The organism is Aeromonas sp. R5-4 (genome assembly GCF_040908215.1).
GTDB classification, from domain to species: domain Bacteria; phylum Pseudomonadota; class Gammaproteobacteria; order Enterobacterales; family Aeromonadaceae; genus Aeromonas; species Aeromonas veronii.
Genome location: NZ_JBFODG010000023.1, coordinates 1 through 56,617 on the forward strand (window position 1 = coordinate 1; position 56,617 = coordinate 56,617).

Annotated in this window: 49 protein-coding genes, 1 tRNA gene and 1 riboswitch (1 of these 51 cut by a window edge); of the genes, 28 read left to right on the forward strand and 22 right to left on the reverse strand. The window is 59.8% G+C overall.

From position 1 onward, the window contains the following. Positions 1-132 precede the first annotated feature (132 nt). The 12 genes from AB5Y83_RS11660 to hemB all read left to right on the forward strand — a co-directional run bounded on the left by AB5Y83_RS11660 (position 133) and on the right by hemB (position 10,021). Positions 133-208: transfer RNA gene (locus AB5Y83_RS11660), tRNA-Thr, on the forward strand. 253 nt (positions 209-461) lie between these two features. Next, a complete protein-coding gene (gene codB, locus AB5Y83_RS11665) occupies positions 462-1,706 on the forward strand; it encodes a cytosine permease (protein ID WP_101530643.1) in 1,245 nt (414 codons plus the stop codon). Next, positions 1,700-2,965: a cytosine deaminase gene (locus AB5Y83_RS11670; RefSeq protein ID WP_201944501.1), complete on the forward strand. Its 1,266-nt coding sequence runs from the start codon at positions 1,700-1,702 to the stop codon at positions 2,963-2,965. Before codB ends, AB5Y83_RS11670 begins: the two co-directional genes overlap by 7 nt. Positions 2,966-3,060: 95 nt before the next feature. Further along, positions 3,061-3,438 (forward strand): fluoride efflux transporter CrcB, encoded by a 378-nt coding sequence (gene crcB, locus AB5Y83_RS11675; protein ID WP_005339378.1) that lies wholly within the window; start codon positions 3,061-3,063, stop codon positions 3,436-3,438. A 65-nt stretch (positions 3,439-3,503) separates the two neighbouring features. Continuing rightward, complete coding sequence (ubiE, locus tag AB5Y83_RS11680) at positions 3,504-4,256, forward strand: bifunctional demethylmenaquinone methyltransferase/2-methoxy-6-polyprenyl-1,4-benzoquinol methylase UbiE (RefSeq protein WP_005342396.1); 753 nt, start codon at positions 3,504-3,506, stop codon at positions 4,254-4,256. Positions 4,257-4,264: 8 nt separating this feature from the next. Then, complete coding sequence (locus tag AB5Y83_RS11685) at positions 4,265-4,873, forward strand: SCP2 domain-containing protein (protein WP_021230987.1); 609 nt, start codon at positions 4,265-4,267, stop codon at positions 4,871-4,873. Further along, positions 4,873-6,513 carry a ubiquinone biosynthesis regulatory protein kinase UbiB gene (ubiB, locus tag AB5Y83_RS11690; protein ID WP_005339383.1) on the forward strand — a complete coding sequence of 547 codons (1,641 nt, stop codon included), beginning with the start codon at positions 4,873-4,875 and terminating at the stop codon, positions 6,511-6,513. The genes AB5Y83_RS11685 and ubiB overlap by 1 nt, the downstream gene beginning before the upstream one ends. A 42-nt stretch (positions 6,514-6,555) precedes the next feature. Next, a complete protein-coding gene (tatA, locus tag AB5Y83_RS11695) occupies positions 6,556-6,807 on the forward strand; it encodes a Sec-independent protein translocase subunit TatA (RefSeq protein ID WP_368175204.1) in 252 nt (83 codons plus the stop codon). A gap of 3 nt (positions 6,808-6,810) precedes the next feature. Continuing rightward, the gene (tatB, locus tag AB5Y83_RS11700) at positions 6,811-7,275 is read left to right on the forward strand and encodes a Sec-independent protein translocase protein TatB (protein WP_368175205.1); all 465 of its coding nucleotides are present in this window, start codon (positions 6,811-6,813) and stop codon (positions 7,273-7,275) included. Beyond that, positions 7,272-8,027, forward strand: coding sequence for a twin-arginine translocase subunit TatC (gene tatC / locus AB5Y83_RS11705; protein WP_058058793.1), 756 nt, complete (start codon positions 7,272-7,274; stop codon positions 8,025-8,027). The genes tatB and tatC overlap by 4 nt, the downstream gene beginning before the upstream one ends. A gap of 188 nt (positions 8,028-8,215) precedes the next feature. Beyond that, positions 8,216-9,001, forward strand: a complete 786-nt coding sequence (locus AB5Y83_RS11710) for a TatD family hydrolase (protein ID WP_058053180.1) — start codon at positions 8,216-8,218, stop codon at positions 8,999-9,001. Positions 9,002-9,004: 3 nt separating this feature from the next. Further along, a complete protein-coding gene (gene hemB, locus AB5Y83_RS11715; RefSeq protein ID WP_368175206.1) occupies positions 9,005-10,021 on the forward strand; it encodes a porphobilinogen synthase in 1,017 nt (338 codons plus the stop codon). Between the two features lie 83 nt (positions 10,022-10,104). Here hemB and AB5Y83_RS11720 read toward each other — a convergent pair whose 3' ends face one another. Both AB5Y83_RS11720 and AB5Y83_RS11725 read right to left on the reverse strand, forming a co-directional pair. Then, positions 10,105-13,611, reverse strand: coding sequence for a hypothetical protein (locus tag AB5Y83_RS11720; RefSeq protein WP_368175207.1), 3,507 nt, complete (start codon positions 13,609-13,611; stop codon positions 10,105-10,107). Positions 13,612-13,809: 198 nt separating this feature from the next. Further along, the gene (locus tag AB5Y83_RS11725; protein WP_368175208.1) at positions 13,810-15,999 is read right to left on the reverse strand and encodes an immunoglobulin-like domain-containing protein; all 2,190 of its coding nucleotides are present in this window, start codon (positions 15,997-15,999) and stop codon (positions 13,810-13,812) included. 50 nt (positions 16,000-16,049) lie between these two features. Beyond that, positions 16,050-16,135, reverse strand: a riboswitch (cyclic di-GMP riboswitch). Positions 16,136-16,572: 437 nt separating this feature from the next. Here AB5Y83_RS11725 and prlC point away from each other — a divergent pair. The 3 genes from prlC to AB5Y83_RS11740 all read left to right on the forward strand — a co-directional run bounded on the left by prlC (position 16,573) and on the right by AB5Y83_RS11740 (position 22,188). Beyond that, the gene (prlC, locus tag AB5Y83_RS11730; protein WP_139741731.1) at positions 16,573-18,615 is read left to right on the forward strand and encodes an oligopeptidase A; all 2,043 of its coding nucleotides are present in this window, start codon (positions 16,573-16,575) and stop codon (positions 18,613-18,615) included. 207 nt (positions 18,616-18,822) lie between these two features. Continuing rightward, a complete protein-coding gene (locus AB5Y83_RS11735) occupies positions 18,823-21,372 on the forward strand; it encodes a bifunctional diguanylate cyclase/phosphodiesterase (protein WP_064341313.1) in 2,550 nt (849 codons plus the stop codon). A gap of 63 nt (positions 21,373-21,435) precedes the next feature. Beyond that, entirely contained in the window at positions 21,436-22,188 is a 753-nt protein-coding gene (locus tag AB5Y83_RS11740) for a class I SAM-dependent methyltransferase (protein WP_323911444.1), read from the forward strand. 70 nt (positions 22,189-22,258) lie between these two features. Here the strand turns inward: AB5Y83_RS11740 and AB5Y83_RS11745 are convergent, their stop codons facing one another. From AB5Y83_RS11745 to rhlB, 3 genes are read right to left on the reverse strand one after another with little or no spacing between them, the layout of a single operon-like run. Continuing rightward, complete coding sequence (locus AB5Y83_RS11745) at positions 22,259-22,513, reverse strand: Rho-binding antiterminator (RefSeq protein ID WP_042054704.1); 255 nt, start codon at positions 22,511-22,513, stop codon at positions 22,259-22,261. Between the two features lie 30 nt (positions 22,514-22,543). Beyond that, on the reverse strand, positions 22,544-24,034 hold the full coding sequence (gppA, locus tag AB5Y83_RS11750; RefSeq protein ID WP_113740666.1) for a guanosine-5'-triphosphate,3'-diphosphate diphosphatase: 1,491 nt from the start codon (positions 24,032-24,034) through the stop codon (positions 22,544-22,546). A gap of 12 nt (positions 24,035-24,046) precedes the next feature. After that, complete coding sequence (rhlB, locus tag AB5Y83_RS11755) at positions 24,047-25,336, reverse strand: ATP-dependent RNA helicase RhlB (RefSeq protein WP_139438772.1); 1,290 nt, start codon at positions 25,334-25,336, stop codon at positions 24,047-24,049. 113 nt (positions 25,337-25,449) lie between these two features. Here rhlB and trxA point away from each other — a divergent pair, with 113 nt between their 5' ends. From trxA to AB5Y83_RS11785, 6 genes are all read left to right on the forward strand, one after another. Continuing rightward, positions 25,450-25,776 (forward strand): thioredoxin TrxA, encoded by a 327-nt coding sequence (trxA, locus tag AB5Y83_RS11760; RefSeq protein WP_005339416.1) that lies wholly within the window; start codon positions 25,450-25,452, stop codon positions 25,774-25,776. Positions 25,777-25,980: 204 nt separating this feature from the next. Next, positions 25,981-27,246, forward strand: coding sequence for a transcription termination factor Rho (gene rho / locus AB5Y83_RS11765; RefSeq protein ID WP_005339417.1), 1,266 nt, complete (start codon positions 25,981-25,983; stop codon positions 27,244-27,246). Between the two features lie 108 nt (positions 27,247-27,354). Further along, complete coding sequence (locus tag AB5Y83_RS11770) at positions 27,355-28,347, forward strand: hypothetical protein (RefSeq protein WP_368175209.1); 993 nt, start codon at positions 27,355-27,357, stop codon at positions 28,345-28,347. A gap of 33 nt (positions 28,348-28,380) precedes the next feature. Beyond that, positions 28,381-29,850 carry a 4-hydroxy-3-polyprenylbenzoate decarboxylase gene (ubiD, locus tag AB5Y83_RS11775; protein ID WP_368175210.1) on the forward strand — a complete coding sequence of 490 codons (1,470 nt, stop codon included), beginning with the start codon at positions 28,381-28,383 and terminating at the stop codon, positions 29,848-29,850. 146 nt (positions 29,851-29,996) lie between these two features. Then, on the forward strand, positions 29,997-30,695 hold the full coding sequence (gene fre / locus AB5Y83_RS11780; RefSeq protein ID WP_042054686.1) for an NAD(P)H-flavin reductase: 699 nt from the start codon (positions 29,997-29,999) through the stop codon (positions 30,693-30,695). 219 nt (positions 30,696-30,914) lie between these two features. After that, positions 30,915-31,928, forward strand: a complete 1,014-nt coding sequence (locus tag AB5Y83_RS11785) for a sensor domain-containing diguanylate cyclase (protein ID WP_128834561.1) — start codon at positions 30,915-30,917, stop codon at positions 31,926-31,928. Between the two features lie 54 nt (positions 31,929-31,982). On the opposite strand, the gene AB5Y83_RS11790 is transcribed toward AB5Y83_RS11785, so the two are convergent. Then, positions 31,983-32,240, reverse strand: coding sequence for an accessory factor UbiK family protein (locus tag AB5Y83_RS11790; RefSeq protein ID WP_005339429.1), 258 nt, complete (start codon positions 32,238-32,240; stop codon positions 31,983-31,985). A 300-nt stretch (positions 32,241-32,540) separates the two neighbouring features. Here AB5Y83_RS11790 and AB5Y83_RS11795 point away from each other — a divergent pair, with 300 nt between their 5' ends. Further along, entirely contained in the window at positions 32,541-34,985 is a 2,445-nt protein-coding gene (locus AB5Y83_RS11795) for a VolA/Pla-1 family phospholipase (protein WP_368175211.1), read from the forward strand. Between the two features lie 66 nt (positions 34,986-35,051). Here AB5Y83_RS11795 and glpG read toward each other — a convergent pair whose 3' ends face one another. From glpG to AB5Y83_RS11830, 7 genes are all read right to left on the reverse strand, one after another. Further along, the gene (gene glpG / locus AB5Y83_RS11800) at positions 35,052-35,885 is read right to left on the reverse strand and encodes a rhomboid family intramembrane serine protease GlpG (RefSeq protein WP_005342430.1); all 834 of its coding nucleotides are present in this window, start codon (positions 35,883-35,885) and stop codon (positions 35,052-35,054) included. Further along, on the reverse strand, positions 35,882-36,205 hold the full coding sequence (glpE, locus tag AB5Y83_RS11805) for a thiosulfate sulfurtransferase GlpE (RefSeq protein WP_005355913.1): 324 nt from the start codon (positions 36,203-36,205) through the stop codon (positions 35,882-35,884). The genes glpG and glpE overlap by 4 nt, the downstream gene beginning before the upstream one ends. A 122-nt stretch (positions 36,206-36,327) precedes the next feature. Then, positions 36,328-37,029 (reverse strand): ABC transporter ATP-binding protein, encoded by a 702-nt coding sequence (locus AB5Y83_RS11810; protein WP_005342433.1) that lies wholly within the window; start codon positions 37,027-37,029, stop codon positions 36,328-36,330. A gap of 10 nt (positions 37,030-37,039) precedes the next feature. Continuing rightward, positions 37,040-37,813 (reverse strand): high-affinity branched-chain amino acid ABC transporter ATP-binding protein LivG, encoded by a 774-nt coding sequence (livG, locus tag AB5Y83_RS11815; RefSeq protein ID WP_005339435.1) that lies wholly within the window; start codon positions 37,811-37,813, stop codon positions 37,040-37,042. Continuing rightward, complete coding sequence (locus AB5Y83_RS11820) at positions 37,810-39,078, reverse strand: high-affinity branched-chain amino acid ABC transporter permease LivM (RefSeq protein ID WP_005355922.1); 1,269 nt, start codon at positions 39,076-39,078, stop codon at positions 37,810-37,812. The genes livG and AB5Y83_RS11820 overlap by 4 nt, the downstream gene beginning before the upstream one ends. Beyond that, positions 39,078-40,004, reverse strand: a complete 927-nt coding sequence (gene livH / locus AB5Y83_RS11825) for a high-affinity branched-chain amino acid ABC transporter permease LivH (protein WP_005339439.1) — start codon at positions 40,002-40,004, stop codon at positions 39,078-39,080. Before livH ends, AB5Y83_RS11820 begins: the two co-directional genes overlap by 1 nt. 66 nt (positions 40,005-40,070) lie before the next feature. Further along, positions 40,071-41,192 carry a branched-chain amino acid ABC transporter substrate-binding protein gene (locus AB5Y83_RS11830; RefSeq protein ID WP_005339442.1) on the reverse strand — a complete coding sequence of 374 codons (1,122 nt, stop codon included), beginning with the start codon at positions 41,190-41,192 and terminating at the stop codon, positions 40,071-40,073. Positions 41,193-41,626: 434 nt separating this feature from the next. Here AB5Y83_RS11830 and AB5Y83_RS11835 point away from each other — a divergent pair, with 434 nt between their 5' ends. Together AB5Y83_RS11835 and AB5Y83_RS11840 are read left to right on the forward strand one after the other, a co-directional pair. After that, positions 41,627-42,631, forward strand: coding sequence for a substrate-binding domain-containing protein (locus tag AB5Y83_RS11835; protein WP_005355925.1), 1,005 nt, complete (start codon positions 41,627-41,629; stop codon positions 42,629-42,631). A 250-nt stretch (positions 42,632-42,881) separates the two neighbouring features. Further along, entirely contained in the window at positions 42,882-45,146 is a 2,265-nt protein-coding gene (locus tag AB5Y83_RS11840) for a methyl-accepting chemotaxis protein (RefSeq protein ID WP_368175212.1), read from the forward strand. Between the two features lie 74 nt (positions 45,147-45,220). On the opposite strand, the gene AB5Y83_RS11845 is transcribed toward AB5Y83_RS11840, so the two are convergent. Further along, positions 45,221-45,715 (reverse strand): DM13 domain-containing protein, encoded by a 495-nt coding sequence (locus AB5Y83_RS11845; protein ID WP_279488666.1) that lies wholly within the window; start codon positions 45,713-45,715, stop codon positions 45,221-45,223. A gap of 126 nt (positions 45,716-45,841) precedes the next feature. Then, positions 45,842-46,219 carry a CesT family type III secretion system chaperone gene (locus tag AB5Y83_RS11850; RefSeq protein WP_019446305.1) on the reverse strand — a complete coding sequence of 126 codons (378 nt, stop codon included), beginning with the start codon at positions 46,217-46,219 and terminating at the stop codon, positions 45,842-45,844. Positions 46,220-46,417: 198 nt separating this feature from the next. On the opposite strand from AB5Y83_RS11850, the gene AB5Y83_RS11855 reads away from it, so the two are divergent. Further along, positions 46,418-47,953, forward strand: coding sequence for an ADP-ribosyltransferase (locus AB5Y83_RS11855; protein ID WP_368175213.1), 1,536 nt, complete (start codon positions 46,418-46,420; stop codon positions 47,951-47,953). Positions 47,954-48,070: 117 nt separating this feature from the next. Here the strand turns inward: AB5Y83_RS11855 and AB5Y83_RS11860 are convergent, their stop codons facing one another. From AB5Y83_RS11860 to glyQ, 4 genes are all read right to left on the reverse strand, one after another. Then, positions 48,071-48,835, reverse strand: coding sequence for an EAL domain-containing protein (locus AB5Y83_RS11860; RefSeq protein WP_368175214.1), 765 nt, complete (start codon positions 48,833-48,835; stop codon positions 48,071-48,073). A gap of 310 nt (positions 48,836-49,145) precedes the next feature. Beyond that, a complete protein-coding gene (locus AB5Y83_RS11865) occupies positions 49,146-49,910 on the reverse strand; it encodes a hypothetical protein (protein WP_368175215.1) in 765 nt (254 codons plus the stop codon). Positions 49,911-50,128: 218 nt separating this feature from the next. Then, positions 50,129-52,198 carry a glycine--tRNA ligase subunit beta gene (gene glyS / locus AB5Y83_RS11870; protein WP_368175216.1) on the reverse strand — a complete coding sequence of 690 codons (2,070 nt, stop codon included), beginning with the start codon at positions 52,196-52,198 and terminating at the stop codon, positions 50,129-50,131. 9 nt (positions 52,199-52,207) lie between these two features. Beyond that, positions 52,208-53,131 (reverse strand): glycine--tRNA ligase subunit alpha, encoded by a 924-nt coding sequence (glyQ, locus tag AB5Y83_RS11875; RefSeq protein ID WP_005339464.1) that lies wholly within the window; start codon positions 53,129-53,131, stop codon positions 52,208-52,210. A gap of 222 nt (positions 53,132-53,353) precedes the next feature. Between glyQ and AB5Y83_RS11880 the strand changes: the two genes are divergently transcribed. Together AB5Y83_RS11880 and AB5Y83_RS11885 are read left to right on the forward strand one after the other, a co-directional pair. Then, the gene (locus AB5Y83_RS11880) at positions 53,354-53,926 is read left to right on the forward strand and encodes a DNA-3-methyladenine glycosylase I (protein WP_368175217.1); all 573 of its coding nucleotides are present in this window, start codon (positions 53,354-53,356) and stop codon (positions 53,924-53,926) included. 129 nt (positions 53,927-54,055) lie between these two features. Next, entirely contained in the window at positions 54,056-54,712 is a 657-nt protein-coding gene (locus AB5Y83_RS11885; protein WP_005339468.1) for an OmpA family lipoprotein, read from the forward strand. Between the two features lie 80 nt (positions 54,713-54,792). Here the strand turns inward: AB5Y83_RS11885 and AB5Y83_RS11890 are convergent, their stop codons facing one another. Then, positions 54,793-55,140 carry a RidA family protein gene (locus AB5Y83_RS11890; protein WP_005355943.1) on the reverse strand — a complete coding sequence of 116 codons (348 nt, stop codon included), beginning with the start codon at positions 55,138-55,140 and terminating at the stop codon, positions 54,793-54,795. Between the two features lie 21 nt (positions 55,141-55,161). Further along, positions 55,162-55,407 (reverse strand): sulfurtransferase TusA, encoded by a 246-nt coding sequence (tusA, locus tag AB5Y83_RS11895; RefSeq protein WP_005339470.1) that lies wholly within the window; start codon positions 55,405-55,407, stop codon positions 55,162-55,164. Between the two features lie 169 nt (positions 55,408-55,576). On the opposite strand from tusA, the gene AB5Y83_RS11900 reads away from it, so the two are divergent. Beyond that, positions 55,577-55,768, forward strand: a complete 192-nt coding sequence (locus AB5Y83_RS11900) for a hypothetical protein (protein WP_005339471.1) — start codon at positions 55,577-55,579, stop codon at positions 55,766-55,768. A gap of 75 nt (positions 55,769-55,843) precedes the next feature. On the opposite strand, the gene AB5Y83_RS11905 is transcribed toward AB5Y83_RS11900, so the two are convergent. Then, positions 55,844-56,617, reverse strand: the 3' portion of a protein-coding gene (locus tag AB5Y83_RS11905; protein ID WP_118854431.1) for an ABC transporter substrate-binding protein. 465 nt of this gene lie beyond the right edge of the window; 774 of the gene's 1,239 nt are visible here — the last part of the coding sequence; its start codon lies beyond the right edge, outside the window; its stop codon occupies positions 55,844-55,846.

Genomic DNA, 56,617 nt, shown 5'->3' on the forward strand with positions numbered 1-56,617 from the left:
TGATCCCATGCCGAACTCAGAAGTGAAACGCGGTAGCGCCGATGGTAGTGTGGCATTCGCCATGCGAGAGTAGGACACTGCCAGGCACCCAATTTCAAGATTACGCCCAGCGTGGTCTTTACCGGTTAGTGTGCTGATATGGCTCAGTCGGTAGAGCGCATCCTTGGTAAGGATGAGGTCCCCAGTTCGATTCTGGGTATCAGCACCATTAAATAGAAAGCCTCCCTGAAAAGGGAGGCTTTTTTGCATCTGTCAGTTTTCTTATATCCCCCTACATTCCCTATTCCCGCAACCCCCCTCTGCTTGCAGCCGACACTGTTTATCTGCTGGTTTGAGTCCTAATGTGTTACTCATTTGACTGCTATTGATGGTTTTATCCAGAGATTTAACCATGATTGATTGACGTAAAACGTTTTACATGTAAAATCCGGCGCGTTTTGCCTATTACGTGGAGAGAGAGCATGGCGCAGGATAACGAATACTGTTTGGGGGCGGTACCCGCCAAAGGGCGTAAAGGTGTGCTGTCGCTGATGCTGGTGATGCTCGGCCTGACCTTCTTCTCTGCCAGCATGTGGACCGGTGGTGCGCTGGGTACCGGGCTGGTGTTCGATGACTTCATCAAGGCGGTACTTATCGGCAACTTGTTGCTGGGTATCTACACCGCTTGTCTCGGTTATATCGGTGCCTCAACCGGCCTCTCTACCCATCTGCTGGCTCGTTACTCCTTTGGGGTGAAAGGTTCCTGGCTGCCATCCCTGCTGCTCGGCGGTACTCAGGTCGGCTGGTTTGGCGTGGGCGTGGCGATGTTTGCCCTGCCGGTGCAGAAGGCGACCGGCATAGATGTGAACTGGCTGATCGCCATTTCGGGCATGTTGATGACGGTGACCGTCTACTTCGGCATCTCCGCCCTGATGGTGCTGAGCTTTGTGGCCGTGCCGGCTATCGCCCTGCTCGGTGGCTACTCGGTCTGGCTGGCGGTGACCTCGACCGGTGGCATGGCGGCACTGCAGCAGGTACAACCAAGCAATCCCATCGAGTTCACCACGGCGTTGACCATGGTGGTCGGTTCCTTTATCAGTGCAGGAACCCTGACCGCCGACTTTGTTCGCTTTGGTCGCAAACCCTGGGGCGCCGTCATGATTACCATGGTTGCGTTTTTTTTGGGCAACACGCTAATGTTCGTCTTCGGCGCTGCCGGTGCGGCCGTGACCGGTCAGGCCGATATCTCGGAAGTGATGCTGATGCAGGGACTGCTGATCCCCGCCATTCTGGTGCTGGGCCTCAATATCTGGACCACCAACGACAACGCTCTCTACGCCTCCGGCCTCGGTTTTGCCAATATTACCGGTCTCAAGAGCAAGCCGCTCAGCGTGATCAACGGCCTAGTCGGTACCGCCTGTGCCCTCTGGCTCTACAACAACTTTGTCGGCTGGCTGGCCTTTTTGAGTACGGCAATTCCGCCGATCGGTGGCATTATCATCATGGATTTCCTGCTCAATCGTGAGCGTTACCGTCAGTTTGCCGATCAGCAGTTCGAGACGGTGCGCTGGCAGGCGCTGGTCGCCACGGCAGTCGGGGTGGCTGTCGGCAAGTGGCTGCCGGGCATAGTGCCACTCAACGCGGTATTGGGCGCCGCCTTCACCTATTTCATTCTGGTTCGCCTCACCCAGCGGCCGGTTCTGGTACAGGAAGCTAACAAATGCTGATTCAACATATTCGTTTGGCCGATCGGGAAGGGTTGTGGCAGATTCGCTGTCAGGATGGGGTCATCACAGCCATCGAACCCCATGACGAACATGCCGTCGCCGGTCGGGTGCTGGACGGGGAGGGCGGTCTGGCGATCGCTCCCTTTATCGAACCCCACATTCACCTCGATACCACCCAGACGGCGGGTGAGCCGAGCTGGAACCTCTCCGGCACCCTGTTCGAGGGGATCGAGCGCTGGGCCGAGCGCAAGGCGCTGCTGACCCATGAGGATGTGAAACAGCGCGCCATCCAGACGCTGAAGTGGCAGATCGCCAACGGCATCCAGTTCGTCCGTACTCACGTCGATGTCTCCGACCCCAATCTGGTGGCGCTCAAGGCGATGCTGGAAGTGCGGGAGGAGATGAAGGAGTGGGTCGAGCTGCAAATTGTCGCCTTCCCGCAGGAGGGGATTCTCTCTTACCCCAACGGCAAGGCACTACTGGAGGAGGCGCTCAAGCTGGGTGCCGACGTGATTGGCGCGATCCCCCATTTCGAGTTTACCCGGGAATATGGGGTCGAAAGTCTGCACTACATCTTCGATCTTGCCGAGAAGTATCAGGTTCTGGTCGATGTGCACTGCGACGAGATCGATGACGAGCAGTCCCGTTTTATCGAGACGCTGGCAACCCTGGCCTACGAGCGAGGTATCGGCCACCGGGTAACGGCCAGCCATACAACCGCCATGCACTCCTACAACGGCGCTTATGCTTCCCGCCTGTTCCGGCTGCTCAAGATGGCGGACATCAACTTCGTGGCCAATCCGCTGGTGAACATTCACCTGCAGGGGCGGTTCGATACCTATCCCAAACGCCGCGGCATTACCCGGGTGAAGGAGATGCTGGAGGCGAACATCAACGTCTGCTTCGGTCACGACGACGTGTTCGATCCCTGGTACCCCATGGGCACCGCCAACATGTTGCAGGTGCTGCACATGGGGCTGCATGTCTGCCAGATCATGGGTTATGAGCAGATCAACGATGGTCTGAAGCTGATCAGCAGCCACAGCGCCCGCACCCTGAATGTGCAGGATCGCTATGGTATCGAGGTGGGCAAACCGGCCAACCTGTTGGTCCTGCCCGCCGACAACGGCTTCGATGCGGTGCGCCGTCAGGTGCCGGTGCGTTACTCGATTCGTCACGGCAAGGTGATTGCCCAGACCCGCCCGGCCCAGACCGAAATCGTGCTGGGTGAGGCCGAGCCCATCGATTTTCGCCGCTGAGATTTCAATCAGGCTGGGTGACGATTAGTTCCACCTCTGGGCACAAGGGCCGCCATTGCGACATAATGGCGGCCTGACCCTGAGGGAGTGACACCATGCAAACCTGGTTCTATGTTGCTGCAGGGGGCGCCATCGGCGCCTGCCTTCGTTTTGGGATTGCCGAACTGATGGCCTTGCTGCTGGGGCGCCACTTTCCTTACGGGACTCTGGTGGTCAACGTGGTGGGCTCTTTCATCATGGGGGTAGCGTTCGCCCTCATCAGTCATGGTCATGTGGTGGAACACCCGATGAAGCCGCTGCTGATGGTGGGGATCCTCGGTGCCCTGACTACTTTCTCTTCCTTTGCCCTCGATACGGTAGTGCTGGCTCAACATGGGGCCTATCTGAAAGCGCTGCTCAATATCGGTCTCAATCTCTTCCTCTGTCTGGCCATGGTGGTGCTGGGCATGCAGTTGGTTGCGAGCCGGGTTTAAGGTGTCCGGACGCCAGTGGCTCTGGTAAACTGGCGGCCATTCTTTGCTCTATGGGTGTTTAAGGGATGTCAGAACAAGCAACGACAACGCATTTTGGCTTTAAAACCGTGGCCGCGACCGAGAAGGAAACTCTGGTAGCAGGTGTCTTCCATTCGGTGGCAGCCAAGTATGATCTGATGAACGATCTGATGTCGTTCGGCATCCACCGCCTGTGGAAGCGCTTCACCATCGACTGTTCCGGTGTGCGCAAGGGCCAGAAGGTGCTGGATCTGGCCGGTGGTACCGGTGACTTGACCGCCAAGTTCTCCCGCATCGTCGGCGAGACCGGTCAGGTGGTACTGGCGGATATCAACGACTCCATGCTGAAAGTGGGCCGCGACAAGCTGCGCAATCTGGGGGTCGCCAACAACGTCTCCTACGTGCAGGCCAATGCCGAGGCGCTCCCCTTCCCGGATAACCACTTCGATGTGATTACCATCGGCTTCGGCCTGCGCAACGTCACCGACAAGGACAAGGCGCTCGCCTCCATGTTCCGGGTGCTCAAGCCGGGTGGCCGTCTGCTGGTGCTGGAGTTCTCCAAGCCGGTCAGCGAAGTGATCGCCAAGCTCTATGATCTCTACTCCTTCAAACTGCTGCCGAAAATGGGCGAAATAGTCGCGAACGACAGTGAAAGCTACAAATATCTGGCAGAGTCCATCCGTATGCACCCGGATCAGCAGACCCTGGCTGGCATGATGGAAAATGTCGGGTTCGAGCAGGTGGAGTACTTCAATCTGACTCAGGGTGTGGTCGCCCTGCACCGCGGTTACAAGTTTTAAGGTTGCCTATGCCGATGGATGCCATGGTCACCGCGGTGATCGAAACCAGCCTCAACCAGTTGCTGGCGCTGGACAAACAGAGCCCGGAGCGGCTGCGCAAACTGGTGGGCAAGGTGCTCAAGCTGGAGCTGCGTGAACTCAAGCCACTCTGGTTTGTCTTCTCCGAGCGTCGGCTGGATGTGCTGGCCCAGCATGAAGGGGAGGCGGATGCGGTGCTCAGTCTCTCCCTGACCGCCCTCGGTCTGCTGAAAGACCCGTCCGCCCTGACCCGCTATATCCGCGAGGAGAAGCTGGATCTGAGCGGTGATCCCCAGCTGGTACAGGCATTCAGCGTGCTGCTGGGCGAGCTGGATATCGACTGGGAAGAGGAGCTGTCGCGCTATACCGGCGATGTCGTTGCCCACACCCTGTTCAGCGGTGCCCGTCAGGCGCGTCGTCTGGTCGGCCGCGAGCTGTGCCGCACCCGCAGCCAGCTGGCGGAATATCTGACCGAAGAGGCCCGCCTCGCCCCCGGCCCGCTGGAAGTGGCGAGTTTCAACGATGACGTCGAGGTGCTGGCCCAGCAGCTCAAGGCCGTCGAACTGCGGCTGGCCCGCTTCGAACAGCAGGTGACCTGATGACCCCGAAGGAGTTCAAACGCCTCTATCGCATCATCACCATCCTGCTGGAGCAGGGCATCGACGAACTGGTGCCGGCCCGCTATCAACCCTGGCCGGGTCGTCTGGCCCGTCGCTCCCTGTTCTGGCTCAAGAACAAGCAACCGGATCTCAGCCGCGGTGCCCGCATCCGCCTCGCCTTCGAGGCGCTTGGCCCCATCTTCATCAAGTTTGGCCAGATGCTCTCGACCCGCCGCGACCTGCTGCCGCCGGATATCGCCGAGGAGCTGGCCCTGCTGCAGGACAGGGTGCCCCCCTTCTGCGGTCAGGCGGCGCGCCAGCAGATCGAGCTGAGCCTGGGTTGCCCCATCGAAACCCTGTTTGATGACTTTGACGAGACGCCGCTGGCGTCGGCCTCCATCGCGCAGGTGCATACCGCCCGCCTGAAGGAGAGTGGCCGCGAGATCGTCATCAAGGTGATCCGTCCCGACATCGAGCCTGTCATCGAGGCTGACCTGCGGTTGATGCAGGCGCTGGCCCGTCTGGTGGCCCGCTTCGTGCCCCAGAGCGCGCGACTGCGCCCCATCGAGGTGGTGGAGGAGTATCGCAAGACCATCCTCGACGAGCTCAATCTGATGCGCGAGGCGGCCAATGCCATCCAGCTGCGCCGCAACTTCACCGGCTCCGAGGCGCTCTATGTGCCTGAAATCATCACGGATCTCTGCCGCGAGCAGGTGCTGGTGATGGAGCGCATCTACGGTATTCCGGTCTCCGATATCCCGGCGCTGGAAGCCAACGGCACCAATATGAAGCTGCTGGCCGAGCGCGGGGTAGAGGTCTTCTTCACTCAGGTGTTCCGCGACAGCTTCTTCCATGCCGACATGCACCCGGGCAACATCTTCGTCTCTTACGAACATCCGGAAAACCCGCTCTGGATCGGCATCGACTGCGGCATCGTCGGTACCCTCAATCGGGAAGACAAACGCTATCTGGCGGAGAACTTCCTCGCCTTCTTCAACCGAGACTATCGCCGGGTGGCAGAGCTGCACGTGGAGTCGGGCTGGGTACCGGCAGACACCAAGGTGGACGAGTTCGAGTTCGCCATCCGCACCGTGCTGGAGCCCATCTTCGAGAAGCCGCTCTCCGAAATTTCGTTCGGTCACGTGCTGCTCAACCTGTTCAACACCGCGCGTCGCTTCCATATGACGGTGCAGCCGCAGCTGGTGCTGCTGCAAAAGACCCTGCTCTATGTGGAAGGGTTGGGGCGTCAGCTCTACCCGCAGCTCGATTTGTGGCAGACCGCCAAGCCGTTCCTCGAAAACTGGATGCACGAGCAGGTGGGGCCCAAGTCGGTATTGAACGCCATCAAGGAGAAGGCGCCATTCTGGGCGGAGAAGCTGCCGGAGCTGCCGGAGCTGGTCTATGAGACCCTGCGCCAGACCCGTCATCAGCAGCGTCATTTCGACCAGATGTTTGCCGAGTTCCGCCGTCACAGCCGTCGGCAGGGGCAGGCCCGCTACCTCTTAGGGGTTGGAGCCAGCCTGCTATTGGCGGGTGTATTCTTGCTGACCCAAAAACAACACATTGAGTGGGGACAAGCCAGTCTCGCCGGTGCAGCCCTCTGCTGGCTGGTCGGCTGGTTGCGCACCCGTTCCCATTAATCAACAACCGCGCCGTCAGGCGCCTGTTCTGGAGAGAAAATCATGGGTGGTATCAGTATTTGGCAATTGTTGATCATTGCAGTCATCGTCGTGCTGCTGTTCGGTACCAAGAAACTGCGCGGCATTGGCGGTGATCTGGGCGCGGCGGTCAAAGGGTTCAAGAAAGCCCTCTCCGACGAGCCGGCTGATGCCAAGGCCGAGCAGAAAGATGCCGAGTTTCCCCCGAAACAGCTGAACGAAGCGGCCACTCAGAGCAGTGAGGCCGCCAAGCAGAAAGACAAAGACCAGGCCTAAGCCATGTTCGATATCGGTTTTTGGGAGCTGGTCGTTATCGCTGTGGTAGCACTGGTGGTACTGGGGCCCGAGCGGCTGCCGGTTGCCATCCGCACGGCTACCCACTGGATCCGCCTCATTCGTTCGACCGCGAACTCGGTCAAGTCCGAGCTGGAGCAGGAGCTCAAGTTGCAAGAGCTGCATAACGACCTCAAGAAGGCCGAACAGTTGCAGATGAGCAACCTGAGCCCCGAGCTGCAGGAGTCCATCGAACAGCTCAAAGCGGCGGCCCAGTCGGTCAATCGCCCCTATCAGGTGGAGAACGAGATCCGTCCGCCGCGCCCCGAGCCGGTCGCCCAGGCGGAGCCTGCCACGCCGGTGGAGCCTGCGGTGCAGCTGAGCCACGACGTGCCACCGGTCAATAGCCAGCGGGAGAGCGAGCCGGTGCCGGTCAGCGACTCCGCAGTAAAAGGGGAGGTGAAGCCATGAGTCAGGCCGAACAACCCCTGATCAGCCATCTGGTTGAGCTGAGAACCCGTTTGCTGCGCTCCATTACCGCCATCCTCGTGGTGTTTCTGGCGCTGATCTACTTCTCCAACAACATCTACGACTTCGTGGCCCAGCCGCTGCTGAGCCAGCTGCCGGAAGGGACCAGCATGATAGCGACGGATGTGGCGACCCCCTTCCTGACGCCGATCAAGTTGACGCTGGTGGTCTCCTTCTTCGTGGCGATCCCCTATCTGCTCTATCAGGCCTGGGCCTTTATCGCCCCCGGTCTGTACCAGCATGAGCGGCGGCTGATCATGCCGCTGGTGGTCTCCAGTGCCCTGCTGTTCTATGCGGGCATGGCGTTCGCCTACTACGTGGTGTTCCCGCTGGTGTTCGGTTTCTTCACCAGTACCGCCCCTGCCGGGGTGACGGTGGCGACCGACATCGCCAGCTATCTGGACTTCGTACTGACCCTGTTCTTCGCATTCGGGGTGGCGTTCGAAATTCCGGTGGCTACCATACTGCTCTGCTGGACCGGCGTGACCACACCGCAAAACCTGAAGGAGAAACGTCCCTACGTTATCGTCGGGGTGTTTGTGGTCGGCATGCTGCTGACGCCGCCTGATGTCTTCTCCCAGACCCTGCTCGCCATCCCGATGTGGGCGCTGTGGGAGATAGGTCTGTTCTTTGCCCGCTTCTACGTGAAGAAAGAAGATGAAGAGCAACAGGAACAACCGGATGGGGAGAGCTGAGGCTCTGTTCGTCACCTGTTTGCCGGACGGCGAGAGGATGACGACGTCCGCAGGAATAGCAGAACGAGGGGAGCTGAGGCTCCCTTCCTCTTTTCATGCTCCCGTTCGAGGCGTATGGTAAGACCCCATTCGGTAGATGGTTTTCAAATACCTGATATGTATTCCTTTTGTTCGGAACGTCTCATTCCATGATCGATATCGGTTTAAACCTGACCAGCAGCCAGTTCGCCGGTGAACAGCCTGAGCTGGTGGCCCGTGCCCGCGCCGCCGGAGTGGAAGCGCTGATCCTCACCGGTACCGATCTGGCTGGCAGCCGCGAGAGCGCTGAGTTGGCCGCCCGCTGGCCGGGCTACTGCTTCTCCACCGCCGGGGTACATCCCCACGACGCCAAGAGTGTCGATGAGGCGACCCTGCCCGCCTTGCGCGAGCTGGCGGCGCTGCCGCAGGTGGTGGCTATTGGCGAGTGCGGCCTCGACTACAACCGCGACTTCTCCCCCCGCCCGGTGCAGGACGCTGTGTTCGACGCCCAGCTGGCACTGGCCGCCGAACTCGGGATGCCAGTGTTTCTCCACTGCCGCGATGCCCACGCCCGTTTTATCGAGATCCTCCGTCCCTGGTTGCCGAAACTACCGGGAGCCGTGCTGCACTGCTTCACCGGCTCCGATGAGGAGCTGGACGAGTGTCTGGCGCTGGGGCTGCATATCGGGGTGACCGGCTGGCTCTGCGACGAGCGCCGCGGCCAGCTGCTGCGCGAGCAGGTGGCCCGTATTCCAGCTGGCCGCCTGATGATCGAGACCGACGCCCCCTATCTGGTGCCGCGGGATCTGAAACCGCGTCCGAAGCGCAACGAACCTGCATTTTTGCCGCACATCGCCCAGGTGGTGGCGGCCTGTCGTGGTGAAGCGCCCGAGGCCTTGCTGGCCCATACCCGGGCCACCTCCGCCGCGTTCTTCCAACTTCCTCTCCAGGAGTGATTCATGGCTACAACTCTTCCGGGCGCCTTTCCGGGTCGCCGCCTGCGCCGTCTGCGCAAACATGATTTCAGCCGTCGTCTGGTGCGCGAGAACGTACTGACCGTCAACGATCTCATCTATCCGGTGTTCGTGCTGGAGGGGGAGAACCGTCGGGAAGCCGTTCCCTCCATGCCGGGGGTAGAGCGTCTCTCCATCGATCTGCTGCTGATCGAGGCTGCCGAGCTGGTGGAGCTGGGCGTGCCTGCCATTGCCCTGTTCCCGGTGACCCCGCTGGAGAGCAAGAGCCTGATGGCGGAAGAGGCCTACAACCCGAACGGGCTGGCCCAGCGCACCGTGCGCGCCCTCAAGGCCCGCTTCCCGGAGCTCGGGGTGATCACCGACGTGGCGCTCGATCCGTTCACCACCCACGGTCAGGACGGCATCATAGATGACGAAGGCTATGTACTGAACGACATCACCACCGAGATCCTGATCAAGCAGGCACTCTCCCACGCCGAAGCCGGGGTCGATATAGTCGCGCCGTCCGACATGATGGATGGCCGCATCGGTGCCATCCGCGCGGCGCTGGAAGAGAACGGCTTCATCAACACCCAGATCATGGCCTACTCCGCCAAGTACGCCTCCTGCTACTACGGCCCGTTCCGCGATGCGGTCGGTTCTGCCAGCAACCTCGGCAAGAGCAACAAGGCCACCTACCAGATGGATCCGGCCAACAGCAACGAAGCCCTGCACGAAGTGGCGCTGGATATTCAGGAAGGGGCTGACAGCGTGATGGTCAAGCCGGGCATGCCTTATCTGGACGTGATCCGTCAGGTGAAGGATCAGTTCGGCGTGCCGACCTTTGCCTATCAGGTGAGTGGTGAGTACGCCATGCACATGGCTGCGATCCAGAACGGCTGGCTGCAAGAGAAGGAGTGCATCATGGAGTCCCTGCTCTGCTTCAAGCGGGCCGGGGCCGATGGCATCCTCACCTATTTCGCCAAGCGCGTGGCGCAGTGGCTGAAAGAAGATGCCCGTTAAGCCGGGTTGAAGAGATAAACGAGAGGGGGAGCCGATGGCTCCCCCTCTGTCGTTATGGCTCTCTTTTGGTCACGAGCGGATGATTACAGCTTGGTCCAGGCATCGCTCCAGTGGCTGCCGGTACCCGGTGCATAGTGGCTGGTCAAGCCGCCACACCAGCCGCTGTAGGGCCAGGGTTTGCACTCGTAGTCACCACCGGCATTGCTGACCCGTTCGCCACTCTGATAAGCGGTGCCCGCAACATAGGCCGGGTAGCTGCCGTTACCACCGTCACTGTCACCACCCGGTGCCTGTTCCACCAACGCCAGGGTGAAGCGGCGCTCGAAGCCCTGCTTGCTTCCCTCAGCCATGCCCGCCAGCAACAGCTCGTAACTGCCGGCCGCAAGGCCAGACTGTGCCAGCTGCAGGGAACCCTGACCATCGATCAGGGCGCTGCCGGTGGCGACCGGATTGCCATCCTGCAACAGGGTCGCGGTGACGGTCACCGGGTTGGCGGTGGTCAGCGTCAGGCTGAAGTCGAGCGCGCCGTTGACGATGAGATATTCGGACGCCAGATCGGTGACGGTGAAGTCACTGCTGCTACCGGTCGTGGGCAGAATGAAGTCTCCGCTCAGGTAGGTCAGACCGGTCCAGCCGGAGCTGGTCAGCCAGTGCTTGCCATTGGTCTGATAGACGTTGGGCAACTGGGTGCACTGTTTGTTGTCATTGACGAAGCCGATACCGTAAAAGCCCGCCACATTCTTGTAGCAGAGCTGGCGACCATTCTGGTGCAGCACCGGCTGAGCCAGCTTGCCCTTGTGGTGGAGTGACAGCCAGTCAAACTGGTTGATGGCCGAGACCAGCGGCACAAACTGGCCATCGGGCTGACGATAGCGGATCAGGGAGCCGGCATCGCAGAGCAGACCATCAGCCCGCTGTTCGACGTACCCGTAGTACTGCTCGCCATCCTGGAAGGTGAACCGGCAGAGATTGCCTTTCTCCGACTCCTTGGGGATCCAGCCCATCAGCAGTCGCTCCTGATTGTTCAGGGCCGCCAGCTGCCCAACACTGAAGTCGCTGCCGTTGGCTACCCAGCCTTGCGGCATGGTGGAGAATTGCATGAAGTAGTGGTCGGTATAGTACATGTGGCTGTCAGCGCGGTGCTTGCGAGCCCCCTGGCTGACCGAGTTGTAGCGATAGATGTCGTTTTCCGGCTTGTGGAAGCCGTTGAGATCATCGTCCAGATAGGGCAGGTCGCCCTTGCGGATATGGTAGTTGGCCATGCCCGTCATCAGCGGATGCCAGCCGTGGCTGCCACGGGCAAACGCGCTCTCATGGCTGTAGGACTTCCCATCGAAGCCGTGGCCAAATTCGTGGGCAATGATGCCCCAACTGCCGTAGTAGTGGCTGACAAAGTTAAAGGTATCGACCCCAGTGATGCCACCACTCCCCAGCCCGCCCCCCATGGCGGTGATCCCCAGGTTGAGGTAGGGGCGCTTCATCAGGCTGTGGTAGTAGTAGTCATAATCGGCTGCGGTAAAGATCCCGTTCGGCACATAGCTGTTGCCGCCATTGCCGAACATCTCGTAGCCGTTCACCGCCTTGAAGTTGTACCAGACGTGTTTGAACTCCTCGGTCGAGACCATGTAGGCCAGGTTGGTGGCGATGATCAGCCACTCGCGGGCGTAGAGGGCATTGATGGGGCGCCAGGAGCCGCTGGTGTTGGTGGCGAAGCGCACGTTCCAGCTTGGCTTGAGGCGTGCCAGCTTCTGGGCAAACGGATCCGAGTTGGAGCTGAACCTGTGCTCGAACTGGGCTGGCAGATTGATGCTGTTGTCGAGCAGGTTGTTGAGATCAAACACTCCGTCGCGGCTGGCGCTGTTGAAGCGTCCCTGCTCGCCAAAGGCGCTCAATGGCAGGGTGATTTGGGCATAGGCGGGCAGGCGATCGAGCTGGCCCAAGATCAGCCACTTGTTGATACCGTTCAGGCGTGACTCGATATTGATGTCATGCAGCTCTCTGGCGGCATAGTTGGTGATGCGCACCGTGTCGTTATCAAGCAGCTCGGTCTTGACCAGCGAATTGATGTTGACCGAACGCTGGGTGCGATCGATCAGCACCTCGTAGGGTTCGTCATTGCGCAGTATGTAGCTGACTGCGGCCGGAATCAGTTGATCGAAGATCAGCGGGCGAGCCGGCAACTGCTCGTCGGCCGTGAAGCTGATCTCCTTGCTCAGCAGCTGGTTGAAACCCAGGCCGCGTTCGTTGGCGGTGACAAGTGCCGAGCCCGCCAGCTGGAGATCTTTCAGCGCCGCCACGGGCTGCTGGTTGATCTCCCGAACAGTAAAGGTCGGGTTCTTGAACTGAAAGTCGTTGGCGATCAGGGTATCGGCATCATGCCACTCGATGCGGTCCTTGAAGTTCACCACCAGCCGATCGTCATCCATGTCGATTTTTTGCAGATTGCTGTCGGCGATCACCTGCTCAGGCGCCAGCGGGGTGTTGCTGGCGATGGCATCAGCCAGTTTGCGCAAGTCATAGATGTAGTAGTTTTTGCCGGCGGTGTGGGCCAGGAGATAGTCACCCACCTGATGGAGTTGCACCAGACGGTGGCTGTATTTTCCTTCAAAGGCGAGCCGACCGGCGATGGGGGTCTGGAGGCTGTTCTCCGGCGTCACATCCTGCTGGCGGTAGACCTTGATCTCGCTCAGCGCATCGGCCACCAGCACGTAATCCTGATTGGCAAAGACGGCCTGGGCGCGGTGCAGGCTGTTGCTGCCGGAATCCCGACCGGTTCCCAGGGTGGTGACATGGCGATGCTCGTCGGCCAGATCGAAGATATCGACCCGGTGCGAGTAGCGCGAGACCACGTAGAGCAGGTTGTGGCGGACAAACAGTTCGCTGACCTGGTTGTAGGCCGCGGCACTGCCGGTTGCGGTACCGCGGATCTCGCCAATCTGCTGGCGGCTCGGGATATCGATAATGGCCACATGGCCCGGATTGCCGTTCTGGCTGACATAGAGCCGATCCTGATAGCGCTCGACCGCCGTAATCAGGCTGGCGTCCAGCCCCAGCTGGTCGGCCGCCAGCTCCTCGCCTTTGTCCAGATATTGCAGCGAGGTGGCAAACGAGTTGACGCTGCAGGAGCTGGTCTCCATCACCACCCGGGTGCGTTCGCCATTCTGGATCTGGCCGTGGGGGAAGTACTCCAGCAGACAGCCGTTGCCGTAGTCATAGTTGCCAAAGCGTTTGTTGACCGCTACGACCCCACCGTCGTACCAGGTCAGCTCCCACTCCTCATCGAAGAAATCAAAGACGTTACGAATGGCTGTTTCGTCGAAAAAGTGGGGTTTGGGCAGATCGAACAGGATGTGGTTATCCGCTGTCAGCGGGTAGAGCAGGCCGTTGATGGCAAGGTGGCGCTTGCCATCCTTGATGATCACGTTCTGCTCGTCAGCCGCACTCTGATGCAGCGCGGCGAGGCGCGCCGTCATCTGTTCGTAGTGCTCCTGATAGGTTTGTTTGAAATAGGCTTGTTCGCGCTCATCGGCCACGACATGGGCCGACAGCAGCAAACCGAGCAGGGTGGCAAGCTTGGTGGTTCTTGGCATGGTGATTTCCTTATCTTGGTTGTTGTTGGTTGTTGTTGGTTGTTGTTGGTTGTTGTTGGATGTTTTTTGGTGGTTGGCAAGCATGTAAAAGAGAGGGGCTAACCCGTCCGGGTCAGTGCATCCTGCCCATCGGCAGCGTGGCCGACGGGCAGGATATGGGCGGGAGCCTGTCGGCCCTCGTTAGTGGTTGGGGCAAGGTCAGAGCTTGATCCAGGCATCGCTCCAGGCAGAGCCGGTACCCGGCGCATAGTGGCTGGTCGAGCCCCCACACCAGCCGCTGTAAGGCCAGGGTTTGCACTCGTAGTTGCCACCGGCATTGCTGACCCGATCACCGGCCTGATAGCCGGTGTTGGGAGCGTAGGCCGGGTAGTCACCTTCGCCACCGCCGCTGTTCTCTTCGGTCAGCGCAACCGTGAAGCGCTGTACCACCGGCTGCTGGCCATCTGCCAGACCGGTGATGACTACTTCGTAGCTGCCATCGGTCACATTGCTGCCCTGCAGTACCAGGGTGCTGGTGCCGTTCACCTGGCTGCTGGTGGTACCGTGGCTGCGGCCGCTCTGCTCAAGAGTTGCGGTGATCTGCACCGGGTTGGTGGTGGTCACGTTGAAACGGATGCTGACCTGACCGTTGACAATGGTGTAGTCGGAGCCCATGGCGCTGACGGTGAAGTCGCTGCTGCTTTCGGCGGGTGGCGTTATGCCGCCGCAGTCGCTGTCGCCCTGTACGCGCCAGACGCCCCAGTCACCCGTGGTGCCCGGCTCTTCGTTCTGGGTCCACCAGCCTGCCAGCCAGTTCTTGCCGTTGTGGCTGACGATGTCGCCGCTCACATAGACCTTCTTGGCATCCCAGCTGTTTTCACAGACGGCGCCCTGCTCCCTGACGGTCACGTTGCGCTGCTGGGTTACCTGCTGACTGGCGCTGTCGCTCACCTGATAGGTGAGGGTGTAGCGGCCGACCTTGCTGCTGTCGACGTTGCCGCTGACCTTGATTTGGGCGGTCAGGTCGCCATCTTCTTCATCATTGGCGCTGACGCCAGCCATCGGATCGAAGGGGGTACCCAGTACCAGCGTGGTATCGGTGACGCCACTGAATACCGGCTTCATGCTGTAGACCTCGATGGTGCGTACCTGCTCGGTGACATTGTTGTCGCGATCGCTCACCTTGTAGGTGAGGGGGTAGAGGCCGATGCGCTGGCTGTCTACCGAGCCTTCTACCTGGATCTGGCCAGTCAGGTCGCCATCTTCCTTGTCGTTGGCGCTGACACCGGCCAGCGGATCAAAGGCGGTACCCTGCTTGATGCGGGTATCGCTCAAGCCGCTGAACACCGGCTTGCCGTTGTCGACCGGGGGCGTGATCTCCTGATCGTGGATGAAGGGGCCGTAGCTCTTGATGAAGGATTCGTTGTAGGACTGACCGGCGGCGTTGCGGCCCATGTCCCAGTTGATGGACCAGGTCATCACGCCACGCAGCGGTTGCCCCTCGCTCTTCAGGCGGTTGAAGGCGTTGTAGAGCTTCTGCGGATCCTGCACATAGCCGGTGGCGGCGGCGTCGATGTTGGTCGGAATGCCGAACACCAGCTTGTCATGGGGGATCTTGTAGAAGCCGCGGGTACCGTTGCTCAGCGAATCCGCCATGTAGTAGATGAACTCTTCTTTCAGGGCATCGTTGTTCTGGGCAATCCAGCCGATGCCATCGATGTAGATACCATCGCCACCCTGGTTGTAGAACTGAGGGTTGATCCAGTCGTAGTAGCCTTCCAGATTGCGGATATAGGGGATGTAGGCGCCAGTCTGGGTCAGATAGGGGAACTCCGGCGCCATGGTGATGAGGAAGTTTTTCCCCTGGGCGCGATAGTGATCCTTGACCAGACGCAGGGCCGCCGGGATCACGGTCTGGTTGTCGGCGGCAGTGATGGCGGCCTGTTCCAGATCGATATCCAGCCCGTCGAAGCCATAGGTCTCCACCAGACGGATGATCTCGTCGGCAAAGGCCTGCTCCTGACCCTTGCGCAGCTCGATGTGCGCATCGGCACCGCCCAGCGCCAGCAGCACGGCACGGCCCTGACGGTTCAGTTCGGCAATCTGCTCGATAAACTGGCTTTCGCTCATGCCGATGGCCGGGTCGAGTTTGAAGGTGGGGATGGGATCGCTGCCATAGACCTTCATGAAGGAGACATCGACCACGTTGTATTGCGGGTTGACCTGATCGAGCTTGACGCAGGGGGCGATACCGCCCTTGTAGCCCGAGCCGTCACACCAGTTGTGCCAATAGCCGACCACTACGCCGGACTGGGGGTTGACCATCGCCTGACCGGCACTGGTGGCATATGCCATGGGGGCGCCCATGCCGAGCAGGCAGCCAAGCAGGGATAATTTGAGTTTGTTCATCGTCTCTCCGTACGGTGCAAATGGGGCGTCGGTTGTGACCGGACGTCCCCGGGGGCAGCCCCGCTGTCATAGGTGTTTTCCCTTAGACCGGTGGCTTTGCGTCGCGCCCTTTCGGGTCACTTTGCCTTTTTCACCCGATTTCTGTGCAGCACAGAGAATCAAGTGACCTGCATGGCAGGTTGCCTATGATAGATGCTTGAAAATAAATTAATCAATAGTTGGTTTTGATTCTAATTAACTGAAAAATATTGATAATTTGTTACGGCCACCACATTTTGTCCGTTTCTATGATTGAGCATGACGGTAATTGGCTGGCAGCTGTGGCGCCGGTAAATGGCGGCTTTTTGCCCCTTGAAAGTAGCGATAAGAGCCAAAAAAGGCCCACAGATTCATCCTGTTACTGGCTGTTGATGGCAAAACTGCAGCAACGGCAGAGATCCGGGTCGCAATGGCTGGAAAAGTACAGGGTTGCGGCGGATTCCCGCTTGATTATTGCGTGGCTTGGCCACATGTTAGAAAGCCATACAGAGCTGCTAAAGCGGTCTGTTCAAGACCAAACAAGAGGTAACCGGGATGAATAACCCTTTGCTGACAATGGATTCGCTGCCCCCTTTCAGCCAGATCAAGCCGGAGCAGGTTCAGCCTGCCGTGATTCAGGCGATTGCTGACTGCAAGCAGAAGATCAGCGATGTGCTGGCCCAGCGTGATCCCCATACCTGGGATAGCCTGATTGCCCCGCTGGAAGAGGTAAATGACCGCCTGTCACGGATCTGGTCACCGGTCAGCCACCTCAACTCCGTACTCAACAGCGAAGCGCTGCGCGAGGCCCATGATGCCTGCCTGCCGCTGCTCTCCGAATTCCAGACCTATGTTGGTCAGCATGAAGGGCTCTATCAGGCCTATCTGGCCCTCTCCCAGAGCGATGATTTCCCGCTGCTCAGCGGCGCCCAGCGCAAGGAGATCCAGAATACCCTGCGTGACTTCCGCCTCTCCGGCATCGGTCTGCCTGCCGAGGCGCAGCAGCGTTACGGCGAAATTCAGGCCCGCCTCTCCGAGCTGGCCTCCCGTTTCAGCAACAACGTGCTGGACGCAACCCAGGGCTGGCACAAGCTGGTGGCCGATGAAGCCGAGCTGGCCGGTCTGCCCGAGAGCGTGCGTGCCGCTGCCCGTCAGATGGCTGAACTTAAAGGCAAAGAGGGGTGGCTGTTCACGTTGGATATCCCCTCTTATCTGCCGGTGATGATGTATGCCGACAACCGCGAGCTGCGCGCCGAGATGTACGAAGCCTTCACCACCCGCGCCTCCGATCAGGGCCCCAATGCGGGCAAGTGGGACAACTCCGCCATCATGAGCGAGCTGCTCACCCTGCGCCGCGAACTGGCTCAGCTGCTGGGGTTCGCCAACTATGCCGAGCTCTCCCTGGCCACCAAGATGGCGGACAAGACCGAACAGGTGGTGAGCTTCCTCACCGACCTGGCGGCCAAATCCCTGCCACAAGGCAAGGCCGAGCTGGAGGAGATCCGCGCCTTCGCCGCCGAGCAGCATGGTCAGAGCGAGCTGGCCGCCTGGGATCTCGCCTACTACGCCGAGAAGCTCAAGCAGCACAAGTTCTCCATCTCCGATGAGCAGCTGCGCCCCTACTTCCCCGCCAGCAAGGTGGTGAAGGGGTTGTTCGAAGTGGTGAAGCGGGTGTTCGGCATGAAGGTGCGCGAGCGCCTCGGCATCGACACCTGGCACCCGGACGTGCGCTTCTACGATATCTTTGATGCCGACGACGAGCTGCGCGGCAGCTTCTATCTAGACCTCTATGCCCGCGAGCACAAGCAGGGCGGCGCCTGGATGGATGTCTGCCTGGGTCGTCGCTACCGTCAGGATGGTTCACTGCAAAAACCGGTGGCCTACCTGACTTGCAACTTCAACGGTCCGGTGGATGGCAAACCGGCGCTGTTCACCCACAACGAAGTGGTCACCCTGTTCCATGAGTTTGGCCACGGCATTCACCACATGCTGACCCGCATCGACGTGGCCGGTGTCGCCGGTATCAACGGCGTGGCGTGGGATGCGGTGGAGCTGCCGAGCCAGTTCCTCGAGAACTGGTGCTGGGAGTCCGAGGCGCTGGCCTTTATCTCCGGCCACTACGAGACCGGCGAGCCGCTGCCTGCCGATCTGCTGGAGAAGATGCTGACCGCCCGCAACTTCCAGGCGGCGATGCAGATGTTGCGCCAGCTGGAGTTCGCTCTGTTCGACTTCCGCCTGCATCAGGAGTTTGATCCGGCCAATCCGGCGCAGCTTCCGGCGCTGCTGGATGAGGTGCGCAGTCAGGTAGCTGTGATGACGCCACCGGCGTTCAACCGCTTCCAGCACAGCTTCTCCCACATCTTCGCGGGCGGCTATGCGGCGGGCTACTACAGCTACAAGTGGGCCGAGGTGCTCTCTGCCGATGCCTTCTCGCGCTTCGAGGAGGAGGGGATCTTCAACCCGGCGACCGGCCAATCCTTCCTGAAGAATATTCTGGAGAAGGGGGGCTCGAAGGAGCCGATGGAGCTGTTCCGAGCCTTCCGTGGTCGTGAGCCCAAGGTGGATGCGCTGTTGCGACACAGCGGGATCGCTGCCTGAGATTCCTGATCCGCAGCCTGTGTGAGCTTCAAGCAGGTACACTGTTTTGCGGCATAGTGGGATCGAGTCGTGATTTCTGCGACAAAAAGGGACCTTTTGGTCCCTTTTTTCAAGGCTTTTTAATATCTTGCTGATTGCATATTTGCACTGCTCACAGCTCTTCAGTAGAGTCGTGTTCTAACCTTCAAGGAGAGAAAGCCACTTGCCATGAGGCGAGCACTCGATTCCGTCTATCAAATCATCTCCAGTCTGGCTCATTCGAGCGGCCAGGGATATTTCGATACCTTTGTGAGTGAAATCGCCGCTGCTGTGATGGCTGATGTCGTCCTGATCGCCAGCAGGGAATCAAATGCTTCCCATCTTACGGTTCAGGCTGCCCATCCCTCCTCTCTTGACCCCGATACCCTGACGCTGCCACTGACTGACTCTCCCGATGCCATTACCTGGCAGGAGGGGGAAGCCTGGTTCAGCGATCGTCTGTTGCAGCTGTTCCCCGCGATGCCGCTTGCCGATGCGTGGCAAGCCCAGGCCTACGCCGGGATCGCCCTCAAGGATGCGGATGGCGAGACCATAGGTATCTGCTGCCTGCTCTATCGTCAGCCGCAGGCCAATATGACCAAGGTGATGGGGCTGCTCCGGTTGCTGGGGCCGCTGGCCGGTCGTGAACTGGCGCTGATGCTGCAACGCCAGCTGCCGCAACTCTTGCCTGATACCCCCCATGTGCTGCAGAGCATGCTGTTTCAGGCTCCGGTGGGGATCGGCAAGCTCGATCTCGCCGGCCACATTCTCTGGGCCAATCCGGCCATCGAGAAGATGCTGGGTTATCCCCTCGACGAGCTGCTTCATCGCTCCATCTCCGACATCAATCACCCGGAGGATTGGCAGCGCAGCCTTGAGTGCTACGAAGAGATCCGGCGCGGCGAGCGCAGCAGTTTCACTCAGGAGAAGCGCTACTTCTGCAAGGGGGGCGAGATCCTGTGGGGGCGGGTAACGGTCACCCTGATCCGCGACGAGCAGCAGCAGCCGGACTACCTGATGGTGCTGCTGGAGAATATCGATCCCCTCAAGCGCCATGCGGAGCAGCTCAAACTCTCCCACCGGGTCTACGACAACCTCTCCGAAGCGATTCTGGTGTGCGATGCCGACAGCCGCATCATCTCGGTCAACCCGGCCTTCGAGCAGATCACCGGCTACAGCAGCGACGAGGTGCGGGGCCAGCGTCCCAGCATGCTCAAGTCCGGGCTGCACGATCAGACCTTCTATGCCGACATGTACCACGCGCTGGAGCGGGTGGGGGTGTGGCGTGGCGAAGTGTGGAACAAGCGCAAGAATGGCAAGCTCTATCCGCAGCAGCTGATGATCAGCACCCTGCGTGAAGCCGGCAAAATCCAGCAATATATCGCCATTTTCAGCGATCTTTCCCAGACCAAAGTGGCCGAGCAGAAGATCGCGACCCAGGCCAACTACGACAACCTTACCAGCCTGCCCAACCGCTGGCTGTTTGGCCGCTGCCTCACCCGCTTCTGCGAGCGGGGCGAGCGCTTCGCGCTCATGGTGCTCGACCTCAACAACTTCAAGGCGGTCAACAACAGCATGGATCACCATGCTGGCGATGCCCTGTTGCGGGAGGTGTCGGATCGACTGGTGAGCCGGGTGCGCACCGAAGATTTGGTGGCCCGTATCGGTGGCGATGAGTTCGCGTTCCTGGTGCCCGGCATCGTCACCCGCCGTCAGGCCGAGGTGTTTGCCAAGCAGGTGATCGGCAGCTTTGCCCGTCCCTTTATGCTGGCCAACCAGCATCTCTATGTGACCGCGACCATCGGCATGACCCTCTGCCCGGTCGATGGCAGCGAGAGCGACGAGCTGCTGCGCAACGCCGAGCAGGCGCTGTTTGCGGCCAAGCGGCAGGGACGGTTGCTCGGTGCCTACTGCTCATCCATGCGGGAAGAGGTGCGCCAGCGCCACCAGATGCAGCAGGATTTGGCCGAAGCGATCAAGCTGGAGCAGCTGACCATGGCCTACCAGCCCATCTGGGACAATCGCAGCGGACGGGTCGCCAAGCTGGAGGCGCTGGTGCGCTGGTATCACCCCCACTGGGGGCAGGTATCCCCTGCCGAGTTTATTCCGCTGGCGGAAGAGGCGGGATTGATTCAGGGGCTGGGTGCGCTGGTATTGTGGCAATCGTGCCGGGATCTGGCGCGGTTGCAGCAATCCGGCTTCCCTGATCTGCAGATGTCGATTAACCGTTCCACCATGGAGTTCCAGACCATCGACCCCGAGGCGAGTGAATGGCTCAAAGTGATCCAGCACTTCGGGCTCGATCCTGCCGACATCGTCATCGAAATCACCGAATCTCTGCTGATGGAGAGCAGCGATCAGCACAGAGTGCGGATCGATGCCCTGCGCGAGGCGGGCTGCAAGCTGGCCATCGACGATTTCGGTACCGGCTACTCGGCCCTCAACTATCTGCGTACTTTCCCGGTCGATCTGGTCAAGATCGACCGCTCCTTCGTGCGCCATATCCCCTTCAACGAGCAGGATAGGATGCTGCTCGACGGCATCATCAACATAGTGCACAACCTCGGCATGCAGGTGGTGATCGAGGGGGTAGAGACCCGCGAGCAGCTCAACTTCCTCTGCCAGAAGGGGTGTGCCTTCACCCAGGGTTATCTGCTCAGCCGCCCGCTAGCCTATGATGATCTCATCGATTACCTCGCTCTCAACCGTCAGGGGATGAACCTCACTGTCGTGAGCTGATCCACCGCTTCTGTTATCATGGCCGCTTCTGTACGTGCCATGAGTCTGTCTCCTATGCCCCATATTCAGGTTTTCAGTGAAGTCCCCGCCCGTGATGGCGAGCTCGACGCCCTGCGTTTACGCCTTGCCGACGTGGAGTTTCCGGCTCCGTTTGCGCTGGTACTGACTGAAGAGAGACTGGAGCTGCGCAAGCTGGACGAGCCCAAGCTGGGTGCCGTCTATGTGGACTTCGTGGAAGGGGCGGTGGCGCATCGCCGCAAGTTTGGCGGCGGTCGGGGCCAGTCCATCGCCAAGGCGGTGGGGCTCAAGGCTGGTGCCACACCGACCGTGGTGGATGCCACTGCCGGGCTGGGGCGCGATGCCTTCGTGCTCGCCTCCCTCGGTTGCAAGGTGACCCTGATCGAACGCAGCCCCGTGGTCGCTGCCTTGTTGCAGGACGGGCTGGCGCGGGCGGCACAGGATCCCGAGATTGGCCCCTGGGTCAGTGAGCGGATGCTCCTGCTGCAAGGCCCGGCGGTGGACAATCTGCTGGCGCTGCCGGAGCGGCCCGAGGTGATCTACCTCGACCCCATGTTCCCCCACAAGCAGAAGTCGGCGCTGGTGAAAAAGGAGATGCGGGTGTTCCAGTCGCTGGTGGGGCCGGATCTTGATGCGGATGCCCTGCTGCCTGCCGCGCTCAAGATGGCGAACAAGCGGGTGGTGGTGAAACGCCCCGACTACGCCGGCTGGCTCAATGAACAGAAGCCCAGCATGGCCATCGAAACCAAGAGCAACCGCTTCGATGTCTATGTGATGGCGGCGCTGGCAGCGGGTTAACAGCCGGTGTGAGCCGCAGATGCAAAAAGGAGGGCCAACGTCATGTTGGCCCTCCTTTTTCGTATTGGATTCAGTTGGTTGGCGCGAAGCGGATCAGCTTCTCTTCCCCTTGCCAGTTCAGGCGCAGGGTCGCCAGTTCTGCCAGACTGAGCCGCTCGCCACTGTGCAGCAGCAGATACTCGACCCCTTCGCTGGCTTCGATAGTGCGGATCTTGTCATCCCATTGGCGATCATCGCGGCTGGTGAGGGTCACCGGCAGTTGCCAGCTGGCAGCAATTTCGAGCCAGTCGTAGAGATCGCAGCTGATGGGTTGATAATCCGGCATGATCGGCTCCAAAACAGGCAGGTTGCTGAGTCAGGCTTCCTGTACTCGGGTCGGCCAGCCCATCTTCTGCTGGCGTTCCACCTCGAGCCGCAGCTCGCTGGCGCGCAGGTAGTGTTCATCCATCCAGCCCTTGGGCAGGGTCAGGGTCAGTGACTCCTCTTCTGCCTGCAGGGTGAAGCTGGGCACTGTGCCCTGGGTACGGCGCATGCAGAGGATCAGTGCGATGCGCAGGATACGGGCCAGCCGTATCGCCTGACGACCGGTGACAGCACCCTGCTTTTCCAGCGGTTCCAGCTTGAATTCGTCCCGCTGGTTGAACAGCAGGGCCGACAACAGCTTCTTTTGCGCTGGGGTAAAGCCCGGCATGTCGATGTTGTCGATGATGTAGGCGGCGTGTTGCGGCGCCTTCTTGTACTCGATACAGAGGCCGATCTCGTGCAGTAGGGCGGCATAACGCAAGATCGGGCGGCCGTAGCGTTTGGAGAGTCGCCAGGCCGGTTGCAGCTGGTTGAACGCCTCGACGGCGGTATCGCGCACCCGTTCGGCGTGCTCTTTATCCAGCTGATAGCGGCTGATCAGGCTGTCGGCGGTGCGATCCCGGGCATCACAGTCGTGATTGTTGCCAAGCAGACCGTAGATCAGTCCTTCGCGCAGGGCGCCACCCGCCAGCGTCATGCTCTCGATATCGAGGGTTTCGAAGATGGCGATCAGGATGGCGAGGCCGGAGGGGAACACGGTCAGCCGTTCGGCCGCCAGCCCTTCCAGTTGCAGCCGGTCGAGCTTGCCGCAGGCGATGGCCTGACCCATCAACTCCTGCAACTTCGGCAGGGTGACCCGTTCGCTCTTCCCTTGCGCCAGCATGATCTCTTGCAGCGCCTGTACCGTGCCGGAGGCGCCGACGCAGGTGCGCCAGCCGAGGGCGCGGTAATCTTCCGCCACCTTCTCCAGCACCGCCTTGGCGGCAGCAATCGCCTGCTCGAAACGGGCTTCGGAGAGCTCGCCATCACCGAAGTGATTGTTGAGCCAGGTAACGCAGCCCATGTGCAGGCTGTTGAGCAGTTTTGCTTCGCTATGTTCGCCGATCACCAGTTCGGTGCTGGCACCGCCGATGTCGATCACCAGCCGGTTGCCTTCCCCGGCAGAGGTCCAGGAGACCCCTTCATAGATGGTCTTGGCCTCTTCCTCGCCCGAGATGATCTCGATGCTGTGGTTGAGTACCCGTTCCGCTTCGCTGAGGAACTCGTCGACGTTGGTGGCAAGCCGCAAGGTAGCTGTGCCCACCACCCGGATATTGTCGGCCGGAATGTCCTGCAACTGTTCGGAGAAGAGACGCAAACAGTCCCAGCCCCGCTCCATGGCGGCACGGCTGAGACGAAATTCCGGATCGAGCCCGGCTGCGAGGCGAACCTTGCGCTTGACCTTGGCGACGGTGCGCAGGGCACCGGCGACCTCGCGCACCACCAGCATATGAAAGCTGTTGGAGCCGAGGTCGATGGCGGCATAGAGAGGCGAGTTGTGCAACGGGCCTATCCTTTAGCTTTTGCGCGGCGGACGACGACGGTTGTTGCTGTTGCCACCGCCCTGACGATCCCGCATGTTGCGGTTCACCGGCTGACGGTTGCGGAACACCCGTTTCGGCGCGGTCACGTCATCCAGCAGCGCTTCGCGATCATATTTGCTGACCGGAATGGCATGGTGGATGTACTCCTCGATGGCCGGCAGGTTGAAGGCATAGTCTTCACAGGCCAGGCTGATGGAGTGACCGCTCTTGCCGGCACGACCGGTACGACCGATACGGTGTACATAGTCTTCGGCGTCGTCGGGCAGGTCATAGTTGAAGACGTGGGTCACGTCAGGGATGTGCAGACCACGGGCGGCCACGTCGGTGGCGACCAGAATATCGAGCGCACCCTTGGTGAAATCCTCGAGGATCTTCATCCGCTTCTTCTGCGGCACGTCACCGGTCAGCAGACCGACGCGGTGGCCGTCGTTTTCCAGCCAGGCGTGAACGTCTTCACAGACATGCTTGGTGTTGGCGAAGACGATCGCTTTTTCCGGCCACTCCTCTTCCATCAGGGAGAGCAGCAGCAACATCTTGTCTTCATTGGAGGGGTAGAACAGCTCTTCCTTGATCCGCACGCCGGTCATCTGCTCCGGCTCTACCTGCACATGTTCCGGGTGGTTCATGTGTTCGTAGGCCAGCTCCTGCACGCGCAGGGAAAGGGTTGCTGAGAACAGCATGCTCAGACGCTCGGTCGCGGGCGGCATGCGGCGGAACAGGAAGCGGATGTCCTTGATGAAGCCCAGATCGAACATGCGATCCGCTTCGTCCAGTACCACGACCTGAATGTTGCTCAGATCGATCACCTTGGACTTGAAGTAGTCGATGATGCGGCCAGTGGTGCCGATCAGGATGTCGACGCCCTGCTCCAGCACGGCCAGCTGCTTGTCGTAACCTTCGCCACCGTAGGCGAGGCCGAGTTTCAGGCCGGTAGAGGCAGCGATGCTGTCGGCATCGTTATAGATCTGTACTGCCAGTTCCCGGGTGGGTGCCATGATGATGGCTCTGGGTTGATTAACCAGACGGGGCTTGGTCAGCGGGTGAGTCAGCAAATAGTTGAATGTCGCGGCCAGGAAGGCAATGGTCTTGCCGGTTCCTGTCTGGGCCTGACCGGCGAGGTCATGACCTTCTACCAGCAGTGGCAGAGACAGTGCCTGGATGGGCGTGCAATAGTGAAATCCCTTTGATTCCAGACCAGCCAGAACTTCGGGTTCGAGGCCCATTTGGGCGAATTTGTCGGTCGTTAAGTGTGTTTTGCTCATGGCGGTAGGTTATCAGGTTAGGCTTGCAATAATAAACAGGATCATTTCAAATAGGGCAACTATTGCCTTTGTTGATATGTCAATAAAGCCTTAATTACTGACTGGAGTTGGAGATGAGTGACAAGATTGTTCAGCTGAGCGATGCCAGCTTCGAGGCAGATGTAATCAAAGCCGATGGCGCCGTTCTGGTCGACTTCTGGGCCGAGTGGTGTGGTCCGTGCAAGATGATTGCCCCGATCCTGGAAGAAGTTGCCCAAGAGTACGAAGGTCGCGTGACCGTAGCCAAACTGAACATCGACCATAACTCTGATACTCCGCCCAAGTACGGCATTCGTGGTATCCCGACCCTCTTGCTGTTCAAGAATGGCGAAGTGGCAGCGACCAAGGTCGGTGCACTGTCCAAGACTCAGCTGAAAGAGTTCCTGGACGGCAACCTGTAATAATTAAAGAGGAGCGCATTGCAATAATGCGCTCCTTGTGTTTTATCACCTAGACGCTCATCCCGATTGGTGCTAGTTTATCGCTCGTTTGCTAACCTTTTTGCCTGACTCTTTGCTAACCACAGCCTGGCAATCAAATCCGATCAGCATCAATCCAGCAGACTGTCTCCTCATTTCAATCCTTGCTTACAGACTTTCACCACTATGAATCTGACTGAATTAAAGAACACTCCTGTGTCCGAGCTGGTCAAGCTTGGCGAATCCATGGGGTTGGAAAATCTGGCTCGGGCGCACAAGAAAGATATTATTTTTGCAATCCTCAAGGCGCACGCCAAGGGTGGTGAAGATATCTTTGGCGACGGTGTGCTGGAAATCCTGACCGATGGTTTCGGCTTCCTGCGCAGTGCAGACGGCTCCTATCTGGCAGGCCCTGACGATATCTACGTCTCCCCGAGCCAGATCCGCCGCTTCAACCTGCGTACCGGCGATACCATCTCCGGCAAGATCCGGCCACCGAAAGAGGGCGAACGCTACTTCGCACTGCTCAAGGTCAATGAGGTCAACTACGACCGTCCGGAAAACTCCCGCAACAAGATCCTGTTTGAAAACCTTACCCCCCTGCATGCCAACGAACGTCTGCGTATGGAACGGGGTAATGGCTCTACTGAAGATATCACCGCCCGTGTACTGGACCTGGCTTCCCCCATCGGTAAAGGCCAGCGTGGCCTGATCGTGGCGCCGCCCAAGGCCGGTAAGACCATGCTGCTGCAGAACATCGCCCAGAGCATCGCCTACAACCACCCGGACTGTGAACTGATCGTTCTGCTGATCGACGAGCGTCCGGAAGAGGTGACCGAGATGCAGCGGATGGTTAAAGGTGAAGTGATCGCTTCCACCTTTGACGAACCTGCTTCCCGCCACGTTCAGGTTGCCGAGATGGTGATCGAGAAGGCCAAACGTCTGGTCGAGCACAAGAAAGATGTGGTGATCCTGCTGGACTCCATCACTCGTCTGGCTCGCGCCTACAACACAGTTATCCCGTCATCCGGCAAGGTACTGACCGGTGGTGTGGATGCCAACGCCCTGCACCGTCCCAAGCGCTTCTTCGGCGCCGCGCGTAATGTTGAAGAGGGCGGCAGCCTGACCATCATCGCCACCGCGCTGATCGATACCGGTTCCAAGATGGACGAAGTTATCTACGAAGAGTTCAAGGGTACCGGCAACATGGAACTGCACCTCTCGCGCAAGATTGCCGAGAAGCGTGTCTACCCGGCTATCGACATCACCCGCTCAGGCACCCGTAAGGAAGAGCTGCTCACCTCAGGTGACGAGCTGCAGAAGATGTGGATCCTGCGCAAGATTGTCCACCCGATGGGCGAGATCGACGGTATCGAATTCCTCATCGACAAGCTGGCGATGACCAAGACCAACGACGAGTTCTTCGACGCCATGCGGCGCCAGCAGAAGTAAGTCCGGTCAGAAAATGACGAAACCGCGGCCCTGGTCGCGGTTTTTGTTTATCTGTTTTCCGGTCGCCCTAGTAGTATGAGATCCCGATGTCACATGGATGGAGACGTCATGAAGCCTGTTTTCTGGTTATTGCTGGGGTTGCTGAGTGCAATGCCAGCCTGCGCGCAGAGTGCTCCGGTCGCGGTGACAGCCGAGATGTTGCAGACTCACCAGCGCTATCTGGCGGGCCGTCTGCAGGAGGGGCAATTTGCAGCCATCGACTCTCTGCTGGCGACCCTGAGTCGCGAGCGGCGGGAGTTCCTGCTGTTGCAGCTGCTGCGGGATATTCCCGCTACCACCCCTGCATCCCCTGCGTTGCAACAGTGGGTCGAGGCTCAGGCCGACAAGGCCCCCGAGTGGCTCATGGAGCAGCAGGTCGACGGTTTTCTGGTGCAGCAACCTGTCTATGATTTTGCCGCGCAGGCCCGTCAGTTGCTGGGGGCGTGGCAGCTGCAATCACTGATGCAGCGCTATCGGCAGCAGCTTGCCCAGGGCAGCTTCCCGCTAAAGTCCATCTACTACAGCAGTAACCCCGATCTCGCCATGCAGCAGCAAGCCCTGTTGCTGGCCCTCGACACCTTGCCGCAGCCGATCTGGATGCGGGAGGCGCAAGCGCTGGCCAGCCAGAATATCTATCTGCCCGACAATCATCTGTTGTTCCATCTGTTGCAGCGCACCGGGGAACCGGCGCTCTATAGCATGCTGTGGCGGCGGCCGGCAGATCAGGATGCGCTGCGTGCACTCTCTACCATCAACCGCTTCCATCACGGCAGTGCTGCCAGCGATCTGCTGATTGCCGCCAGTGGCAACGAGGGGTTGAAGGGGGCCGCCCTGCGTCAGCTGAGCGCGCTCTCCCCCTTGCCGCCGCAAGCCCAGAAATACCTGCTGGCGGAACTCTCCAACCGCCAATACGGGGCGCTGGTGGCCGGTCTGTTGATGGAGGTGGACGAGCCCCAACTGCTCTCTGCACTGGCCAGACGCCTCGGCCAGCGTGACATGCCACCCATTGCACCGAGTCTGCTGCCCGATTCGGGTACACCCGATGGGCAGCCAGGGTTATAATGCGTGACCTCCTGAACCCGGTTGGGAACTTGCATGAAATACAAGGATTTGCGTGATTTCATCGCGCAGCTGGAACAAAACGGACAACTCAAGCGCATCACCCGCGAGATAGATCCCTATCTGGAGATGACCGAGATCAGCGACCGTACCCTGCGTGCGGGTGGCCCGGCTCTGCTGTTCGAAAATCCCAAAGGCTACACCATGCCGGTGCTGACCAACCTGTTCGGTACACCTGATCGGGTTGCCATGGGCATGGGGCAGCCCGATGTGGGTGCCCTGCGTCAGGTCGGGGTCTGGCTCTCCTATCTCAAGGAGCCCGAGCCGCCCAAGGGATTCAAGGAGCTGATGGAGAAGCTGCCGATCTTCAAGCAGGTGCTCAACATGCCGACCAAGCGCCTATCTTCCGCCCCCTGCCAGCAGGTGGTGCAGGAGGGCGATGCGGTCGATCTCGACCAGATCCCGATCCAGCACTGCTGGCCCGGCGATGTGGCGCCGCTGGTCACCTGGGGCCTCACCATCACCCGTGGCCCCTACAAGAAGCGCCAGAACCTCGGCATCTATCGCCAGCAGAAGCTCGCCAAAAACAAGCTGATCATGCGCTGGCTGGATCACCGTGGCGGTGCCATCGATTTTCGCGAGTGGCAGGAGGCCCATCCCGGTGAGCGCTTCCCGGTGGTGGTAGCGCTCGGTGCCGATCCCGCGACCATTCTCGGCGCGGTGACGCCGGTGCCGGATACTCTCTCCGAATATGCCTTTGCCGGTCTGCTGCGCGGCAGCCGTACCGAAGTGATCAAGGCCATCAGCTGCGATCTGGAGGTGCCCGCCAGCGCCGAGATTGTGCTGGAAGGCTATCTTGAGCCGGGTGAGATGGCGCCGGAAGGGCCTTATGGCGACCACACCGGCTACTACAACGAGGTAGACGAGTTCCCGGTCTTCACCATCACCCACATCACCAAGCGGCGTGATGCCATCTATCACAGCACCTACACCGGCCGTCCGCCCGATGAACCGGCGGTGCTGGGTCTGGCGCTGAACGAGGTGTTTGTGCCGCTGCTGCAGAAGCAGTTCCCCGAGATTGTGGACTTCTATCTTCCGCCGGAGGGGTGCTCCTACCGGATGGCGGTGGTGACCATCAAGAAGCGTTACCCGGGCCACGCCAAGCGGGTAATGCTGGGAGTCTGGTCATTCCTGCGCCAGTTCATGTACACCAAGTTCGTGGTGGTGTGTGACGATGACGTCAACGCTCGCGACTGGAAGGATGTGATCTGGGCCATCACCACCCGGATGGACCCGGCAAGGGACACTACCTTGATCGAGCATACGCCGATCGACTATCTGGACTTCGCCTCGCCGGTCTCCGGCCTCGGTTCCAAGATGGGGCTGGATGCCACCAACAAGTGGCCGGGCGAGACCAATCGGGAGTGGGGTCAGCCTATAGTTCAGGATGAGGCGGTGAAGCAGAAGGTCGATGCCATCTGGGATGAGCTGAAGATCCTCGGATGAGGCAAACATGACAGCTTTGCTGCAAAAAGTGATGCGATCCGCACTGATTTGAGTATTCTCGACTGACGGGGCCAGGGCTGCTGGTCGTCACTCCATAGTGAAACAATGAGCGAAGCGGGCCGAGCGAGCCCGCCACAAGGACAAGAATGCAACGTATCAAATGCCGCGTAGAGGAACTGCGCGAATATGTCGACACCATCTGGCATGTGGCCCTGACGCCGCAGCAAGCGATCAGCTTCAAGCCGGGCCAGTATCTGCTGGTGGTGATGAGCGATTCGGACAAGCGCCCCTTCTCCATCGCCAACTCGCCGACCCGCCCGGGCGTGCTGGAGCTGCAAATCGGTGCCACTCCCGAGAACGCCTACGCCGGTCAGGTGCTGGCCCGCATGCGCGAGCAGGGCGAGATCGAGGTCGAATTGCCGGCTGGCAAGGCGTTCCTGCGCGATGAATCTCCCCGTCCGCTGATCCTGATGGCGGGCGGCACCGGCTTCTCTTACGCCCGCTCCATTCTGGAGTACCTGATCGACACGGGCAGCAAGCGCCCGGTGTTCTTCTACTGGGGTGTGCGTCAGGCTCACTGGCTCTATGAGCTGGAGCAGATGCAGCAGTGGGAGCGTGACTATGCGCCGCTCACCTTTATCCCGGTGGTGCAGGAGCCGGATGCTGACTGGACCGGCAAGAGCGGGCTGGTACACAAGGCGATCATGGATGACTTCGTCAGCCTCCACGACTACGACATCTATGTCGCCGGCCGTTTCGAGATGGCGGGTGCCGCGCGTGAGGAGTTCAAGATCCTTGGCGCCGAGCCGGAGCGCATCTTTGGTGACGCCTACGAATTTATCTGACGGGATCCCCGTCTGGATGACGCAGCCCCCGGTTTTGCCGGGGGCTTTTGTTTTTGTGGCTGCCGCAGTACCTGATCGTACCGAATGGTTGGATTATTGCGGCGTTATCCCATTATTTTTCAATATTTTGGCTATGAATGGCTACTAATCGAGCCTAGCTGATGGCATCTTTGTGGGGGATTGACAAGAGCATCCATAGAGCAAGCACAAGGAGGCGCAGTGTTGAGTGAAGAGGGCAGGGCATCTGCGGAGGATGACAGGGGAGAGACCGGCTCTGTCGAGCGGGTCGCAACGCTGATCCCGTCCCCTCATGGCAGTGAAATGGCTCGTTTGCAGGCAGAGATCGCCGCTTTGCAGCATGAAAACGGCCTGTTGCAGGAGAAGCTCAATGCCGCCCTCGATGGCACCGGCATCTGTCTCTGGCAGGGCACTATTCCCACCGGCGAGCTGCGCGTCTTCAATCTGCAGAACTTTCAGGCCGGTGACATGGCCCCTCATTTCGATCAGTGGAGCGCCAAGCTCCATCCCGACGATCGCGCCCATGCCATGGGCAGCTACTTTGCCCACCTTGAGGGGAAAACCCCCTTCTACGAAGCCGAATACCGCACCATCAGCCCGGCCGGGGAGATCACCTGGTTGTGGGATCGGGGCCGGGTCGTCGATTGGGATGGCGATGGCAAGCCGCTGCGGATCATGGGCTCCCATATCGATATCACCCAGCGCAAGGCCTATGAGCAGCGACTGGCTGAGCGAGCCAACAGCGACGCACTGACCGGCTTGCTCAACCGGCAGGGGTTTGGCAAGGCGTTTGCCCAGCTGCAGCCACAAGGTGCGGGGGCGCTGCTCTTTATCGATCTGGATGATTTCAAAGGGATCAACGACCAGCTGGGCCACGCCTGCGGCGATCTGGTGTTGCAGCAGATGGCGGACTGGCTGCGCCTTATTATGCCTGGCTCGGCGCTATGTGGCCGTTACGGCGGCGACGAGTTTGTGGTGCATCTGCACCGGGATGTGTCGAGCCATGGCCTGGCGCAACTGGCTGACGCCCTGATCAGCCGGATGCACGGCTATGTGCCCAAACCCGGTTGCCCGCAACGGGTGGGGCTGAGTATCGGCATCGCCCTGTGGGAGGAGGAGCCATTGAGCTTCCGGCAGGCATTGGAGGTGGCCGACCGTGCCATGTATGAGGCCAAGGCACGCGGCAAGCGGGCCTGGTATCTGCTTCAGGTGTGATGCTTTTTACAGGTTCAATTCAAAGCAAAAACCCCAGCCGAGCTGGGGTTTTCGTTATTCGCCTTTGGCGCCGAGCTGCTGCTCGAGCTGAGCCAGCTTGCTTTCGAGGGCGGCCAGTTTTTCACGGGTACGCAGCAGTACCTTGGTCTGCACGTCGAACTCTTCGCGGCTGACCAGATCCAGCTTGCCCAGCTGGGCTTGCAGTACCTGACGCATCTTCTTCTCGGCCTCTTCACCCATGCTGCGAATGCCGGGCGGCAGGGAGTTGTGCACCTGCTTGGCGATCTCTTCCAGTTTCTTCGGGTCGATCATGATGTCCTCCTTAAGCGTTGGCGGACATTCTACCGACAATTCCCTCACTTTGCCGAGATCGCGGCGGCTTTTTAGTCGTGATGGTGCCCGCTGGCTGGTCGGGTCTGGTGATGGGGCCACAACTGCTACCCTTGCGCCCCTTTGTTAACCTGAAACCATGACATGCACCACAAAGCTGAGCCAGAACTGTCCGGCATGAGTCTTATTTGGTGTTGGTTTTATGTTAACGTTTTGCAGTCGAGGTCGTGATGACCCCGTTGGCTTGTGATGGATAACAACCTTATAAAAAGAGAATAAAAAATGAAGAAGAAGCTAATTTATGCAGCTGTTGTCAGCGCCCTGCTGGCCGGATGTGGTGGAGATGACAACAAGGGAGACACCACCAGCTCCCTCGACTACGTCCTGAGTGGCGCCAACGGGGTGCGCCCGAGCGTGCTGGCCCCCCGTGCCAGCGACGGTACCCTGAAGTTTTCGACAGAAACTGCTGATCTGTCGAACCCGGTATCTGCCCTCTCCACCCTGGATGGCTGGTCAACCACCCAACCGGTCCAGCTGGTACCAGCGACCGTGACCGGTGTCTCTGTGCCGGCACCGGCGGCCAGCGAGTATGCCTCTGCCGTTGCGCCCCTCTACCTGCTCGAGCTCACGCTGGATCCGGTCACTCTGCAACCCAACGGAGTCAAGGGCGGCAAGCCACTGGTTTATGGGACCGACTTTGTGGTCACTGGCGGGGACGGCAAGCTCAATCTGGTTCCGCTCAAGCCGCTCAATCCCTCTTCTTACTACATGATAGTGGCGACCGATGCCCTCAAGGACAGTCGCGGCACACCGCTCAAGGCGGGAGGCGATTACAGCAGCTTCAAATCGACAGCTGGCGCAACTACTCAGGAGCAGACCATCAACGGCCTGATCTTGCTGCAGGAAGGTCTGTTCAAGGCGGCCACCGGGATCACCAGCGACCGGGTGATCTTCTCCGACTGGTTTGCCACCCAATCTGGTGCCGATGTGCTGCTGGCGGTGAAGAGTGCCGCCGCTTCCGTGCTGAAGAGCCCGAGCCTGGACGCCGCGGCGCTGTGGAAACAGGATGCCAAGGGCAACACCAGCCTGCCAGCAACCTATACCATCAATGGTCTTAATGGCGGGGTGGATTTTCTGACCCAGCTGGCGAATGAGCCATTCTTGCCGCAGAAAGATCGTGATGCGATTGCTGCCGCTGTGGCGGCTAATGGCACCCTCAACGGAGTCGCAGCGGCGACCAAGGTTTATACCGGCACCGTCAAACTCCCTTACTTCCTCTCTACACCCGCGATAGCTGGCTCATGGGACAAGGCCAAGACCCAATCTTGGCACGGCGCCATTCCCAGCCTCTATGCCATCGCCAACGCGCTGAAAGCGGGCGATACCGAGGTGATCGGTGGACTCGTCGGGGCGGGCGTGGACCCGGCATTGCTGGGTGAGCTGATCGCCGACCCGAGCCGTCAGAGTGAACTGCTGACCGAGGCAAGCAAGCTGATCGGGGTGACTCTCACCTCTGGTGGCAAGCCGCTGGATGCCGAGCGCAATATCGGCCGTTTCAACCCGTTGCCGACCCTGAGCGAAGTACAATCGGTACCGCTGCGGATCTTCGCCGCTGCACCGCTCAATACCATTACCGATGTGATCATCTATCAACACGGGGTTACCTCCATCAAGGAGAACGTCTATGCGCTGGCGCTGGGCCAGATTGGTGCTGGTCTGCAAGTCACACCAACAGCCAAAAATGTCGCTGTGGTAGTGATCGATCATCCGCTGCACGGCGAGCGTGGTTATGCCCTGAGCAACAGCATGGCGACGGTGACCACATCGGAGAACCCGCTCCCCTATCTGAACCTCAACTATCTGACGGTGGCGCGGGACAATCTGAAACAGAGCGTGGCGGATCTGCTGGGGCTGCGACTGGCTGTCGGTCTGGCCAACACCCAGGGATTGGGTGGCCAATTGGGTGGTGCCGGTCTGAAGGTGCATTTCCTCGGTCACTCACTTGGTGCCATTACCGGGGCCAATCTGCTGGCTGTCGCCAACCAGACCACCGGCAGTGCTCAGGCTGATGCCCTGTTCAAGTTCGATACCGGTGGTCTGGCGATGCCGGGTGGCGGCATCGCGCCGTTGTTGCTCAACTCGCCTAGCTTCGGGCCGACCATCAAGATGAGCGTGCTTACCTCGGGCAGTCCGGCGCTGAAAGCGGGCTTTACCGCCTATGCACCGAATTGCAAAACAGCTGCCGCCACTTGCTTCGTCAACGAGTTCCTGCCCAGCCTGGATGCTGCCACGCAGGCGGGTGCGGCGAGCACCTTGCAGAGCTATACCTTTGCCGCCCAGTCAGTGCTGGACTCTGCCGACCCGATCAATCTGGGCAGTGGCGTCGCCAAGAGCTTCCCGCTGTTCGCCACCGAAATTGTGGGTGATGGCGCCCTCAATCTGCCGGATCAGGTGATCCCCAACAGCATCGCCTCTGCACCGTTGGGTGGCACCGAGCCGCTGTTCCGGGTGCTGGGTTTGCAAGAGCTGAAGGGGTCCGGCGTGCTCCCGGCGGGTCACCATGCTGCGCGCTTCCTGAAAGGGGGCCATAGCTCGCTGCTGGCTCCTGACGAGAACTTCGATCAGGCTGGCGCGGTCACCACCGAGATCCAGACCCAGTTCGCCAGCTTCTTTATGAGTGGCGGTGCGGCGGTCAAGGTAACCGATGACACCCTGATCAAGCAGTAACTGCCTATCGCGTAAAAAAACGCCGCCCTTCGGGGCGGCGTTCTCGTTTCTGCGGCTGCTGAAAAATCAGCCCGGCTGGTGGTTGCGATCCAGCCAGCCTTGCAGCAGGCCGACCAGCAGGCCGGTCAGATGGGCGATGTTGGCGGTGCTGGTGCCGAGCATGTCGAAGAAGCCGAGCACCATCCAGAACAGCATAAAGCCCATCAGTGCCGGTGGCAGAGTGAGGCCACAGGCCGGTTGCAGCTTGCTGCGCAGCCAGCAGTAGCCGAGCAGGGCATAGACCACGCCGGAGAGGCCGCCAAACAGCGGGCCGCTGGCAAAGAACTCGGCGATATTGGGCAGGGCGGCGCCCACCAGCAGCAGGATCAGCAACTTGCCGCTGCCAAGGCGCTGCTCGATCTGGCCGCCGAGATACCACCACCAGAGCAAGTTGAACACCAGATGGAGCACCGAGAAGTGGATCAGGGCGGGGGTGAAATAACGCCATGCCTGCCAGTCGGTGAACTGGGCAAGCGTCGGGTGGAATGCCAGTTCATCGTAGATTGGCAGGCCGATGGCCTCGATCCCGTAGATGGCGAGACAGGCGATGATGACCACCAGCGTCAGTGGCCCCGCCTGATGAAGGAAATCGGTGATGGGATCCGTCATCCCCTTGCTGTAGTCGATACGGGCATCGGCGCGGCCGGATTGCCAGGAAGCTTCCATATAGCGCGGGTGGCCAGGCTCGGCCAGAAAGCGCTTCACCTCCAGCTGGGCCTGCGCGAGGCGCTGCTCGTCCGCCAGCCAGATGGTGACCCCCAGCTCGGACTGGGTCAGCTCGCAGGAGATCCCCAAGGTCGCCAGATAGTCCACCAGCGCCTGCGCCATGCGGGCGTTGTCGAGCACCAGCAGCTGGATCATGCCTCGCCTGCCTCGATGGGAAACTCCCGGCGCCACGCCTCGAAGCCGCCATCCAGACTGTAGACCTCGTCATAACCCTGTTGCAGCAGGTATTGGGCCGCCCCCTGACTGCTGTTGCCGTGATAGCACATCACGATGACCGGGGTATCGAAATCCACTTCATTCATAAAGCGCACCAGGGTGCCGTTGGTGAGGTGGAAGGCGCCGACCGCGTGGGCCGCTTCAAAGGATTGCGGGTCGCGAATATCCACCAGACGGGCTTCACCCGCGCTCAGTTTCTGGTGGGCATCATGGGCATTGATATGGGCAAACTGGTCCATCGGGATGTCCTGCGAATAGGTTGATTACGGGCCAGTGTACCGCAAGCTTGGGCGCAAACTAACCCCACAAAAGATAAGGGAGCCAGCGGCTCCCTTGTCGATATGGCATGCGGGTCAGTGGGTTAACCGCCCAGATAGGCCTGCCGCACTGCCGGGTTGGCCAGCAGGGCGGCGCCTGTGTCTTGCAGCACAACGTGGCCGTTCTCCAGCACATAGCCGCGGTCGGCTAGCTTGAGCGCCTGGTTGGCGTTCTGCTCCACCAGAAAGATGGTCATCCCCTTCTGGCGCAGCTGCTCTATGGTGTCGAAAATCTGCTGGATGACGATGGGGGCCAGCCCCAGCGAGGGTTCATCCAGCAGCAGCAGGCGCGGCTTGCTCATCAGGGCGCGGCCGATGGCCAGCATCTGCTGCTCGCCGCCGGACATGGTGCCTGCCCGTTGTTGCAGGCGCTCGTGCAGGCGCGGGAACAGGGTGAACACCTGATCCAGCAGGCCATGCTGCTCTGCCTTGTCGACGAAGAAGGCGCCCATCAGCAGGTTCTCCTCCACCGTCAGGCGGGCAAAGATACGGCGCCCTTCCGGCACCACGGCGATATCCTTGCGCATGATGCGGGCTGTGGTGAGGGAGCTGATCTGCTCCCCTTCAAACCAGATGGAGCCGCTGCTGGGCTTGGGCTCGCCGCAGAGGGTCATCAGCAGGGTAGTCTTGCCCGCGCCGTTGGCGCCGATCAGGGTGACGATTTCCCCCTCTTTCACCTCGACGCTGACATCGTGCAGCGCCTGAATTTTGCCGTAGTGGGTCGATACGTTGCGAAGTTCTAACATCTTGTTTTCCTTACGACTCGCCCAGATAGGCCTTGATCACTGCCGGGTTGTTACGGATCTCATCCGGCTTGCCATGGGCCAGCGGGGTGCCCTGGCTGACCACGAAGATGCGGTTGGAGATGCCCATCACCAGCTTCATATCGTGCTCGATCAGCAGCACCGAGACCCCGAATTCGTCCCGCAGGCTCATGATGAGCTCGTCCAGCTCGTCGGTCTCCTTCGGGTTGAGACCGGCGGCCGGTTCGTCCAGCATCAGCAGCTCGGGACGGGTCGCCATGCAGCGGGCGATCTCGAGCCGGCGCTGCTGACCGTAGGCCAGATTACCGGCGGCGCGGTTGGCGAGATCCTTGAGGCCCACTTTATCCAGCCAGAAGGCGGCCCGCTCCAGCCCCTCCTGCTCGGCACGGCGGAAGGCCGGGGTCTTGAACAGGCCGGCGATAAAGCTGGTGTTGAGGTGCTGATGCTGGGCAACCAGCAGGTTCTCCACCGCCGTCATCTCCTTGAACAGCCGCACGTGCTGGAAGGTACGCACAATCCCCTTGCGGGCGATGAGGTGGCCGGGCAGCCCCTGGATCTCTTCACCCTTGTAACGGATGGTGCCGCCGCTCGGACAGTAGAAACCGGTCAGGCAGTTGAAGATGGTGGTTTTGCCCGCGCCGTTGGGGCCGATGATGGAGATCACTTCGCCCTTGTCGATATCCAGTTTTACCCCGTTGACGGCCAGCAGGCCCCCGAAGCGCATCGACAGATCAGAGACTTCCATTAACTTCTGATGTGTACTCATTTCTTCAACTCCAGATGCGGACGGGTCATCGGCAGCAATCCCTGTGGCCGCCAGATCATCATGAACACCATCAAGAGGCCAAACATCAGCATGCGGTACTCGTTGAATTCGCGGGCCAGCTCCGGCAGCACCGTCATCACGATAGCGGCCAGCACCACCCCGATCTGGGAGCCCATGCCACCCAGCACCACAATCGCCAGCACTATGGCCGACTCGATAAAGACGAAGGATTCCGGGCTGATAAAGCCCTGCCGCGAGGCAAAGAAGCTGCCGGCGAAACCGGCAAAGGTGGCGCCTATGGTGAAGGCGGTCAGCTTGATGATGGTGGGGTTGAGCCCCAGCGATTTGCAGGCGATCTCGTCTTCCCGCAGCGCTTCCCAGGCGCGGCCCAGTGGCATGCGCAGCAGGCGGTTGATGACGAACAGGGTCACCACCACCAACACCAGCGCCATCAGGTAGAGGAAGATCACCTTGTGGTTGGCGTTGTAGGTAATGCCGAAGAAGTTATGGAAGGTATCAAAGCCCCCATCCTTGACGGTGCGGTTGAACTCCAGCCCCCCCAGCGTCGGCTTGGGGATGCCGGAGATGCCGTTCGGGCCGCCGGTCAGGGTGGTCATATTGTTGAGCAGGATGCGGATGATCTCGCCAAAACCCAGGGTGACGATGGCCAGATAGTCCCCCCGCAGCCGCAGCACCGGGAAACCGAGCAGGAAGCCGAAGGTAGCGGCCATCAGCCCGGCGATGGGCAGGCACTCCCAGAAGCTCAGCCCGAAGTAGGTGTTGAGCAGGGCATAGCTGTAGGCGCCGACCGCATAGAAGCCGACATAGCCGAGATCGAGCAGACCGGCGAGGCCGACCACCACGTTCAGCCCCAGCCCCAGCATGATGTAAATCAGGGTGAGGGTGGCGAGATCGATGGCGCCGCGAGAAGCCATAAAGGGCCAGCTCACCGCGAACAGCAGCACCAGCACGGCGGTGAGGTTATAGAGCTTGGGCGCCTCTTCCGGGCTCGGTAGCACCAGCTTGGTGAAGCCGACCGAGAAACCGCTGATGGAGGCCTGAAACAGCTTGGCGATCTGGCCGCGCAGCATCTGGAACCAGAAAACAAGGGTGGCTCCCCCCAGCAGCCAGGCCAGCGACACATCGAGGCGGCTCACTACCTGCAGGCTGGAGCCATCGGTCTCCAGCTTGAAGCCGAGCAGCCAGAAAGAGAGCACCAGCAACACCAGGCTGGCGATACAGGCGTGGATAAATTGATGTTTCATCACACTTTCTCCACTTCCGGACGGCCCAGAATGCCGGTCGGCATAAAGAGCAGCACAAAAATGAGCAGGGCAAACGCCATCACATCCTTGTACTCGGTGCTGAGATAACCGGCGGTGAGCGCTTCAACCACCCCCAGCAGCAGGCCGCCCAGTACGGCACCCGGAATGCTGCCGATACCGCCCAGCACTGCGGCAGTGAAGGCCTTCAGACCGGCCATAAAGCCGAGGTAGGGGTTGATGACGCCGTAATACATGCCGAGCAGCACCCCGGCGACGGCGGCCAGCGCGGCCCCCAGCACGAAGGTGATGGAGATGACCACGTGGGTGTCGATGCCCAGCAGGTTGGCCATCTTGATATCTTCCGAACAGGCGCGGCAGGCGCGGCCCATGCGGGAGCGGCCGATGAACTGGGTCAGCGCCAGCATGGTGATGAAAGTCACCACGAAGATGATCAGCTGCATATAGGAGAGGCTGGCCTGAAAACCATCCTCACCCCCCAGGGTCCAGCCACCGGAGATCAGGCTGGGCATGGCAATATCCCGCGAGCCCTGTGCCATCCGCATCATGTTCTGCAGGAAGATCGACATGCCGATGGCGGAGATGAGGGGGATCAGCCGGTTGCCACCACGCAGTGGCCGGTAGGCGACCCGCTCGATGCTCCAGCCATAGGTGCCGGTGATGATGATACTGACCAGGAAGGCGCCTCCCAGCAGTAGAAAGGTGCTGTCGATGCCCATCATCATGAGCCCCGCCATCACCATAAAAGCGACATAGGAGCCGATCATGTACACCTCGCCGTGGGCGAAGTTGATCATGCCGATGATGCCATAGACCATGGTGTAGCCAATGGCGATCAACGCATAGGTGCTGCCTATGGTTAATCCATTCAGCAGTTGCTGAACCAGATAGAGGAGGTGTTCGGACATACTGCGTTCCCTGTACTTGCCCGCAAAGAGAGGAGGGGGTGAGCGTACTCACCCCCGATCGGCAGATTATTTGACTTGGCTGGAAGTACCGTCAGCGTGCCACTGGAACACACCGAATTCGAAGCCTTTCAGGTCACCGTTCGGTGCCCAGGTCAGGGGGCCCATCACGGTATCGATAGGTGCGGCCTTGATGGCGGCGGCAACGGCAGCCGGGTCATCTTCACCCGCCTTGGCGATACCGGCTGCCAGGGTTTGCACTGCGGCATAGGTAGTCCAGACGAACGGGCCGGAGGAGTCCTGACCCTTGGCCTTGAACGCCGCCACCAGCGGGGCGTTGGCCGGCACCAGATCGTATTTGTTCGGCAGGGTCACCAGCAGGCCTTCGGAAGCCGGGCCACCGATGGCGGAGATATCCTTGTTACCCACCCCTTCCGGGCCCATGAACTTGGCTTTCAGCCCCTTCTCGCCAGCCTGACGCAGGATCAGGCCCAGCTCAGGGTGATAGCCGCCGTAGTAGACGAAATCGACGTTCTCTTTCTGCAGCTTGGCGATCAGGGCGGAGAAGTCCTTGTCACCGGCGGTGATCCCTTCAAAGGCCACCACTTTCACGCCAGCCTTGTCGAGCGCCGCTTTGACGCTGGAAGCGATCCCTTCACCGTACTGCTTCTTGTCGTGGATAACGGCCACGCGCTGGGGTTTGACCTGCTCGATAATGTATTTGGCGGCAGTCGGGCCCTGATCGCTATCCAGGCCGATGGTGCGCAGGGTCAGCTGGTAACCGCGCTCGGTGATCTTGGGGTTGGTGGAGGCGGGGGTGACCATCAGGATCCCCTCGTCTTCATAGATGTCGGAGGCGGGCAGGGTGTTGTCGGAGCAGAGGTGACCGACCACGAACTTGACGCCGTCGTTCACCACCTTGTTGGCAACGGCCACCGCCTGCTTGGGATCGCAGGCATCGTCATAGACGACCGCTTCGATCTGCTTGCCATTGATGCCGCCAGCCTTGTTGATCTGCTCGACCGCCATCTTGCCGCCGGTGAACTGCATGTCCCCGTACTGGGCGACCGGGCCGGTGACCGGGCCTGCGATACCGATCTTGATGGTGTCTGCCGCGTGAGCGATGGAGATCGATCCAAACAGAGCCAAAGAAACCGCTGCGCCAACTGTGATTTTGCTCAACTTATGCATTGATTCGTCCCTTAATCAGTGGATTGTTTCATTTCCGTGTGCCATTCCGGATCTACATCCCGTGCATCCGGCTATAGGTATGGTTCTATCATTCCTCACGGGGCAATAACAAGCTGTTAAAGATACTAACCAGAGGGGGTTGGATGGGTGGATTTTGAAATAAATGACCTGTTATTTTCGGCCAATCAGAGCTTAATTTTGATTTGTTGACTTAACATCTTGGTAACGAGAGGCGATTCTGACAAACGCCAGAGGATTAATCTGGCGATATTTTACACTGACAGCGCTCCCATTTTGACCACAATCCATTTGCGCAAACAGAAATGAGCGCCTAAATTAGCCGGCATTGACAATTCCGTGGCAGAGCTCGTTAAAACCAAGCCTTTATTCGGGAAATCTGCTAATGTTCCGCCTTTGACAGTCAGGAGACAGAGATGGCCACTATCAAGGATGTCGCCTCGCGCGCAGGCGTATCCATCTCCACCGTCTCACATGTGCTCAACCACACTCGGCGGGTCAGCGAAGACGCGACCCAGAAAGTGATTGAGGCGGTGGCAGAACTCAACTACGCGCCCAACTCGGTAGCGCGCAGTCTTAAAATAAATTCGACCAAGACCATTGGTATGCTGGTGACCACCAGCGTAAACCCCTTCTTCGCAGAAGTGGTGCAAGGGGTTGAAGCGTACTGCTTCGAACAGGGCTACAGCCTGATCCTCTGCAACACCGAAAACCAGCCGCCTCGCCAACAGCATTACCTGAGAATGCTGATGGAAAAACGGGTGGATGGCCTGCTGGTATTGGGTACCGATATCGACACCCCGTTGCGTGACATGCTGCGCATCCACAAGAACGTGCCGCAGGTGGTACTGGATTGGGGAACGGAGTGCGATTTCGCCAACGTCATCAACGACAACGCCCGCATCGGCGCCCGCATGGCCGTACGCCATCTGCTGGAGCTGGGGCACCGCGACATCGTCTGCATCACTGGCCAGCTCTCCAAGCCGACCACCCAGCAGCGACTGGACGGGGTACGTGATGCGCTGGGCGAGCATGGTCTGACCCTCAAAGATGAACAGGTCTTTGAAGGGGATTACGAGAGCCAGAGCGGCTTCGATGCCATGCAGCGCATCCTGGCCCTGCAGCCTCGTCCGACCGCGGTCTTTGCCTTTGACGATCCCATGGCGATCGGCGCGATTTGCGCTGCTTGGGAAGCGGGAGTCAAGGTGCCGGACGATATCTCCATCATCGGCTACGACGATGTGGAGATGGCGCGCTTCTCCAGCCCGCCGCTGACCACCATCCGCCACCCGAAGGCCGAACTGGGCCAGCTGGCGGTGAAGCATCTGGTCAGTCGGATCCGCAACAAGGAGCTGGAAGTGGAATCGATGACGGTACAGCCCGAGCTGATCGTCCGTCGCTCGGTCAAACCGCTGCGTTAATCCGCACCCGTTGCCAACACGAAAAACCCCCTCTGTCACGAGGGGGTTTTTGTTTATGGGCGGGTTACTTTCAACCAGTGGCTCGCAGCGCCGATCTCGGCTTTGCTGGTGAATATCCCCCCGTTTGACCCACCTCGCATTTTGCCTGTTAATCGTTTGATCAATATCAACAAAGGGTTAAGTTCTGATGGACTCCCGACTTAACCGTTCCATCCTGTAGGTTGGGTATGACTGTCAAGGATGGTGTCTTATGTTCCCCCCTCGCAAGCTGGGTCACCAGATCACGCTGCTGGCAATCGGCGGCATCGTATTGCTCGCCGTGGTGCTGCTTACCTTTAATCTGTTTGAAAATCGCCAGCGGGCGCTCGCGGCCGAGCAGGCTGCACTGCGGAGCCAGCTCCAGAATGTGGAAGCGGTGATCAAAAACACCAGCCATGAAACCGTGCTGGCGGCGACTCTGATCGCCCAGCGGCCGGATGCAGCAAAGGCGGTGGCCGACAAGGATTGGCAGACCCTCGCCAATCTGTTTGATCCGCTCTGGCCCGCTATCAAGGCGCAGGGGATCCAGCAGTTTCACTTTCACATTCCCCCGGCTACTTCCCTTTATCGGGTACACAAGCCCGCAAATCATGGCGACGACCTCTCTACTACACGGTTGGCAGTGGTCGAGGTGAACCGCAATCATCAACCGGTCGGCGGGTTGGAGACCGGTCAGGGGGGCACCGGGATCCGCGGCGTAGTGCCGGTCACTTTCAATGGTCAGTCGGTCGGCTCGGTGGAGTTTGGCCGCGCCCTCGACACCTCGCTGTTTGCCGATCTGCTGGGCAAGGACAGTCGCTTTGCCATCTATCTGTTTGAACAGGGTAAGCCCGTTATGCTGACTGGTACCTCCATGCTTGGTGAGTCGGTGGACTGGTATCAGGAGGTATTGGCGGGAGAGAGCCGCTTCACCACCATCAAGCAGCAGGGGAGCGATTTTCTGGTGATGGCGGCACCGTTGCGCGACTTCTCCGGCAAGGCGGTCGGGGTGATCGAGTTGGCGCGTGATCACAGTGAGGTGGCAGCCGCGCTGGTACGCCAGAGCTGGCAGATGGTAATGATCGCGCTACTTGGCACCGCTCTGATTGCGGTGGCGCTGGTGCTGCTGCTGGCGCGTCTTAGCCGTCCGCTGCTCGACAGCGTCAAGGCGCTGGAGGCGCTGGCCAATGGCTCCGGCGATCTCGGCAGCAAGCTGCCGGTGGCAGGGCCGGAGGAGATCCGCCGCCTCGGGTCGGCGTTCAATGCCTTTGTTGCCAAGATCCGCGACACCATCAGCCAGCTCACCGCCACTCTGGGCGAACTGGCTGGCGAGAGCGAGCGGCTGTCGCGCAGTGCGGCGGGCAACCTTGGCAGCATGACGCGCCAGCAGGAGCAGACTACCCAGCTCGCCACCGCCATGACCGAGATGACCAGCACGGTACACGAGGTGGCCAACAACACGGCGCAGGCGGCCGAAGCGGCCAACGAAGCGGACAATCAGGCGGTCACCGGCGATGAGGTGGTGCAGCAGAGCGTCAACATGATCGAACAGCTGGCGGAGGAGATCGCCAGCGCGGGCAACACGGTGAAAGAGGTTGCCAAGGCCAGCGAGCAGATTGGCTCGGTGCTGGCGGTGATCCAGTCCATCGCCGAGCAGACCAACCTGCTGGCTCTCAACGCCGCCATCGAGGCGGCCCGGGCCGGTGAACAGGGGCGCGGTTTTGCGGTGGTGGCCGACGAGGTGCGCTCGCTGGCAGGGCGCACCCAGCACTCCACCGCCGAGATCCGCGGTACCATCGAGCAGTTGCAACGGGCGGTGGGCACCACGGTGAGCATGATCGAACACAGCGTCTCGCGAGCGGGGGAGTCGGTGGAGCGGGCCAATCAGGCGGGAGAAGCTCTCGGCCGGATCAAGGGGGCGGTCAACAGCATTCGCGACATGAATACCCAGATCGCCGCCGCCTCGGAGGAGCAGTCCTCGGTGAGCGACGAGATCACCCGCAATATCGTCAGCGTCCACGAGATCTCCCAGGCCACCACGCTGGTGGCGCGGGATACCGCCCATATCGCCAGCCATGTGGCGACCCTGGTGGACAAGCTGGGGGATCTGGCCGGGCAGTTCCAGGATGGTTCCAACGTGCGGATGGTGCTGAGTCGCGCCCGCGCCGCTCACATGGGCTGGAAGACCCGGGTGCGGGCGTATCTGGATGGGCAGGAGGGGCTGTCGCGCAGCGAGGCGGTCAGTGACAAGGAGTGCCGCCTTGGCCACTGGTACTTCAGCGAAGGGCAGGCATGCTGTGGCGATCAACCCGCCTTCAGGGCGATCGCCGCCCCGCACGCCAGACTGCATCAGGTGATCCAGCAGATTATCGAGCTGAAAAATCAGCACAAGCATGAAGAGGCGGAGGCTCTCTACCGCGAGATCGAGCAGAACTCAGAGCAGGTAGTGGGCTGCATCGATCAGCTGCTGCGGGAGATGACCAAACTGGAGCGTTAATGACGAGCGGGCCGGATAGCAAAAGGGCTGACAGCGATGTCAGCCCTTTTGCATGGTGCGGGTCTGGGGCGAGGTTACTGCTCCGGACGCAGATCCTGATAACGGGCGGCGGTGATGAACTGGCCGAAGGTTTCACACCAGACGATCACGCTGCTGTAGCGGGCCGGATCGATCGTGGCGGGCAGCGGCACGATAAAATTGTCGAAGGTCTTCACCGGCCCGACTCGCACCATCTGATCCTTGAGGTGGGCAAAATCGGCTTCGGTCTCGACAAACTCGGGGGAGAGGTAGAGCTGGTAGTCCGGCCCAGGGGCCAGCTTGCCCATCAGACTGACGGCATCCGGCCCTATGCTCACCTTGCCTTCCCCCCAGTGCAGCCGATCGCTGTCTTTCAGATCCCGGCGAAAGGTGCCGTGGAATCTCGCTTGCTGCTGGCTGGCCGCGACCTGCTCGGTATCAGGTGCGGGTGGCGCGATCAGGATCGGCAAGGTGTAGACACCGGCGGCAAAGCCTGCCGCCGCGACCAGCAGATGGGTGCCCAGCAGCAGGGCCATGGTTTTGCGTTTCATGATATCTCGGTCGTTGATGAATTGATGGCAAAACCATACCAGTCCGGGGGCCCGCTGCCCAGTTTGCTCAGGCCATAGATGTAGTTATCCATCTATGGTGACGTGGGGTGTGATCACGCCAATGGCTCAAGGCCGGATAGTGCCGTCCTGGCCTTTGTTGATCTCGCTGGCGGCGTGTACCAGCTGTTCCAGCTGGTGGTGGATCTGGGTGCGATCCAGTTGCTGCAAGGGCTGGCGACTCCACAGTACCGGTGTCAGGCTCTCGGTATCGAAACCCAGTACCGGTTTGCACGGGTCCTGACTGAACAGGTTTTGGGCAGCGGCCTGGGCGCTGGTGGCCGCGTCGAGGCGGGTAAACATCAGCAGATAGTCTGCCGGGTGTTCGGTCAGGTGACAGGTCAGTTCGCCGATCTGCAGGCTGGTGACGCTCTCCTCCTGTTGCGGCGCAGGCAGGGAGAGGGAGAGAAACAGCTGGTGGATGGCGGCGTGATAAAGAGAGTTCATTGATGGCTCCAGATTGATGATGGTGCCATTAGAGCAGGTCACCGCCAGCTGCACTGTTAATGGTGGCTCTCTTTTTTTAGCTTTTCGGTCAGCGAGATAGCACGCCGCGCTCAGTACAAAAATCGCGACCAATCCCGATAGTCCCTGTTGATGGCCTCTCCTAGACTGGCGGCGAAACATCACAAGAAGACAATCATCATGCAGATTCAAGCAAACACCGTCGGCACACAGGCCGTCGCTCACCACAGTGATGCAACCACAGGGGTTGGCCGGATGGGTCAGCTGGAGGCACGTCAGGTTGCCACCGGACAAGATGCGATCTTGCTGGGCAACCGCAGCGAACCGCAGAAAGGGCAGGGGCTGCTCTCGCGATTGGGGGCCCAACTGGCCCGTCCGTTCGTGGCCATCAAAGAGTGGATCGGCAACCTGCTGGGGAGCGGCAAGAGTGCCGCTGCGCCGAAGGCGCAAACCGCCACGTCCCCCGAGGATCTTCAGCGTCTGATGAAGCAGGCTGCATTTGGTAGCTCGCTGGGTGGCTTTGCCAAGGCGGACGTGTTGAACAACATCGCCGCCGAACAACTGGGCAAGGAGCACGCCACTCTGGCGACCGGCAACGGCCCACTGCGCTCGCTCTGCACCGCGTTGCAGGCCGTTGTCATCGGCTCCGAGCAGCCGCAACTCCGGGAGCTGGCTGCCGGGCTGCTGGCTCGCCCCATCGCCGGTATCCCGCTCCAGCAGTGGGGCACTGTTGGGGGCAAGGTGACCGACTTGCTCGCCAGCGCCACCCCCGAACTGCTGCAGGATGCGATGAGCCAGCTGCACACCGCGATGGGTGAAGTGGCCGACCTGCAGCGGGCCGTCAAGGCTGAAATCGCTGGTGAACCGGCGCAAAGCGCGGCCACAACAGCGGATGCGGTGCCCGTCCAACGCGGTGAGAGCAAAGGGGCTGATCGCGAACAGGTCGCCATGGCGCGGCAGACCCCGGCCACCGGCTACAAGCTGGTGCTGGATCTTATCAGCTATCAGGCCAGCTACCTGCTGCGGGATCAAACCTCGACCGAGGTGACCCTGAGCAGCAGCGATCTTAACGCCCTGCATCAACACATTGCCGATGGCTCCATCAACAGTTCCCACATGGCCAAGTTGCAGACCCGCGGCGATCTGCAAACCCTGCGTACTCTGGCGCTCTCGCTGGCCAGCGGCAGCGACGCCAAGGGATCTTCCCTTGGTCATGCCCTCGACAGTCTCGCCTCGGCGCGTCCCAACCAGCGGTTGGTGCTGGGCGGCCTGATGCAGTTTGCCGGTCAGACCGATCAGGCGTGGGTGAACCATACAGCTGGCAAGCCGGAGGATCGGCTCGATGCCGGGGCGCGACTGCGCTTTGACACCGGCCATATGCAGGCGGAGCTGGGGCGTCTCGGCGACAGCGAGGCACGGCAGGTGCTGCAACAGCTGGAAGGGGTTTTTGGTGATCGGGCCAGGGCTATCTGCGACTTCGCGGTGGCTCAGGTCTCCGGCTTTGCCGATAGCGAAAGCAGCCCTGAGGCTGTGCTGGTCTCCCGCCTGACCCGCATGGGCAATCTGGTGGGCAGCCTGACCGATGCGCTCAAGGAGCGGCTGCAACTGCCCGAGTCCGCCCGTGGCGAGCCGACCATGATCGACTCCGCCAGCCAGCTGACACCGCTCGAGCTGGCTGCGCTGGCCCATATCGGCGTCGATGAGAGCTATCTGTAAACCGTCAGCATACACCCCCCTCGGGGTAAGGTGATATGACATAAAAACGGACACCCTTGGGTGTCCGTTTTCTTATTCGGGCGGGAGTGGGCTGAGGGTCAGTGCATGCCGATTTGCTTACAGGCTGGCGAAATCTACTGCGGGCAGGTTTTCAAAGCCGGGGCGGGCAAACAGATAGCCCTGCATCAGGCTGACACCCATCTCCCGCAGGCAGGCCATCTCTTCGCGGGTCTCGATCCCCTCTGCCAGCGGGGTGATCTGCAGCTCGGCAAACAGGGCCAGACAGTGGCGCACTATGGCTTGTCGGGTCGGGTCCTGGTCGATGCCGCGCAGCAGGTGCATATCGAGTTTGACGATATTGGGATGAAAATCGGCCAGCAGGTTGAGACCCGAGTAACCGGCGCCAAAGTCATCGATCGCCGTTTTGAAGCCGAGCGCCTGATAGTGATCGACGATACCGCGAAGATGCTGGCTATCCTGCACCTGCTCCACCTCGGTCAGCTCGAACATGATCTGCTCGATGGGGAAGTGGTGCTCGCGGGCCGCCTGCAGGGTGGTGCGGATGCAGCGCTCCGGACGGTAGACCGCATTGGGCAGAAAATTGATGCTCAGCATCCCCTTCATCCCGAGCCGTGCCGCCAGCGCGATGGCCTTGATCCGGCACAGCTGGTCGAAGCGGTAGCGATTGCCGTCGTTGACCCGGGCAATCACGCTCTGCGCGGGTTCGTTGTTGAGCCCTCGCACCAGCGCCTCGTAGCCGAAGATGGTGCGCTTGCTGCAATCGACGATGGGCTGAAAGGCCATGGTGAAGTCGAAGTCGAGATCTGCTTTCTCCTGACACAACTGACAGATGGCGGGGGACGGGGCGGCAGGTATATCCATGACTTTCCTCTTGGGCGTGGCGGCGCTGGGCACTGTCTCAAATGATAACAGCTCATCACCCCCCCTGTAGGTTCGATTAGCGCAGCGTAATCGGACGAACGAGAGGTTTTGATTGTGGTTGTTGCCGTGTAACCGTGTCGGCCAACCGGAGGGTGGAATTAGGCTGGCCGTTATGGCGGGAGAACCGATTTACGCGAACGTCCGATTACGCCTGACGGCTAATCGAACCTACGGGTTAAAGTAGAGTTAAGAAGACACCGGTTTCGACCGGTGTCAGATGATAACTGAAAATGTACACCTGAATTCTGAGTTAAAGAGTGATTTTTCCTTTCTTTTTTATAATATTCTCTTTTTTCTTCGCATTTTTATTGTTAATCCACAGTGTAGAGACATTTTCTTCTTTTTTGATGTTTTTAATGCTGTTTGATATGGCCCCCTCTAATTCTGTACGATTTATCTCTTTTCCATCAGGAGCCGTTTGTTTTATTTCTATGGGCATGTTTTTTCCCTCCTTATAGCTCTGAACAATACCTTCAACCTCTATATATAAAGTATCGTACATAACTTGCGTAACTTCAATTATGTGTACCTGCTGTTTTCCATCACTACTGAAGTGGGATACATCTGGGCCAGATAAACTATCTAATGATATTGCATGTGAAACACATGTATAAACATTATAACAGTTAGGATAATAATCTGCCGCGTATCCTCCTCCCGAGCCAGCATAACGGACTTGGTTTTTACTCCCTATATTGAATTCAGATGTAATATTCCAATCGATTATTCTTATTTGAATATACTCTAACCTATTTTCACCTCTGTCTGAAAGCCAATTAGATACTGTCATGTATACAGTGCTATCAATAAGATTTAGCATTAATGCTTGGTGAAGAACTATCTGACGGTATGTACCACTATAAAAAACTATGAATGGGTCTGGTGTATAACCCTCGATAGCATATCCGGATAAATAAAGATACTTGTGTATATTTGATTCAGCCTTTGAACCATCCGTATATGTCCACAGCGAATCACATGCAGCTTCCGAGTCTGAAACAATAACTGTTGTCATTTTATTTGAAACCGTTAATAATATTTTTAATATAAGCTAAAAAGTAGTTGTTATTAGATTATACATTTGAGCTTTTGGGGTGAAAAGCATTTATTTAATAATGGATTTCGAGGTGTTGTAATGGATATTACTCTGTTAGTTTACCACTCTAAGTTAACTGACAAACAAAAACGGCGCCTTAACGGCGCCGTTTTTAATATCACTCAACCGAACCAAGATCACTGCAGCAGGGAGATATCCGCGACTTGCAGGAACAGGTTGCGCAGGTTGTTCAGCAGCGCCAGACGGTTGGCCTTGAGGGCTTCGTCGTCGGCCATCACCATTACCTCGTTGAAGAAGGTATCGACCGGCTCGCGCAGGGCGGCCAGACGGGTGAGGGCAGCCTGATAGTCACCGGCAGCGAACAGCGGGGCCAGTTCGGCTTGCAGTTCGGCAACCTGGGTGGCCAGCGCCTTCTCGGCGGCATCTTGCAGCAGTTCCGGTTTGACGGCAGTCGGCAATTCGCCTTCAACCTTGGCCAGAATGTTGCTCACGCGCTTGTTGGCGGCAGCCAGTGCCAGTGCGGCATCCAGGGTGCGGAAGTGGCTGACGGCCTTGACGCGACGATCGAAGTCGAGCGGACGGGTCGGGCGGCGGGCCAGTACGGCCAGCACCACGTCGGCACCGATGCCTTCGTCCTGATAGGCGGCGCGGAAGCGGCCCAGCATAAAGTCGACCACGTCGGTGACGACGGTTTTGTTGGTCAGCTTGTCGCCGTAGACGCGTACCGCTTCTTCAACCAGTTCAACCAGATCCAGATCCAGCTGCTTCTCGGTCATGATGCGCAGGGCACCGATGGCGGCGCGACGCAGGGCGAACGGGTCCTTGTCACCCTTCGGCAGCATGCCGATGCCGAAGATACCGGCCAGGGTGTCGAACTTGTCGGCCAGCGCGACGGCGCAGGCAACCAGACCGGACGGCAGGGCATCACCGGCAAAGCGCGGCATGTACTGCTCGTTGAGGGCCACGGCCACTGCTTCGTCTTCGCCATCGTGACGGGCGTAGTGCATCCCCATGACACCCTGGGTGTCGGTGAACTCGCCGACCATGTTGGTCATCAGATCACACTTGGAGAGCAGACCGGCACGCCTGGCCTGAGTGACATCGGCGCCGATACGCTCGGCGATAAAGCCGGCGACGGTCTCGATGCGCTCGACCTTGGCCTTGACGGTGCCCAGCTGTTGCTGGAACAGCACGGTTTCAAGGCGCGGCAGGCGGGAGGCCAGAGTCTGCTTGAGGTCGGTCTTGAAGAAGAACTCGGCGTCAGAGAGACGGGGGCGAACCACCTTCTCGTTGCCGCTGATGATCTGGCTCGGGTCTTTGGACTCGATGTTGGTGACGAAGATGAACTTCGGCAGCAGCTTGCCGTTCTTGTCGTAGACCGGGAAGTACTTCTGGTCACCCTTCATGGTGTGAACCAGCGCTTCAGCCGGCACGGCCAGGAACTTCTCTTCGAAGTTGGCGGTCAGCACCACCGGCCACTCGACCAGTGCGGTCACTTCTTCCAGCAGGGCGTCGTCCAGATCAGCAACGCCACCGAAGGCGGCAGCGGCCGCTTCGACGTCAGCCTTGATCTTGGCCTTGCGCGCCATGAAGTCGGCAATCACCATGCCGCGCTCCTGCAGGATCTGCGGGTACTGGCTGGCGTTGTCGATGGTGAACTCGCTCTCGCCCATAAAGCGGTGGCCGCGGATGGTGCGGGCAGAGTCGATACCCAGAATGTGGGCGGGAACCAGCTCGCCATCCAGCAGCAGGGTCACGGTGAAGACCGGACGCACGAACTGGATGGTCTTGTCGCCCCAGCGCATCATTTTCGGGATCGGCAGTTTGGCCAGTGCGGAGGCAACCAGCTCGCCCAGCAATTCTTTGGCCGGACGGCCTTCGACCTTGGCGGTGTGAACCAGCCACTCGCCCTTGTCGGTGACCAGACGCTCGGCCTGTTCAACGGTGATGCCGTTGCCACGGGCCCAGCCTTCAGCAGCCTTGGTCGGCTTGCCTTCGGCATCGAACGCCTGTGCCACGGCCGGGCCGCGCTTCTCGACGCTCTTGCTCGGCTGTTCGCCGGCCAGCTCGCTTACCTTCAGCGCCAGACGGCGCGGTGAAGCAAACCACTCGACGTCGCCGAAGGCCAGATCGGCCTTGGTCAGTTCGGCTTTGAAGTTGTCGGCAAAGGCTTCGGCCAGGGAGCGCAGGGCTTTGGGCGGCAGCTCAGCAGTACCGATCTCTACCAGAAATGTATGTTGTGCCATGTCCGTTCCTTAACCTTGCTTGTTCTCACTGCGCTGACACATCGGGAAACCCAGCGCTTCGCGGGAGGCGTAGTATGCCTCTGCCACGGCCTTGGTCAGGGTGCGAATGCGCAGGATGTAGCGCTGACGCTCGGTGACCGAGATGGCCTTGCGGGCATCCAGCAGGTTGAAGGAGTGAGCAGCTTTGAGGATGCGCTCGTAGGCAGGCAGCGGCAGCGGTTTTTCCAGTGCCAGCAGGTTCTGGGCTTCCTTCTCGTACTGCTCGAAGCAGTGGAACAGGAACTCCACATCGGCGTGTTCGAAGTTGTAGGTGGATTGCTCCACTTCGTTCTGGTGGAACACGTCGCCGTAGGTGGTCTTGCCCAGCGGGCCGTCAGACCAGACCAGATCGTAGACACTGTCCACGCCCTGAATGTACATGGCCAGACGCTCGAGACCGTAGGTGATCTCGCCGGTGACCGGCTTGCATTCGAGGCCGCCAACTTGCTGGAAGTAGGTGAACTGGGTCACTTCCATGCCGTTCAGCCACACTTCCCAACCCAGACCCCAGGCACCCAGGGTCGGGTTTTCCCAGTTGTCTTCCACGAAGCGGATGTCGTGGATTTCAGGATCCATGCCCAGCTCTTTCAGGGAGCCCAGATAGAGTTCCTGAATGTTGTCGGGGGAAGGCTTGATGATCACCTGGAACTGGTAGTAGTGCTGCAGGCGGTTCGGGTTTTCACCGTAGCGGCCGTCAGTGGGACGGCGGGACGGTTGCACGTAGGCGCAGGCGATGGGCTCCGGGCCCAGGGCACGCAGACAGGTCATGGGGTGGGAAGTACCGGCACCCACTTCCATATCCAGCGGCTGAATGATGGTACAGCCCTGGCGGGACCAATAGTCCTGCAGCTGCAGGATCAGGCCCTGAAAGGTTTTGACATCGAATTTTTGCATAATTTTTTTCGCGCGAAATGAAAATCAGAGCAAGATTTGCTGAATGTGAACCGAGGGAGTATACCGTCTGGCATGGTCGGATAATAGGCGAAATTGCAGCGGATTCGCGGGATGGTGCTGCGCCCTGGCTGGTCGGGCGGGATGTCCGGTATATGATGTGAGCAGTGCCGCCTGCAGAGTGGGCAGGGTCGGGCAAACCGCTGAAATAACGAGGGAGAGGAAATGGAACTGCGCTGCGCCTGGGTGACCAAAGACCCGGAATACATTGAATACCATGACAAACAGTGGGGCAGGCCGGTCTATGACGCCCGCGAGCTGTTTGCCAAGCTCTGCCTCGACGGTCAGCAGGCGGGGCTGTCGTGGATCACCATCCTCAAGCGCACCGAAAGCTATTACCGCGCCTATGCCGACTTTGATCCGGTGCAGATTGCCCGCTTCGACGAGCAGGATGTAGAGCGGCTGATGCAGGACACCGGCATTATCCGCAACCGGCTCAAGGTGCAGTCGATCATCAGAAATACCCGCGCTTATCTGGCGTTGCAGGAGCAGGGGATCGACTTCGCCGCCTACCTGTGGGGCTTTGTTGGCGGCACCCCCATCGTCAACCAGCGGCAGGGAAACGGCGACATTCCGGCGACCTCGCCGGAGTCGGATGCCATGTCGAAAGCGCTCAAGAAGCTCGGCTTCAACTTCGTCGGCAGCACCATCTGTTACGCCTTTATGCAGGCGGTGGGAATGGTGAACGATCATCTGGTCAGCTGTCCTTGCCACGCCGAGTGTCAGTTACCGCGCTGATAGTCCACGGATTGCCCAAAAAAACACCACTCTCGCCATCTGTTCAGGCTTGCGTCAGACAATGGCGTGCCAGCGCGTTACAATCCGGCCCCCGGCATGGTGCCGGATTGTTTTCACAGAGGTTTTTTCATGCGAGCCAAGATCCTGGTGCCTGCTCTGGCACTGACCGTTGCCCTGAGCGGCTGTACCACCAATCCCTACACAGGTGAATCCCAGACCTCCAAAGGTGCATGGGGCGCGCTGGCTGGCGCCGCTGCCGGTGCGGCCGTAGGTGCGCTCTCCTCCAGCAAGGGTGACCGCAAGAAGGGCATCCTGACCGGCGTTGCTGCTGGCGCGGCGCTGGGTGGCGGTATCGGCTACTACATGGACGTGCAGGAAGCCAAGCTGCGCGAGAAGCTGCAGGGCACCGGCGTCAGCGTGACCCGCAATGGCAATGAGCTGATCCTCAACATGCCGAACAACGTCACCTTCGACAGCTCCAGCTCCCAGCTGAAAGCGGCCGGAGCCAACACCCTCTCCGGCGTGGCCATGGTCGTTGCCGAGTTCGACAAGACCCGCCTGAACGTGGTCGGTCACACCGACAGTACCGGTTCCCGCGACCTGAACATGAAGCTATCCCGCGATCGTGCCGATGCCGTTGCCGCCCAGCTGATTGGTCAGGGCGTAGCTGGCAGCCGCATCTCCACCACCGGCGTGGGCCCGGATCAGCCGGTTGCTACCAACAGCACCGCCGCTGGCAAAGCCCAGAACCGCCGCGTGACCATTACCCTGACCCCGACCGCCTAAGTCGCTCAGGTTTCGGTAACGAAAAGGCCCCGCCAGTGATGGCGGGGCCTTTTGCTATCTCAAGCTCAAGCCGGGAAGGCTTAGACAGCTGCAGTCAGCTGCACTTCCACCTTGTAGCCTTCGTGGGCCAGACGGGCCTGTACGCAAGCTCTAACCGGTGCGGTGCCAGCCGGGATCCAGGCATCCCACTGCTCGTTGAAGGCCGCGATGTCCTGAATGTCTTTGAGATAGATATTGGCCATCAGGATCTTGTCGACGCCGGAGCCGTTGGCTTCCAGCAGGCGCTGCAGGCTTGCCAGCACTTCGCGGGTCTGCTGGTGGATGTCGGCCTCTTCGCTGACGGGCACTTCCACCACGTAGAGGGTGCCATTGTGGATGACCACGTCAGACCAACGCTGGGTGGTGCCGATTCGGGTAATGGTTGTCATGGAGTGCTCCGGTACGGGGGCTTATTGACCCTTGCGGATCAGATAACGGTAGGGGGCCTGCTCTGTCTCGCTGGCGACCAGGGTGTGATCCATAAAGCGGCAGAAACTGGGGATGTCGCGGGTGGTTGAAGGATCGTCGGCACTGACCAGCAGGGTCTCGCCATCCGCCATCAGCCGCACTTTCTTGCGAACCATCATAACGGGTTCCGGGCAACGAAGCCCGATTGCGTCCAACTCGTGGGTTGCGCCGCAGAATAAATCACTCATCTATTATCAACCTTCAACCTATTCGGCTGCCAATGATACTCAGGGCTAAAAAATAATCAAACAAACGCCCCATCGACCAGCATATGTAACCGAAATGTTATTCGGCCCTATCCAGCTTGCGCCGGACGAGTAATATAAAAATTGAACCATATTCAACAAGGAGGTGAATATGCAGGTCTCCTACGGCAGATTACAAGCCTATGCAGGCATGGGGTTCTTGTCCTTCGCCATGATAGTGATGGGCAGCCCGATCGGGAATACCGGTACCTGGTTCGGCTCCATGGTGATGGTCGGGTTGGGGCTCTGGATCGAGCTCAGCGATTACTATGACGAGGATGAGGACGAGAACGATCAATCCTGAATCGGATGACGATTCAACAACAAAGGCGGAGCAATTCCGCCTTTGTCATTTCTGCCGTTTGGCAATGTGCCCGGATCAGCGGGTCGAGCGCATCGCCCGTTCCAGATGCAGCGCCGTCTGCTCCGGGTTGGCCTTGGGGTCGTTGAAGAAGTTGCTCAGCACATCGAGGATCGCCTGTCGCATATTGGTCGGCGTTGCCATCCCCTCCGCCATGCTGGGCAGCAGGTTGTCCTGCTTTTCCGCCAGCAGGAAATCCTGATAGGAGCGGACTGCGCAGCGGTCGAACTTGCTCATGTCGGGATTGGTCAGCGCCGGGATCGACCCCTTCACCCGATTGAACTCCTCCTGGAATTGCGGCGTCATCAGCAGCTGAGCCAGATCCCCCTGCGCCTGCAGCTGGGCCGGATCCCGCTGTTTGAACATGGCGATGGAGTCGAGGTTGTAGCTGAACAGTCCGGCGCTGCCCGGGCTCGGCAGACAGGCGATATCCTCGCCCGGCCGGTAGTTGCCCGCGCTCAGCTCCCCTTTCACCCAGTCCCCCATCACCTGCATGGCGGCGCCACCGCTCTCCAGCAGATTGGTGGCCTGATGCCACTTCAGCCCGGCGTATTTTTGCGGCACATAGGCGCGCAACTGCTGGAAACGGGTCAACACCCGCACCATGTCGGGGCCGGTCAGGGTGGCGCTGTCCTGCTCGAGGAACGCCTTGCGATAGAATTCTTTACCCCCCTCACCGAGCGCCACCGTTTCAAACAACACCGCCAGCTGCCAGGGCTCGTTGCCGATGGCGAGCGGGGTGATGCCCCGTTTTTTAAGCTGGTCGGCGACGGTGACAAACTGGGCCCAGTC

What these genes read in the sequence shown, in the direction of transcription:
- AB5Y83_RS11840 (WP_368175212.1), top strand. Translation starts at nt 42,882, where the DNA reads ATGTTCCCCCCTCGCAAGCTGGGTCACCAGATCACGCTGCTGGCAATC.
- AB5Y83_RS11670 (WP_201944501.1), top strand. Translation starts at nt 1,700, where the DNA reads ATGCTGATTCAACATATTCGTTTGGCCGATCGGGAAGGGTTGTGGCAG.
- AB5Y83_RS11770 (WP_368175209.1), top strand. Translation starts at nt 27,355, where the DNA reads ATGAAGCCTGTTTTCTGGTTATTGCTGGGGTTGCTGAGTGCAATGCCA.
- AB5Y83_RS11880 (WP_368175217.1), top strand. Translation starts at nt 53,354, where the DNA reads ATGGAACTGCGCTGCGCCTGGGTGACCAAAGACCCGGAATACATTGAA.
- rho (WP_005339417.1), top strand. Translation starts at nt 25,981, where the DNA reads ATGAATCTGACTGAATTAAAGAACACTCCTGTGTCCGAGCTGGTCAAG.
- AB5Y83_RS11845 (WP_279488666.1), bottom strand. Translation starts at nt 45,715, where the DNA reads ATGAAACGCAAAACCATGGCCCTGCTGCTGGGCACCCATCTGCTGGTC.
- AB5Y83_RS11835 (WP_005355925.1), top strand. Translation starts at nt 41,627, where the DNA reads ATGGCCACTATCAAGGATGTCGCCTCGCGCGCAGGCGTATCCATCTCC.
- AB5Y83_RS11720 (WP_368175207.1), bottom strand. Translation starts at nt 13,611, where the DNA reads ATGCCAAGAACCACCAAGCTTGCCACCCTGCTCGGTTTGCTGCTGTCG.
- AB5Y83_RS11900 (WP_005339471.1), top strand. Translation starts at nt 55,577, where the DNA reads ATGCAGGTCTCCTACGGCAGATTACAAGCCTATGCAGGCATGGGGTTC.
- AB5Y83_RS11710 (WP_058053180.1), top strand. Translation starts at nt 8,216, where the DNA reads ATGATCGATATCGGTTTAAACCTGACCAGCAGCCAGTTCGCCGGTGAA.
- livH (WP_005339439.1), bottom strand. Translation starts at nt 40,004, where the DNA reads ATGTCCGAACACCTCCTCTATCTGGTTCAGCAACTGCTGAATGGATTA.
- AB5Y83_RS11885 (WP_005339468.1), top strand. Translation starts at nt 54,056, where the DNA reads ATGCGAGCCAAGATCCTGGTGCCTGCTCTGGCACTGACCGTTGCCCTG.
- fre (WP_042054686.1), top strand. Translation starts at nt 29,997, where the DNA reads ATGCAACGTATCAAATGCCGCGTAGAGGAACTGCGCGAATATGTCGAC.
- ubiD (WP_368175210.1), top strand. Translation starts at nt 28,381, where the DNA reads ATGAAATACAAGGATTTGCGTGATTTCATCGCGCAGCTGGAACAAAAC.
- ubiB (WP_005339383.1), top strand. Translation starts at nt 4,873, where the DNA reads ATGACCCCGAAGGAGTTCAAACGCCTCTATCGCATCATCACCATCCTG.
- tusA (WP_005339470.1), bottom strand. Translation starts at nt 55,407, where the DNA reads ATGAGTGATTTATTCTGCGGCGCAACCCACGAGTTGGACGCAATCGGG.
- livG (WP_005339435.1), bottom strand. Translation starts at nt 37,813, where the DNA reads ATGAGTACACATCAGAAGTTAATGGAAGTCTCTGATCTGTCGATGCGC.
- AB5Y83_RS11865 (WP_368175215.1), bottom strand. Translation starts at nt 49,910, where the DNA reads ATGACAACAGTTATTGTTTCAGACTCGGAAGCTGCATGTGATTCGCTG.
- glpG (WP_005342430.1), bottom strand. Translation starts at nt 35,885, where the DNA reads ATGATCCAGCTGCTGGTGCTCGACAACGCCCGCATGGCGCAGGCGCTG.
- AB5Y83_RS11850 (WP_019446305.1), bottom strand. Translation starts at nt 46,219, where the DNA reads ATGAACTCTCTTTATCACGCCGCCATCCACCAGCTGTTTCTCTCCCTC.
- tatB (WP_368175205.1), top strand. Translation starts at nt 6,811, where the DNA reads ATGTTCGATATCGGTTTTTGGGAGCTGGTCGTTATCGCTGTGGTAGCA.
- AB5Y83_RS11735 (WP_064341313.1), top strand. Translation starts at nt 18,823, where the DNA reads ATGAGGCGAGCACTCGATTCCGTCTATCAAATCATCTCCAGTCTGGCT.
- codB (WP_101530643.1), top strand. Translation starts at nt 462, where the DNA reads ATGGCGCAGGATAACGAATACTGTTTGGGGGCGGTACCCGCCAAAGGG.
- prlC (WP_139741731.1), top strand. Translation starts at nt 16,573, where the DNA reads ATGAATAACCCTTTGCTGACAATGGATTCGCTGCCCCCTTTCAGCCAG.
- AB5Y83_RS11745 (WP_042054704.1), bottom strand. Translation starts at nt 22,513, where the DNA reads ATGCCGGATTATCAACCCATCAGCTGCGATCTCTACGACTGGCTCGAA.
- glpE (WP_005355913.1), bottom strand. Translation starts at nt 36,205, where the DNA reads ATGGACCAGTTTGCCCATATCAATGCCCATGATGCCCACCAGAAACTG.
- hemB (WP_368175206.1), top strand. Translation starts at nt 9,005, where the DNA reads ATGGCTACAACTCTTCCGGGCGCCTTTCCGGGTCGCCGCCTGCGCCGT.
- AB5Y83_RS11795 (WP_368175211.1), top strand. Translation starts at nt 32,541, where the DNA reads ATGAAGAAGAAGCTAATTTATGCAGCTGTTGTCAGCGCCCTGCTGGCC.
- AB5Y83_RS11855 (WP_368175213.1), top strand. Translation starts at nt 46,418, where the DNA reads ATGCAGATTCAAGCAAACACCGTCGGCACACAGGCCGTCGCTCACCAC.
- rhlB (WP_139438772.1), bottom strand. Translation starts at nt 25,336, where the DNA reads ATGAGCAAAACACACTTAACGACCGACAAATTCGCCCAAATGGGCCTC.
- glyS (WP_368175216.1), bottom strand. Translation starts at nt 52,198, where the DNA reads ATGGCACAACATACATTTCTGGTAGAGATCGGTACTGCTGAGCTGCCG.
- crcB (WP_005339378.1), top strand. Translation starts at nt 3,061, where the DNA reads ATGCAAACCTGGTTCTATGTTGCTGCAGGGGGCGCCATCGGCGCCTGC.
- AB5Y83_RS11685 (WP_021230987.1), top strand. Translation starts at nt 4,265, where the DNA reads ATGCCGATGGATGCCATGGTCACCGCGGTGATCGAAACCAGCCTCAAC.
- AB5Y83_RS11830 (WP_005339442.1), bottom strand. Translation starts at nt 41,192, where the DNA reads ATGCATAAGTTGAGCAAAATCACAGTTGGCGCAGCGGTTTCTTTGGCT.
- trxA (WP_005339416.1), top strand. Translation starts at nt 25,450, where the DNA reads ATGAGTGACAAGATTGTTCAGCTGAGCGATGCCAGCTTCGAGGCAGAT.
- AB5Y83_RS11790 (WP_005339429.1), bottom strand. Translation starts at nt 32,240, where the DNA reads ATGATCGACCCGAAGAAACTGGAAGAGATCGCCAAGCAGGTGCACAAC.
- AB5Y83_RS11725 (WP_368175208.1), bottom strand. Translation starts at nt 15,999, where the DNA reads ATGAACAAACTCAAATTATCCCTGCTTGGCTGCCTGCTCGGCATGGGC.
- ubiE (WP_005342396.1), top strand. Translation starts at nt 3,504, where the DNA reads ATGTCAGAACAAGCAACGACAACGCATTTTGGCTTTAAAACCGTGGCC.
- AB5Y83_RS11820 (WP_005355922.1), bottom strand. Translation starts at nt 39,078, where the DNA reads ATGAAACATCAATTTATCCACGCCTGTATCGCCAGCCTGGTGTTGCTG.
- AB5Y83_RS11890 (WP_005355943.1), bottom strand. Translation starts at nt 55,140, where the DNA reads ATGACAACCATTACCCGAATCGGCACCACCCAGCGTTGGTCTGACGTG.
- AB5Y83_RS11860 (WP_368175214.1), bottom strand. Translation starts at nt 48,835, where the DNA reads ATGGATATACCTGCCGCCCCGTCCCCCGCCATCTGTCAGTTGTGTCAG.
- glyQ (WP_005339464.1), bottom strand. Translation starts at nt 53,131, where the DNA reads ATGCAAAAATTCGATGTCAAAACCTTTCAGGGCCTGATCCTGCAGCTG.
- tatA (WP_368175204.1), top strand. Translation starts at nt 6,556, where the DNA reads ATGGGTGGTATCAGTATTTGGCAATTGTTGATCATTGCAGTCATCGTC.
- AB5Y83_RS11810 (WP_005342433.1), bottom strand. Translation starts at nt 37,029, where the DNA reads ATGTTAGAACTTCGCAACGTATCGACCCACTACGGCAAAATTCAGGCG.
- tatC (WP_058058793.1), top strand. Translation starts at nt 7,272, where the DNA reads ATGAGTCAGGCCGAACAACCCCTGATCAGCCATCTGGTTGAGCTGAGA.